General features: G+C 43.4%; 52 protein-coding genes (1 of these 52 cut by a window edge). 23 read left to right on the top strand and 29 right to left on the bottom strand.

Features of this window, described 5'->3' with window-relative positions:
- The first annotated feature begins 879 nt into the window (after positions 1-879).
- Entirely contained in the window at positions 880-1,734 is an 855-nt protein-coding gene (locus QQL60_RS04880; RefSeq protein WP_284722599.1) for a hypothetical protein, read from the top strand.
- Between the two features lie 154 nt (positions 1,735-1,888).
- Entirely contained in the window at positions 1,889-2,422 is a 534-nt protein-coding gene (locus QQL60_RS04875) for an REP-associated tyrosine transposase (protein ID WP_284722598.1), read from the top strand.
- A gap of 183 nt (positions 2,423-2,605) precedes the next feature.
- On the opposite strand, the gene QQL60_RS04870 is transcribed toward QQL60_RS04875, so the two are convergent.
- From QQL60_RS04870 to QQL60_RS04850, 5 genes are all read right to left on the bottom strand, one after another.
- Complete coding sequence (locus QQL60_RS04870; RefSeq protein ID WP_284722597.1) at positions 2,606-3,301, bottom strand: hypothetical protein; 696 nt, start codon at positions 3,299-3,301, stop codon at positions 2,606-2,608.
- 205 nt (positions 3,302-3,506) lie between these two features.
- Entirely contained in the window at positions 3,507-5,810 is a 2,304-nt protein-coding gene (locus QQL60_RS04865; RefSeq protein ID WP_284722596.1) for an FdhF/YdeP family oxidoreductase, read from the bottom strand.
- A gap of 188 nt (positions 5,811-5,998) precedes the next feature.
- Positions 5,999-6,730 (bottom strand): oxygen-insensitive NADPH nitroreductase, encoded by a 732-nt coding sequence (gene nfsA, locus QQL60_RS04860; RefSeq protein WP_284722595.1) that lies wholly within the window; start codon positions 6,728-6,730, stop codon positions 5,999-6,001.
- A 164-nt stretch (positions 6,731-6,894) separates the two neighbouring features.
- On the bottom strand, positions 6,895-7,914 hold the full coding sequence (locus tag QQL60_RS04855) for a class 1 fructose-bisphosphatase (protein WP_284722594.1): 1,020 nt from the start codon (positions 7,912-7,914) through the stop codon (positions 6,895-6,897).
- Positions 7,915-7,950: 36 nt separating this feature from the next.
- A complete protein-coding gene (locus QQL60_RS04850; protein ID WP_284722593.1) occupies positions 7,951-8,934 on the bottom strand; it encodes a LacI family DNA-binding transcriptional regulator in 984 nt (327 codons plus the stop codon).
- A gap of 197 nt (positions 8,935-9,131) precedes the next feature.
- Here QQL60_RS04850 and ptsP point away from each other — a divergent pair, with 197 nt between their 5' ends.
- The 5 genes from ptsP (at position 9,132) to QQL60_RS04820 (ending at position 17,122) form a co-directional block, all read left to right on the top strand.
- A complete protein-coding gene (gene ptsP, locus QQL60_RS04845; protein WP_284722592.1) occupies positions 9,132-11,642 on the top strand; it encodes a phosphoenolpyruvate--protein phosphotransferase in 2,511 nt (836 codons plus the stop codon).
- A complete protein-coding gene (pfkB, locus tag QQL60_RS04840) occupies positions 11,642-12,592 on the top strand; it encodes a 1-phosphofructokinase (RefSeq protein ID WP_284722591.1) in 951 nt (316 codons plus the stop codon). Before ptsP ends, pfkB begins: the two co-directional genes overlap by 1 nt.
- A gap of 41 nt (positions 12,593-12,633) precedes the next feature.
- Complete coding sequence (locus QQL60_RS04830) at positions 12,634-14,337, top strand: fructose-specific PTS transporter subunit EIIC (protein WP_348530020.1); 1,704 nt, start codon at positions 12,634-12,636, stop codon at positions 14,335-14,337.
- 29 nt (positions 14,338-14,366) lie between these two features.
- Positions 14,367-15,650: a carbohydrate porin gene (locus tag QQL60_RS04825; protein ID WP_284722590.1), complete on the top strand. Its 1,284-nt coding sequence runs from the start codon at positions 14,367-14,369 to the stop codon at positions 15,648-15,650.
- A gap of 167 nt (positions 15,651-15,817) precedes the next feature.
- On the top strand, positions 15,818-17,122 hold the full coding sequence (locus tag QQL60_RS04820) for a GGDEF domain-containing protein (RefSeq protein ID WP_284722589.1): 1,305 nt from the start codon (positions 15,818-15,820) through the stop codon (positions 17,120-17,122).
- Between the two features lie 72 nt (positions 17,123-17,194).
- Here QQL60_RS04820 and QQL60_RS04815 read toward each other — a convergent pair whose 3' ends face one another.
- Complete coding sequence (locus QQL60_RS04815) at positions 17,195-17,389, bottom strand: hypothetical protein (RefSeq protein ID WP_007145204.1); 195 nt, start codon at positions 17,387-17,389, stop codon at positions 17,195-17,197.
- A 108-nt stretch (positions 17,390-17,497) separates the two neighbouring features.
- Between QQL60_RS04815 and QQL60_RS04810 the strand changes: the two genes are divergently transcribed.
- The 3 genes from QQL60_RS04810 to QQL60_RS04800 all read left to right on the top strand — a co-directional run bounded on the left by QQL60_RS04810 (position 17,498) and on the right by QQL60_RS04800 (position 20,568).
- Positions 17,498-18,058 (top strand): YgjP-like metallopeptidase domain-containing protein, encoded by a 561-nt coding sequence (locus QQL60_RS04810; protein WP_284722588.1) that lies wholly within the window; start codon positions 17,498-17,500, stop codon positions 18,056-18,058.
- Between the two features lie 420 nt (positions 18,059-18,478).
- Positions 18,479-19,165, top strand: coding sequence for a PAS domain-containing protein (locus tag QQL60_RS04805; RefSeq protein ID WP_284722587.1), 687 nt, complete (start codon positions 18,479-18,481; stop codon positions 19,163-19,165).
- Positions 19,162-20,568 (top strand): putative bifunctional diguanylate cyclase/phosphodiesterase, encoded by a 1,407-nt coding sequence (locus tag QQL60_RS04800; RefSeq protein WP_348530023.1) that lies wholly within the window; start codon positions 19,162-19,164, stop codon positions 20,566-20,568. The genes QQL60_RS04805 and QQL60_RS04800 overlap by 4 nt, the downstream gene beginning before the upstream one ends.
- Before the next feature lie 39 nt (positions 20,569-20,607).
- On the opposite strand, the gene QQL60_RS04795 is transcribed toward QQL60_RS04800, so the two are convergent.
- Both QQL60_RS04795 and QQL60_RS04790 read right to left on the bottom strand, forming a co-directional pair.
- Positions 20,608-21,792 (bottom strand): MFS transporter, encoded by a 1,185-nt coding sequence (locus QQL60_RS04795; protein ID WP_284722586.1) that lies wholly within the window; start codon positions 21,790-21,792, stop codon positions 20,608-20,610.
- A gap of 185 nt (positions 21,793-21,977) precedes the next feature.
- Entirely contained in the window at positions 21,978-23,477 is a 1,500-nt protein-coding gene (locus QQL60_RS04790; protein ID WP_284722585.1) for an FAD-binding domain-containing protein, read from the bottom strand.
- A gap of 188 nt (positions 23,478-23,665) precedes the next feature.
- Between QQL60_RS04790 and QQL60_RS04785 the strand changes: the two genes are divergently transcribed.
- The 3 genes from QQL60_RS04785 (at position 23,666) to QQL60_RS04775 (ending at position 25,768) form a co-directional block, all read left to right on the top strand.
- Positions 23,666-25,069 (top strand): hypothetical protein, encoded by a 1,404-nt coding sequence (locus QQL60_RS04785; RefSeq protein ID WP_007145210.1) that lies wholly within the window; start codon positions 23,666-23,668, stop codon positions 25,067-25,069.
- Between the two features lie 206 nt (positions 25,070-25,275).
- The gene (locus tag QQL60_RS04780; RefSeq protein ID WP_284722584.1) at positions 25,276-25,464 is read left to right on the top strand and encodes a hypothetical protein; all 189 of its coding nucleotides are present in this window, start codon (positions 25,276-25,278) and stop codon (positions 25,462-25,464) included.
- A gap of 85 nt (positions 25,465-25,549) precedes the next feature.
- Entirely contained in the window at positions 25,550-25,768 is a 219-nt protein-coding gene (locus QQL60_RS04775; protein ID WP_284722583.1) for a plasmid stabilization protein, read from the top strand.
- Between the two features lie 90 nt (positions 25,769-25,858).
- Here QQL60_RS04775 and QQL60_RS04770 read toward each other — a convergent pair whose 3' ends face one another.
- Entirely contained in the window at positions 25,859-26,326 is a 468-nt protein-coding gene (locus QQL60_RS04770) for a hypothetical protein (protein ID WP_007145213.1), read from the bottom strand.
- An 84-nt stretch (positions 26,327-26,410) separates the two neighbouring features.
- On the opposite strand from QQL60_RS04770, the gene QQL60_RS04765 reads away from it, so the two are divergent.
- Both QQL60_RS04765 and QQL60_RS04760 read left to right on the top strand, forming a co-directional pair.
- Positions 26,411-27,448 (top strand): helix-turn-helix domain-containing protein, encoded by a 1,038-nt coding sequence (locus QQL60_RS04765; protein WP_284722582.1) that lies wholly within the window; start codon positions 26,411-26,413, stop codon positions 27,446-27,448.
- Positions 27,449-27,536: 88 nt separating this feature from the next.
- Positions 27,537-27,974, top strand: a complete 438-nt coding sequence (locus QQL60_RS04760) for a hypothetical protein (RefSeq protein ID WP_284722581.1) — start codon at positions 27,537-27,539, stop codon at positions 27,972-27,974.
- 73 nt (positions 27,975-28,047) lie between these two features.
- Here the strand turns inward: QQL60_RS04760 and QQL60_RS04755 are convergent, their stop codons facing one another.
- Positions 28,048-29,163 (bottom strand): choice-of-anchor A family protein, encoded by a 1,116-nt coding sequence (locus tag QQL60_RS04755; RefSeq protein ID WP_284451899.1) that lies wholly within the window; start codon positions 29,161-29,163, stop codon positions 28,048-28,050.
- Positions 29,164-29,276: 113 nt separating this feature from the next.
- On the opposite strand from QQL60_RS04755, the gene QQL60_RS04750 reads away from it, so the two are divergent.
- The 3 genes from QQL60_RS04750 (at position 29,277) to QQL60_RS04740 (ending at position 32,149) form a co-directional block, all read left to right on the top strand.
- A complete protein-coding gene (locus QQL60_RS04750; protein ID WP_007145217.1) occupies positions 29,277-29,828 on the top strand; it encodes an NUDIX domain-containing protein in 552 nt (183 codons plus the stop codon).
- 208 nt (positions 29,829-30,036) lie between these two features.
- Positions 30,037-30,612: a hypothetical protein gene (locus QQL60_RS04745; protein ID WP_040576228.1), complete on the top strand. Its 576-nt coding sequence runs from the start codon at positions 30,037-30,039 to the stop codon at positions 30,610-30,612.
- Entirely contained in the window at positions 30,605-32,149 is a 1,545-nt protein-coding gene (locus QQL60_RS04740) for a methyl-accepting chemotaxis protein (protein WP_284722580.1), read from the top strand. The genes QQL60_RS04745 and QQL60_RS04740 overlap by 8 nt, the downstream gene beginning before the upstream one ends.
- 100 nt (positions 32,150-32,249) lie before the next feature.
- Here the strand turns inward: QQL60_RS04740 and QQL60_RS04735 are convergent, their stop codons facing one another.
- Both QQL60_RS04735 and QQL60_RS04730 read right to left on the bottom strand, forming a co-directional pair.
- Positions 32,250-34,616: a YbcC family protein gene (locus QQL60_RS04735; RefSeq protein WP_284722579.1), complete on the bottom strand. Its 2,367-nt coding sequence runs from the start codon at positions 34,614-34,616 to the stop codon at positions 32,250-32,252.
- Positions 34,613-36,184, bottom strand: coding sequence for an NADH-quinone oxidoreductase subunit L (locus QQL60_RS04730; RefSeq protein WP_284722578.1), 1,572 nt, complete (start codon positions 36,182-36,184; stop codon positions 34,613-34,615). Before QQL60_RS04730 ends, QQL60_RS04735 begins: the two co-directional genes overlap by 4 nt.
- A 93-nt stretch (positions 36,185-36,277) precedes the next feature.
- Here QQL60_RS04730 and QQL60_RS04725 point away from each other — a divergent pair, with 93 nt between their 5' ends.
- Complete coding sequence (locus QQL60_RS04725; RefSeq protein WP_007145222.1) at positions 36,278-37,162, top strand: LysR family transcriptional regulator; 885 nt, start codon at positions 36,278-36,280, stop codon at positions 37,160-37,162.
- Between the two features lie 37 nt (positions 37,163-37,199).
- On the opposite strand, the gene pdxR is transcribed toward QQL60_RS04725, so the two are convergent.
- Positions 37,200-38,618, bottom strand: a complete 1,419-nt coding sequence (pdxR, locus tag QQL60_RS04720) for a MocR-like pyridoxine biosynthesis transcription factor PdxR (RefSeq protein WP_284722577.1) — start codon at positions 38,616-38,618, stop codon at positions 37,200-37,202.
- Positions 38,619-38,757: 139 nt separating this feature from the next.
- On the opposite strand from pdxR, the gene QQL60_RS04715 reads away from it, so the two are divergent.
- The 4 genes from QQL60_RS04715 (at position 38,758) to QQL60_RS04700 (ending at position 40,841) form a co-directional block, all read left to right on the top strand.
- Positions 38,758-39,237, top strand: coding sequence for a carboxymuconolactone decarboxylase family protein (locus QQL60_RS04715; protein ID WP_284722576.1), 480 nt, complete (start codon positions 38,758-38,760; stop codon positions 39,235-39,237).
- A gap of 2 nt (positions 39,238-39,239) precedes the next feature.
- On the top strand, positions 39,240-39,674 hold the full coding sequence (locus QQL60_RS04710) for a GNAT family N-acetyltransferase (protein ID WP_284722575.1): 435 nt from the start codon (positions 39,240-39,242) through the stop codon (positions 39,672-39,674).
- A complete protein-coding gene (locus tag QQL60_RS04705) occupies positions 39,671-40,276 on the top strand; it encodes an FMN-dependent NADH-azoreductase (protein ID WP_284722574.1) in 606 nt (201 codons plus the stop codon). Before QQL60_RS04710 ends, QQL60_RS04705 begins: the two co-directional genes overlap by 4 nt.
- Before the next feature lie 148 nt (positions 40,277-40,424).
- On the top strand, positions 40,425-40,841 hold the full coding sequence (locus QQL60_RS04700; RefSeq protein ID WP_284722573.1) for a YMGG-like glycine zipper-containing protein: 417 nt from the start codon (positions 40,425-40,427) through the stop codon (positions 40,839-40,841).
- Positions 40,842-40,906: 65 nt separating this feature from the next.
- On the opposite strand, the gene QQL60_RS04695 is transcribed toward QQL60_RS04700, so the two are convergent.
- The 16 genes from QQL60_RS04695 to QQL60_RS04620 all read right to left on the bottom strand — a co-directional run.
- Positions 40,907-43,126, bottom strand: coding sequence for an NADP-dependent isocitrate dehydrogenase (locus QQL60_RS04695; protein WP_284722572.1), 2,220 nt, complete (start codon positions 43,124-43,126; stop codon positions 40,907-40,909).
- Between the two features lie 261 nt (positions 43,127-43,387).
- Complete coding sequence (locus QQL60_RS04690; RefSeq protein WP_284722571.1) at positions 43,388-44,386, bottom strand: energy transducer TonB; 999 nt, start codon at positions 44,384-44,386, stop codon at positions 43,388-43,390.
- 33 nt (positions 44,387-44,419) lie between these two features.
- Positions 44,420-44,830, bottom strand: coding sequence for an ExbD/TolR family protein (locus QQL60_RS04685; RefSeq protein ID WP_273181432.1), 411 nt, complete (start codon positions 44,828-44,830; stop codon positions 44,420-44,422).
- Positions 44,831-44,902: 72 nt separating this feature from the next.
- Positions 44,903-45,547: a MotA/TolQ/ExbB proton channel family protein gene (locus QQL60_RS04680; RefSeq protein ID WP_284451906.1), complete on the bottom strand. Its 645-nt coding sequence runs from the start codon at positions 45,545-45,547 to the stop codon at positions 44,903-44,905.
- Positions 45,548-45,744: 197 nt separating this feature from the next.
- A complete protein-coding gene (locus QQL60_RS04675) occupies positions 45,745-47,079 on the bottom strand; it encodes a TolC family outer membrane protein (RefSeq protein WP_284451907.1) in 1,335 nt (444 codons plus the stop codon).
- A gap of 5 nt (positions 47,080-47,084) precedes the next feature.
- Positions 47,085-48,428: an HlyD family type I secretion periplasmic adaptor subunit gene (locus tag QQL60_RS04670; protein ID WP_284451908.1), complete on the bottom strand. Its 1,344-nt coding sequence runs from the start codon at positions 48,426-48,428 to the stop codon at positions 47,085-47,087.
- A gap of 14 nt (positions 48,429-48,442) precedes the next feature.
- Positions 48,443-50,173, bottom strand: coding sequence for a type I secretion system permease/ATPase (locus QQL60_RS04665; RefSeq protein ID WP_284451909.1), 1,731 nt, complete (start codon positions 50,171-50,173; stop codon positions 48,443-48,445).
- A 43-nt stretch (positions 50,174-50,216) separates the two neighbouring features.
- Positions 50,217-50,687: a type II secretion system protein gene (locus QQL60_RS04660; protein ID WP_284451910.1), complete on the bottom strand. Its 471-nt coding sequence runs from the start codon at positions 50,685-50,687 to the stop codon at positions 50,217-50,219.
- Positions 50,674-51,051, bottom strand: coding sequence for a type II secretion system protein (locus QQL60_RS04655; protein ID WP_284451911.1), 378 nt, complete (start codon positions 51,049-51,051; stop codon positions 50,674-50,676). The genes QQL60_RS04660 and QQL60_RS04655 overlap by 14 nt, the downstream gene beginning before the upstream one ends.
- Positions 51,051-51,533 carry a type II secretion system protein gene (locus QQL60_RS04650; RefSeq protein WP_284451912.1) on the bottom strand — a complete coding sequence of 161 codons (483 nt, stop codon included), beginning with the start codon at positions 51,531-51,533 and terminating at the stop codon, positions 51,051-51,053. The genes QQL60_RS04655 and QQL60_RS04650 overlap by 1 nt, the downstream gene beginning before the upstream one ends.
- Positions 51,534-51,538: 5 nt before the next feature.
- Complete coding sequence (locus QQL60_RS04645) at positions 51,539-53,416, bottom strand: type II and III secretion system protein (RefSeq protein ID WP_284722570.1); 1,878 nt, start codon at positions 53,414-53,416, stop codon at positions 51,539-51,541.
- Positions 53,417-53,502: 86 nt separating this feature from the next.
- Positions 53,503-54,045: a hypothetical protein gene (locus QQL60_RS04640; protein ID WP_284722569.1), complete on the bottom strand. Its 543-nt coding sequence runs from the start codon at positions 54,043-54,045 to the stop codon at positions 53,503-53,505.
- Entirely contained in the window at positions 54,045-54,602 is a 558-nt protein-coding gene (locus QQL60_RS04635; RefSeq protein ID WP_284722568.1) for a hypothetical protein, read from the bottom strand. Before QQL60_RS04635 ends, QQL60_RS04640 begins: the two co-directional genes overlap by 1 nt.
- A gap of 101 nt (positions 54,603-54,703) precedes the next feature.
- Positions 54,704-55,123 carry a hypothetical protein gene (locus tag QQL60_RS04630; protein ID WP_284722567.1) on the bottom strand — a complete coding sequence of 140 codons (420 nt, stop codon included), beginning with the start codon at positions 55,121-55,123 and terminating at the stop codon, positions 54,704-54,706.
- Positions 55,120-55,995, bottom strand: a complete 876-nt coding sequence (locus QQL60_RS04625) for a hypothetical protein (protein ID WP_284722566.1) — start codon at positions 55,993-55,995, stop codon at positions 55,120-55,122. The genes QQL60_RS04630 and QQL60_RS04625 overlap by 4 nt, the downstream gene beginning before the upstream one ends.
- A protein-coding gene (locus QQL60_RS04620) for a GspE/PulE family protein (RefSeq protein ID WP_284722565.1) crosses the window boundary here: on the bottom strand, positions 55,976-56,558 show its final stretch. The gene runs 1,136 nt beyond the window's last position; the window shows 583 of its 1,719 coding nt (coding positions 1,137-1,719); its start codon lies beyond the right edge, outside the window; its stop codon occupies positions 55,976-55,978. The genes QQL60_RS04625 and QQL60_RS04620 overlap by 20 nt, the downstream gene beginning before the upstream one ends.

The raw sequence follows: 56,558 nt of genomic DNA, 5'->3' as shown, positions 1-56,558 counted from the left end.
AACATGCACCAGCAGTAGGTGAAGCATCAACCAGATAATCCGATGAGATGCCGGTCTGTCTCACTCTCATGCAAAGGTAAGATCAACCATTTAATCCGCTTACCCATTTTTTATAAAGAGTCGATTGATAAAGCGATATGAACAATATGATGAGCGCCACAAATAAATAATCGAACGTTGTATCTTTAAAGAGAACTGCGAGCACTCTAAACACTAAACAGGAAATGAAAATCAAAGCAACACTTATGAGTAAGAACCATCTCAATGGTGTTATTGACTATATATTTAGTCGATAGTTACCTCACCAAGGATTCGTTTATTAGGGACCTATGTTCTCTTATTGCCATCATTGCTATAAGAAAAACTCAGTCACAATACACGAATTAGTATCTGCTTATCATCTTTTTTCGATTATTCATAATTACAACTTTTTCTCTTTTAATCAATTCTTTAAATAACTGAAAAGTGTATTTTATTGGATGATATGCGGACCAATAGAGTAAATCCAAATCATCCTCAACATCTGCTCGCATAGTAAAAATGGCAGAATCAATGGATTCATCAAAAGTTTGTCTTTCAATCTTCAATGGTTCAACTGCATTCATGGTGAATGTGAGTTAAGTTATTCAAACCAATTTTCATGGAATAATCACCGAATCACTAATCCTCAAAAAAACAGTAAAGTAATTAGGTTTTTATGGTCGTATCAGTAGGTTTAAAACATCATATGCATTTATTTATGCAATATTATGGTCATATTTTCATCACAAGCCACTGTTATTAAATGGCTATATATTCATTTTATGGATTGCCCTACAATAAAAAAGCCGACTTTTATGTCGGCTTTTTTATTGTTCAAAAGAAAAGGATAAAGGCTTTATGATAATTGTGAGTGAAGATGGAAAGTCTTTTGTAGAAATATCATGTTGGGAAGACATAATCACTCGACCTAAGTACGAACCAAAAGTAGATAAGGAGCAAGTAAAGCTTAAAGCTATCATTGGTAAGTATTATCTAAGCCCAAAACACCCATGTGGTATTAGCAGTTGTGGTACAGCACATAATAAAGGTTTCCTTGTGGTGTGTCAGGGTGGAATTGAAACAAATATCGGTCATGACTGTGGTAGAAATATTTTCGGTGTTGATTTTAAAACATTAGAAAATCAATTTAACCAGGATATGAATATCCAACGTTATCGAGAAAAAATAAAAACATACCAAAGTCGAATCGAGTCATATGTTGAAAACATAGAAAACCTTAAAAATGGTGATATTGGAGGCATAGCCACTTATGAAAAGGTAAAGTGGTTTATGACCAAAGGTTTTGAAACAAACACATTGAATGCATTGGAAAGAAAAGCAAAACTTAAAGACAACCGCATTTTTGAACTTCAAAAAATGGACAATAGAGATATTGAACTAGCTCGTGAGTCTGGAAATTATGAAACTCATAATAAAGTACAGATAGGCTTATTAATGGGTATCACAGCTGCTATAGATTACAAAAAGCTAAAAACACTACTACAGGTTCATCTAAGTGAAGAAGTAGATAAGTTCAAATCTATTAATGCAGATACATTAAGCTATAAAGATCTTCAGTTCTGGCATAATTGGGCTAATCGACTAGATAAGCGCATAGCACAAGCCAAAGAGATCATTGGCGAATGTAAGAGCTTTTTGAATGATAAAAATATATCTACGATCAGAAGCTACAAAACTCACTTAAGTAATTAAGTAATATAGCACGTAGGTTGGGTTGAAGAATGAAACCCAACAAACACACCTTAAATCTCTAAACATCTCTCAAATCATCAAAATGTTGGGTTTCGTTATCACCCTACCCAACCTACAATAATGGTTACTTTTTGTTTCACATGGATGGTGAACAATGCAATATCGACGAGCCTTTGTGCCTGGTGGCACATTTTTCTTTACGGTCAATTTATTGGAACGACGTAAAACGTTATTGACAGATAATATCGAACTGTTAAAACAATCTTTCCAACACATTAAACAAGCTCATCCATTTAACATCGATGCCATTGTTATCTTGCCCGAGCATTTACATACCATCTGGACCTTACCTGAAACTGATACTGACTTTTCGATGCGTTGGCGATTAATAAAATCGACATTTTCGAGAGGCTTGCCCAAGGATGAACATATCAACAAAACTCGTCACTCGAAAAATGAACGCGGTATCTGGCAACGTCGATATTGGGAACACTTAATTCGCGATGAAAAAGATTATATGAACCATGTGGATTATATTCATTACAATCCGGTCAAACATGGTTATGTCGATAAAGCTATCGATTGGCCTTACTCCAGCATTCATAAATTTATTCGTAACGGCATGATTGATAAACACTGGGGATATGATGAGAAGATTGGTATGAAAGCTTTTGGTGAGAGAACTTGAGTTTTTATCCCGTCCTAGACATGTTGGGTTTCGCTACCGCTCTACCCAACCTACTAATAAACATTCATATCCTTCGTAGGTTGGGTTGAAGAATGAAACCCAACAAACATCAAATTACAAAACACCTATCAAATCATCAAAATGTTGGGTTTCGCTATCGCTCTACCCAACCTACGGAATGCGTTATTTACCTTTTTGAATCAGATAGCTATCTACTAACTGCCAGACTTCTACCTTGTTGTTGTACAGAGCAACTTTCTTATCATTAGCAGAGATAAGAATTCCCTTGGCAATCATTTGATTATTCTTGGTGGTATCGATCAAATACGTGCAACGGCCAACTTTTTCTTCAGTCTGGCAGCCTGATTCTGCAAATATTTTCATTTGTTTTTCGGCATCATACTGGCCTCTTTGATAAGGAAAGACAGTCAATAACCCAATAAAACAAAGAATGACCAGCGGATAATAAAACCGAGATGAAAGCTCAACATGCATTTCACCTAATTTGCACCAATGCCATTGAGTAATACCTAATATTTTTCTACCTTGGTTTTCTTTGCTTAGCTCTTGAAAGAACCAATCTTTACCATTTTCTTTTGCATGCCTTGCAATAAAAAAAGTAGCTAAACCAATAATAACGAGCAATATAAAGAAGCCAAGAAAATATGGCCATTTAGAAAGTAACCAACCAATCGCTAATACGCCGATATACCAGCTTTCTACCAAGACATCAGACATGTCTTTATTAAGAAGTTCGTGACTTAACCCAAACTTATAAATATGACCGATATGGTAACTAAAGCCAGATAACAAGATACATGGCACAACGAGTGCCACAGCCGATGCTGCTAATTTTAATAACCGCTCAAACTTTTCCATACAACACGTCCCTGTTTAGCACAACTCGCTTTTATCTACTCATCGACAAAGAGAAAGCTAAGAATAATAAACACAACGCGTTTTGCATATCTATCAATCCACAATTTAAAGTCTGTAGCTTGGGTTGAAGCATGAAACCCAACAAAACACCGCTTAAAACTTCAAAAAGTTGGGTTTCGCTATCGCTCAACCCAACCTACGGAACTCATTGTCTGATTTCCACAGGCACACCTTTGTAGGCTGGCGTCAGAGAATTTTTTTCGTGATAGGACAATGGAACCAGAGGATTGAGTTCAGGATAATAGCCGGCTACTGTGCCATCAGGTAGATCATAGGCCGTAACTTTCAGTCCATCGACCTGACGCAGATTGCCATCTTCTATCTGAGTATACAGGCTGACTATTTGCCCTTCCTTCAAGCCAAGTCGAGCCATTTCTTCGCGATTGATCAATACGATTTCTCGACTTCCCTCCAATCCACGTAGCCGGTCAGAAAAGCCGTAAATGGTAGTGTTGAACTGATCGTTGGAGCGCAATGTAATTAGGGTAAAGCCATTCTCACCGCTGGGATGCTGCCCCAGTGAGGTAAGTGTTGTTGGTGGGGTAAATTGTGCTTTGCCACTTTCGGTTTTCCATTTTCTTTCACGGGCCGGATTGCCACGATAGAAGCCACCGGGCTGCATCATTCTGTTGTTGAAGTCACTAAAATCATCAGGGAAGGTCTCAGCAATCAGATCACGGATCAGATCGTAGTTGGCAACCCAGTCATCCCAGCGGAGTTTGGGGTTGGAAGGTAATGTCGCCTTCGCGATACCTGCCACAATCGCTGTCTCGGAGCGGACTTGATCACTGGGTGGCTCTGCCGCGCCAATCGAGGCATAAATATGACTGAACGTGTCTTCCATAGAAACAGCTTGTGGCCCACTTTGCTGCTGGTCAATATCGGTACGCCCCAGACAAGGCAGAATATAACTGACTTTCCCCGGTATAAGATGTGATCGATTAGGCTTGGTGGCGATATGTACTGTCAGATCCAGATTTGACCAGCCTTTTTCCAAACGCTCACGATCAGGCAAAGCCCGTAACAGGTTTCCACCCAGTGAAAGCATGGCCTTGATATCACCATTTAATACACCTTCACTCGCTTGAACAATATTCTGACCGTCTTCCTTCGGGGCATTTATACCAAATAACTGATGTAATTTGTCAGCTGGCATATGTGCAGATTTTTCGCCTATACCGACGGTCCGCTGTCCTTGCACATTTGAGTGGCCACGCACAGGCGATATCCCGGCACCGAGGCGACCTATATTGCCACGCATCAGCAGTAAGTTGCAGAACATCCCCAGATTGAGCCAGCCATCAACATGCTGCGTCAGTCCCATACCATAGATACCGATAACCTTTTTTGCCTGACAATATATCTCGGCTGCTTCTTCAATCATGGTACGAGTTAAACCAGATTGTGCTTCGATATCTGACCAATCAAATGCGTTGATCTTTTCTACGGTTTCGTCAAAACCTGTTGTCTCAGCAGCAATAAAATCCTGATCCAGGATGGTGCCAGGGGCAGCTTCTTCACGTGCCAGCACATATTTCATCATGCCTGCGATAACGGCAATATCACCGCCAGGTTTAACTTGATAATATTTGTTGGAGATCTCGGTGGGGTTATTGGTGAGCATCTGCATGATGTTCTGTGGCTCAACGAATTCAATCAGCCCCCGTTCACGTACAGGGTTGAAGGTAACAATTTTGCAGCCGCGTTCAACAGCATCTTTGAGGATATGCATAAAGCGTGGAGAGTTGGTGCCAGTATTCTGTCCGAAAAAGAAAATGGCATCACAATGTTCGAAGTCTTCCAGTGTACAAGTGCCAACGGGTGTACCGACAAAGGTCTTCAAGTTCACACTGGTCGTTTCGTGGCACATATTGGATGACTGTGGCAGATTCTGGTGTCCCATTGCCCGCGCAAAAAGGGCATAGAGATAGGAAGCTTCCAATCCGGCATGACCACTAGCATAAAAAACGGCTTGCTTAGGGTTCATCTCAGCAAGCTTTTCACCAATATCCTGTATTGCCTCATCCCAACTGACCGGCACATAGCGGTCGCGTTTCGCATCATAACGAAGCGGCTCAGATAATCTGCCCGCTTTTTCCAGATCATGGTCGTGCCAGGTTTTTAATTCAGTAACGCTATATTGCTCAAAGAAGTTAGCATCCGCCTTTTTCTCATCCAACTCCCATAAGGTTGCTTTGGCACCATTTTCACAAAACTCGAACCGTGAGGGATTGGCAGGTTTGGCCCAGGCACATGAACTGCACATCACCCCACCGGGCTTATTAAGCCTGGAAAGAATTTTCGCTGCGACAGTAGAACCATGGACCTCACCGAAGATTCGAGATACACCGCGCAGCGATCCCCACCCACCTGCTGGGCCTTTGTTATAGCTTGTATTGGGGTCCTGTTCTGTAGGGGAATGATCGTTTTTAGTGCTCGAGTTTGCCATGCTTTCTCCTAAGCTGTTTCGCCATCAGAATAATATTCAGCAAGCTGGAAGCCGATTTCGAGTGTAGAAAGCCTAATCATCAGGCTCCAGAAAATCGTGCTTCCATCATCGGATAATTAGTTTGGTTATTTTGTAAGTTAATAGTTCCAATGATGTAAAGGCGTCTAGCTCAGGCTGTTGCCCAAAGTTTATTTAAACTTAAAGCCCTTTTTCTCAAGAAACACTTTCATGTGGGGACGCATTGGTTTACTCATCATCGTGGCTATCTGGTGTGTCCAAGTCTCATCACGGGCACCGCTGGAACGATTTTGATAGTAGGCTTTGCACATCTCGTTGTACTGTTCCAGTTCTGACTTATCTTGCTGGTATGATTCTTCTTTCAAAATGACATCGACAGGTAACCTTGGCTTTTGCTCGGGCGATGCTGCCGGATAACCAAGACACATCCCAAACACAGGATAAACTTGCTCAGGAAGTTTAAGTAGCTCAGATACTTGTTCCGGATTATTACGAATACCACCGATAAAAACACCACCAAGGCCGAGCGATTCTGCTGCAATCATCGCATTTTGTGCAGCCAGACTGACATCGACGGTGGCGATAATGAATTGTTCAGTATATCCAGACACCATTTCCTGACTTTCATAATCACAAGCCGCCTGACTACGTTTGAGATCGGCACAAAAAACCAAAAATACCGGACTGGTTTCCACCCATGTTTGCGAACCGGCGAGCTCTGCAATCTGCTGACGTGTTTGTGGATTTCTAACTCTTATAACGGTGTATGCCTGAACGAAGTTAGATGTGGCAGACCAGCCTGCTGCATCAATAATCTCACGCACCAATTCATCACTCACAGGTTCTGGTGTGAATTCTCGAATTGAACGATGATTTTTCAGTAATGCGATAGTGTCGTTCATATATAAAGGTTTCCCCTAAAGCGTTTTATCAATTGATCAGCGATGGTATGAAGCTTTTAGTTGAGAGAAATAGTGTTTTATTCCATACGACTCAAGTTGAATTTTGCTAAGCACTATAAGCAATCTATATTTCAGTGTTATTGAGGCATGTCTTTTTGAATGACTTAGCTCAATTTGTCTTCTTGGTGATAGCGCATTATTCGCTCCACCTCATTTTTAGATCCCAAAATAACAGGCACACGTTGATGTAGATCTGTTGGTTTGATATCCATAATTCGCTGATAGCCTGTAGTACTCAGCCCACCGGCTTGCTCAACAATAAAACTCATCGGGTTGGCTTCATACATCAGGCGTAGTTTGCCACTTGAGTTCGCCGATTTAGTATCGAGTGGATATAGAAAAATACCACCACGAATTAAAATTCGATAAACATCTGACACCATGGACGCAACCCAACGCATATTGAAGTTCTTTTCTCTGTCACCATCAACACCTTGAATACATTCATCAATATAGCGTTGAACAGATGTTTCCCAGAGCCGTTGATTAGAAATATTCACCGCAAATTCAGCGGCATCCTCTGGAATAGTCATATCAGGATGAGTCAAAACAAACTCATCAATCTCACTATCCAGGGTAAAACCGTTTACACCGTTACCCGTAGTGAGAATCATCATGGTTGTGGGTCCATACACACAAAAACCTGCACAGATTTGTTCTGTACCAGCTTGCAAAAAGTCATCTGACCTTACCTCGCGGCTGGCATCCGTACAGCGTAATATTGAAAAGATAGTCCCTACAGAGATATTAATATCAATATTGGATGAACCATCCAGTGGATCAAAAGCAATAAGATATTTCCCCTTGGGAAGATGTTCGGGAATCTGAATAATATCTTCGATTTCCTCAGATATCATCGCTGCCAGGTGTCCATGATGATTAAGCTGTTCAACCATCACATCATTGGTGATTATGTCGAGTTTTTTCTGGACTTCGCCTTGTACATTTTCAGACGCGCTCGCACCACCTATTCCAGTGATCGCACTGCGATTTACCAGATGAGCAATCTTTTTACAGGCACTGGCTATATCAGCAATAAGACCTGATAAGTCGTCGCTGTTTGAATCAGTCTTATTCTGCTGCTCATTAATAAATTGATTTATCGATTTTCCAATAGATGACATAAATGTCTCCTGTCAATTCGGCTTATATTGATGACGCTACCGCTTCCGACTTGAACCTCTAATCACACACTCACCTGATAGCATAAGGCGACGTAGAGGCGCATTCGGTGATTCAATACGTTGAATAACCGCTGAAACAGCTTCTTTTCCCATCATTTCAACGGGTTGACGAATAACGGTAATCCCCGGATCCACTAATGATGACCACGGCTCATCATCAAAACCGGCAATGGCGATATCATCGGGAATTTGTAATCCTGTCGCTCTTGCAGCCATCAAGGCTGAACGGGTAAAAAGACTGTTACTGAGGATAATGGCATCTGGCCTGTCAGGGGATGCAAACCATGCTTCAAGCTCTTTTTGAGCAACAATAGCGGTGGATGGCAGACTTTTGATTTCAGGCTTGAGACCGAGAGAATGGATAGCGTCTATATATCCCTCTTTTCGTTGCTCACCGGTAATACTTGTAGCGCCAAATAAACCGCCAATACGCTGATATCCTTGGCTGTGCAGATGAGTAACAAGCTCTTTAGCCGCCGTTTGATTATCCATGACAATCACATCGAATTTTTCTTTATCTCTAGCCCGATCAATCAGCACCAAAGGGAAGTCAAAACTCCATTTGCTCAGCGACTTCAATCCTTGAGCTGTGGGGGCGACAATCAAGCCGGAAACGCGTTCTTCTTGCATAAATCTGAGATACATTTCTTCACGTTCAGGATCTTCACCGGTGTTACAAAACATGACTCGCATGCCAGCCTTATAGGCGGCAGATTCTACGGCTTGAGTGATGGCTGTAAAAAAAGGATTGACCAGATCGGCTACGATCAAGCCAATAGTCTCAGTACGGTTTGAACGTAAGCGTCTTGCTGCCATATTAGGCCGATATCCTGTGGCCTTGACAGCGTTTAGTACTTTTTCACGTACTTTATCGCTAACAGAACCTCCTCCTAATACCCTAGAAACTGAAGCAGGTGACACACCAGCTATTTTCGCTACATCTTTAATTCCGACAGCCATATAAGAAAACGTTTCCAATTAAGTTAAAACAACAAAAACCAATATATATCAGTGATTGATTAAGACATTACCATATATTCAAAAGCTATTCCATCAAATAATTTGACATTTATTATGAAAACGTTTTCAATGCAACAAAACAGAAATATATTCACGTAAACATAAAAAGCGTGGCGTAAATAGAGAGGAGAAAAACGATGCTTGTAACGAAGCAAACGAATGGCGAGCTAGATCTTGTTCAAATAGTCCAGCTCAACGTCAGCGCTACCGACAAAGAAACCGTTATCGAACAAGCAACACAGCTACTGGTGGAGAATAACTGTGTTGATCCCGCTTTCGCACAAAGTATGAAACAACGTGAAACACGCGCTAATACCTTTCTTGGCAGAGGTATCGCCATTCCACATGGTATCGCTGAAGATCGGCATCTGATAAAACAAGATGCCGTCGCGATACTTCAAATTCCTCAGGGTGTGGAATGGAACCCAGGTCAGACAGCCTATATGGTGGTGGCTATTGCCGCTCAAACTGATGGGCATATTACATTACTGCAAACTTTAACCGGCCTGCTACAAAACGACGAACAACTGCAACAATTGTTTAAAACGGATGATGAGCAGCTAATCGTCACTTCACTCAATAACTCAAGTGAAGAAACTGAAGAGAACGAAGTCTTGCCGGACTTCGCAAAAAAAATCGAATGGACGCTGGATTATCCCAATGGATTACACGCTCGCCCAGCCACAAAATGGATTGAAACTGCGCGTCAATTCCATTCGTCAATTCGCATTCGTCATGCTGATAAAACGGCTGATGCAAAAAATTTAATTGCACTACTTCGCTTGGGAGTGCGGCAAGGTGCCTCACTTATTGTCTCTGCTGAGGGAGCTGATGCTGATAAAGCATTGTCAGTAATGCATACGCTGATGAAAAGCCTCTCCGCTCAAGAAAAAGCGGATGCAGAACTGGCTTTAAAACGACAAAAATCAAGTCCCTCCTGGCAAGCAAGAGAAGATTTAGCGGCCATCATTGGTGCCTCGGCAGCCCCTGGCATGGTGGTTGGGCAAGTTTACCGAAAAATAACACACACTCTCGAGGTCCCTGATGAAACAGGATCACTCTCTGATAATGCATCAAGACTTCATAGAGCTCTGAAAGAAACAAAAGCACAGCTACAAATTCTCTCGCAAGAGACTGAGCAACAACTCGGAAAACAAGAAGCTAAAATATTCTTGGCACATATCGAGTTATTAAACGATACCGATCTCATTACGCTTGTCTGTCAGATTATGGCTGATGGTCATGGTGTTGCCTGGGCGTGGAATACCGGTGTTGAGCGTATGGCAAACCGTCTGTCTGCGCTCGGTAACCCTGTTTTAGCTGCAAGAGCGACTGATCTCATAGATGTTGGGAACAGAGTCTTATTTCATATCGCCCCTGAACTATCAAATACCACTGAGACAGCTTGCCCCGATCATCCATACATACTCATTAGTGATGACCTCACCCCCTCAGATACAGCCGCTCTGGACATCACTAAAGTCATTGGTTTAGCGACATCAGAGGGTGGCCCCACCTCTCATACCGCTATCTTAGCAAGAACATTAGGCTTACCTGCTTTAGTTGGTGGTGGTCAGGGCTTACTGGATATTGCTAATGGCTCACAGGTTATTCTTGACGGTACCGGCGGACGTATTTATATCGATCCGAATGATGATGATATAAATTCAGCACAGGAGTGGATAACAAAACTTCAAGCTCAACAGGCAAAAGAAGCTGAAACCCGCCAACTGCCTGCGAAAACCACAGATGGTACTCACATTCTCATCGGTGCCAATATCAATCTACCCGATCAAGTGGCAGAAGCCATATCTGAAGGAGCAGAAGGTGTTGGCTTGATGCGTACTGAGTTTTTATATCTTGAACGAAATGATGAGCCCTCTGAAGACGAGCAGTACGAAACTTACCTTGCCATGAGCAAGAATTTAGAAGGCCGGGAGCTGATTGTTCGTACACTTGATATTGGCGGCGATAAACAAGCACCACAACTCGCCTTACCTCAAGAAGATAATCCGTTTTTAGGTGTGCGAGGTTCTCGACTACTGCTTCGACGTGCTGATTTGCTCCAGCCACAACTCCGTGCGCTTTACCGTGCACTGAAAGACGGAGCCAAATTATCAATCATGTTCCCAATGGTCACCTCAGTGACTGAGTTTTTAAAGCTACGGGCGATCTGTGAAGATGTACGGGAATCAATGGCTGCGCCAAGCTGCCCGATAGGCGTCATGATTGAAGTACCGGCAGCAGCACTTGAAGCTGAGACATTGGCCAAACATGCCGACTTCTTCTCTATCGGTACCAATGATTTAACTCAATATTGTCTCGCAATGGATCGACAAAATCCGACATTGGCTGCTGAAGCGGATAGCCTGCACCCTGCCGTTCTCAAACTTATCAAGCTAACAGTTGATGGCGCTAAGGATCACAATTGCTGGGTTGGTGCCTGTGGTGGTATTGCAGGGGATCCGCACGGTGCAGCCATTCTGTCCGGACTGGGTGTGACCGAGTTATCCATGTCACCACTTGACATTCCCGCTGTCAAAGCCCGCCTTCGCCAAAGTTCAATGGATGAACTTAAAGCATTAGCACAAAAAGCTCTCGAAGCCGAAACCTCAGAAGCGGTTCGTCAGCTTAAGGGGGGTGAATAATGATACATCCGGTAACGACTGTGACTCTTAATCCTGCTATCGATCAAACCCTGGAAGTCGATCACTTGACAGTTGATCAGGTTAACCGTGTAGATAGCGCTTGTTCGAATGCAGGTGGTAAAGGTATCAATGTTGCCTCATGCCTGGCGGATTGGGGTATTTACGTTTGTGCCTCCGGCCTGCTTGGTAATGATAATTCAGAACTTTTTACCAGGCTTTTTAAACAGAAAAAAATTCGCGATAACTTTGTTCGTTTTGACGGAGAAACCAGAACAAACATCAAGATCGTCAATAAAACGAGCGGTGGAACGACAGATCTGAATATGTCTGGTCAGAACATATCCCAAGTGTATCTGGACAGGCTTTTGCAAAGACTGAGTGCTGTCGAAAATGGCTCTACCCTGGTGTTATCAGGAAGCCTGCCTCCGGGCTGTCCCGAGGATTTTTACACTCATTTAATGCAGGAACTGGCCCCGAAAAATTTACGTATTATTGTTGATACCAGTGGCCCGGCTCTGTCTTCGATCCTGACAAGTCACGCCCCTGCTCCTTTTATGATTAAACCTAACTTACACGAACTTGAAACCTATGTAGGTAGGGACTTAAAAGAAACAAGTGACATCATTCATGCCGCTCAAGAACTCACTAATCGTGGTATAGAAAAGGTCATTGTCTCCTTAGGTTCTGAGGGATCATTATTTTTCTCTAATAAAGAAGCGCTTCATGCTCTCCCTCCCAAAATAAGCAGTGCAAGTTCTGTAGGCGCTGGTGATGCAATGGTCGCAGGCCTGGTTGCTGCCGCTCTGGATGATCTTAATGTAGAAGAAATGGCAAAACTAGCAACGGCTTTCGCTGTAGGCAAATTAGAGCTGCACGGCCCCAACCTACCGTCGAAAGAGCGCATTAACGCTTTGGCAAAATCCGTTACAACAAGCCATATAAATAATTAAATCAGAGCCTTACACCAAAAAAGGTTACAGGAGAGATTAAGATGTCAAAACTACTCATCATCGTCGATGACAAACATAAAGAAACACACGCGCTTCTTGCCGCTGAAGTATTAAGAAAAGCGGCTTCAGAACTCAAGCATTCATTTTGTATTGAAGTGCGAACCCCTCAAGGCGTAATCACCGACATAACGCCAGCCATGCTCAATGATGCGGAATCTCTGCTTCTGGTGGGTGATGTTGAAATAGATGACCCAGCTCTTACTAATCTACCAACAATCACAGCGAGTATTAATGAGGTACTGGATACCCCATCTAAGGTACTGGAGCGCTTATCAAAAAGCACTGATAGCTCGCCCCAAACAGGGAAAAAAATCGTTGCCATCACCTCTTGTCCAACGGGTATCGCTCATACATTTATGGCTGCTGAGGGCTTACAGCTGGGCGCGAAGAATCTGGGTTATGAGATAAAGGTCGAAACACAAGGTTCTGTAGGTGCCAGAAATGAATTGACTGCTGAAGAAATCGACTCGGCTGACTTAGTTATTATCGCTGCAGATACGACAGTAGACACATCGAGATTTCAAGGCAAACCCCTCTTCAAATCCGGTACCAAACCTGCTATCGCTGATGGTGCCAAGCTGATAGAAAAAGCCTTTAACGAAGCTTCTGCCAGTAGCACAGCAGAAGTCAGTAAAAATGAAACGACATCAAAGCAAGATAATAATAAAAAAGGGTTTGCAGGTGCATACAAGCACTTGATGACAGGTGTATCTTTCATGCTTCCTTTTGTCGTGGCAGGCGGAATACTCATCGCTATCTCGTTTGCCTTAGGCGGTATCTATGCTTATCAAGAGAATAATGCCGGCACCCTCTCCTATGCGCTATACCAAATTGGCGCAAAAGGCGCTTTTGTACTTATGGTGCCCGCGATTGCTGGTTACATATCATTTTCAATTGCAGACCGACCAGGACTCACTCCCGGTATGGTGGGTGGTTTACTAGCCGCTAACCTTGGTGCCGGTTTTCTCGGTGGTATTGTCGCCGGTTATATGGCTGGCTATATCACTGTCGCCCTTAATAGAGGAATCCAACTTCCTAAAAGCCTTGATGGCCTCAAGCCGGTACTGATACTTCCGGTGCTTACAACCATGATCACAGGGCTTTTGATGTATTTCGTTATTGCCGCGCCGGTAGCTGAAATCATGTCTGGTTTGAAAGATTGGCTTCAGGGAATGCAAGCTGGTAGTGCCGTATTTTTAGGATTGCTATTGGGTGGCATGATGGCATTTGATATGGGCGGTCCTGTCAACAAAGCTGCTTATGCCTTCGCCACAGGCCTTGTCACCAGCGATGTATTTGCACCTATGGCTGCCGTGATGGCAGGAGGAATGACACCACCGCTTGGTTTGGCATTAGCAACAAAGTTATTTCCTAAGAAATTTAATAAAGAGGAATATGAGGCTGGCAACGCAGCAGCGGTGCTCGGTGTAGCGTTCGTCACTGAAGGTGCGATTCCCTATGCTGCTCGCGATCCTTTCCGTGTTATTCCTGCTTTGATCCTCGGTTCTGCAACTGCAGGGGCAATATCTATGGCTGTAGGCGTAGAGCTTAAAGTGCCTCATGGTGGCATTTTTGTATTAGGTATTCCGAATGCAGTCACCCATGTAGGGATGTATGCATTAGCAATAGCTGCCGGGAGCGTTATTACGACGCTTTGCCTATTTCTTACGAAAAAAAATATCTGAATGATGTAAACCATAGGAAGGCTCATCCCATGCGTATTTATACAGCCCTTATTTCACTCATCTATTTCTGTCTTGTTAGTCCAGTAATGGCAGAATCATTCGATACTAATTTAGTAAAATGGAGCTCATCCTATACTGGCGAAGCTGCCAGCAATATCGATGGCGGTAAAAAAGAAAAAAGCGCTTACGCTGGCCAACTTTATCTGGGTGCTGATATTAACCTTGATAAGGCGTTTGGTTGGACAGACACCACGCTGCATTTAGCAGCAACTAACCGACATGGTAATAATCTTGCCGAAAAAGCCCTTGGTAACAGTACCTCTGTTCAGGAAATTTATGGAGGTCAGGGATCTCGTCTGGTTTTATTCTCTCTGGAAAAACATTTCTTCGATGGCAAACTTGAACTTGAAGCTGGCCGGATGGTGGCCAATATTAACTTCTTAGGATCTGAGCTTTGTCAGTACTTTCAAAATAATGCTGCTTGTGGCAATCCAACATTTGTTTTTCGTACCAGCAGCTTTACCTGGTGGCCAGTATCCAGTTGGGCAGCTCGCTCCAAGTATTGGATCACACCAAACGTTTACGCCCATATTGGTGTATATGAAGACAATAGCGGGCATCAAGATGACAGTGATCATGGCGTGGTATGGAGTACTCATGAATCCAACGGCTTTATCGTGCCCTTCACCCTGGGATACAAAACCAGCTGGGACACTGATCGTTACCCTCGTACCTATGAATTTGGCGGCTGGTATGACAAAACAGATTACTCTGATCCTCTAAAAGATAGTGCGGGTAATAATGCGATCGAGACAGGCAATCCATACGAAGAATTAAACGGGCGTTCCGGTATATTTGCTCGCTTTGAACAAGTCGTTTATCGCCCGGATCCTGACTCAAAACGCAGTCTCACCATCTTCGGCGCCGCATTAACAAAAGGCTCCGGAGAGTTAGCCGTAGATTATCAATTACAAGGTGGCTTCGTTAAGCGTGGCACCTTCGATAGCCGAAACGACGATACAGTCGCTTTTGTCGTATCCCAGCAACACTATAGCCGAGACGCGATGAAAGACTTAACACTGGCAAGGAAATTCAATGGTGGTTCAGGGACGCCAGCAAATAATCAAGTCATGATGGAACTGAGTTATGGTTATCAATTAACACCACAAATTCGCGTTCAGCCAAATATTCAGTACATCATCAATCCCGATCAATTCTCTGAGCCTGGACGTAAAAAAGACTTAGATAATATTTTTATTTTGGGTCTCCGGTTCGACGTTAATCTTGCTGATATCGTTACGTCACTAAAATAAAAATTTTGGCTTAGACCTGCTTATATTTAGAAGCCGGTCTAAGCCATCAGTACTTTTTTGCACAAATATGTGCTCTAGCTTATACCTTCTGCAAAAATGTCTGCTTATGCGATAATCAGGGTTAAGACTCAGTAGCACAACACACAAACGATAAATTAACTCGATTCATGACCACTGATTACCGTCACCTCACCCATATCAAAAGTTTAGATGAGCTTGGTCTTTACGAATTGATTCCTAACATCGTCTGGATTTTTGATCTTGATAGACATGGTTGGTGGTGGGGTAATGCAGCAGCGCTAACGTTTTGGGGACTCAACTCAGTTGATGAACTGATAAATAAAGATCTATCGGGTGATACCCAAGGTGCAAAAGATAGAATGCACCAAACCTTTGAATTAGCCGCTAAAAATGGTCTTAGCATTGACCCATGGACAACCTACCCAAACGGCAAAGCCAAAACACTGTATATGTTACATCGGGCGGTTTTAGTTGGTCCTGAACGTCATCGTGCCATCATTGCTTATATCAACGAACAAGTCGAACTCGGGGAAACGCCTGAAAATTTACTGCTTGTTGAAGCCATGCGCTATACCACTGTATTAGTGAGTACCTTTACCTTCTCCGGTGATATCGTCATCGAAAACCCAGCAGCCACAGAAGCCTATAAACACATCATTCCACAACAACTTGATAGTGATAAAAATGCCTTCACTGCCCGCTTTGATAAGCTCGAAGAAGGGATTGAGCGTTTAAAGGATGCCACGGAAAAACGGGTTGGACGTTGGACGCATATGATGAAAACCAGTGCAGGGCTTCGCCAACATACGCTGGATATTCGCATCACACGCCACCCATTAACGGCCGAATTTTTAATGTTGGTCACTGAATATGATGTCACTGAACTTCATCAAGCGTTAGAAGCTGCCCATCATGCGCAAATCGAATTAGAGAAGCAGGCGCATTTTGATGCTATTACCGGCCTGCCATCTCTGCATTATTTGCAACAACATGCTGATAATTATTTAGCTAAAGCTAAGCGACAAAATCAACAAATCGCTGTGATGTTTTTAGACCTGGATGGCTTTAAATCGGTCAATGACACGTGGGGTCACGATGCGGGCGATCAGGTGTTGCGGCAAGTGGCTAGGCGGTTTACTGGTATCCTGCGTCAAGCAGATCAGTTGGCAAGAATCGGTGGCGATGAGTTCGTGATGATGATTGATGATCTAACGGATAGCGATGACGTGGAAATCATTGCCCAAAAGCTTATCAATGAACTGAAAACACCCATCGAATTCACTTATTCAGAAAAAGAAACAAGGCAAGTCAGCATTGGTGTCAGTATTGGTATCGCCTTTTTTCCTGAACATGGCACTACCCTTGATGAACTGGTCAAAGTCGCAGATAGAGCAATGTATGATGTTAAACGTCAGGGTAAGAACAATTATTGTCTGGCTGTGCTTGGTTGAGCTCGTTTTATTCTGATTCAATAAGTCAGTGTATTTGACCTTTTTATTACCGCAAAACAAGACGATGTCAGTTTATTTTCTCTTGCGTTTCTTTGCCGACTGCATGGCTGAGTATATCTGGTAAAGCAGATAAGGCAGCAAAGCCAGTATCAGCGCTTCTATACCACTTAGCTTTTCACCGGCCAGAATAAGTACAATAATGAGCAATAATCCTACAGCCACAAGCTTGAGAAACTTCATTGATTCTTTCGCTAACACCTTCTGCATTTTGCTTCCTTTTTTCAAACAGAAATACTATTCATGAAAAGCCAATTAACAGTAAAAAACTATGTCCATTTATGGCTTTTCACGCTTAAATAGTCAAGCGAGTAGCTGATGAAAACTCAGAGTCGGTTATCAGAGAAACAAAAAGCAGAAAACAAGGCAATCACTATGTCGGCACTAAAATATTTATCAGGCTACCCTGCCCCTGTTCTCGATCAAGTCAGCGCCGCTATTTCAGCAAAAACACTCGGCCAGTTTCTGTTAAAAAAATATCCAGACACACATGACATTAAAACTAATAAAACGTTGTATGCCTATGTGATGGATATGAAGAACCAGAATCTGCGTCAATCGAGCCCACTCAGCAAAGTGATTTATGATGACAAACTGGATGTGCTGCATAATGCTCTGGGTTTACACAGCTATGTCTCACGCGTTCAAGGCAGTAAATTAAAAGCCAAAAATGAAATGCGTATTGGATCCGTTTTTAAAACTGCACCGATAGAATTTTTAAATATGATTGTGGTGCACGAACTGGCGCATTTAAAAGAGAAAGACCATAACAAAGCCTTTTATAAACTCTGCACCCACATGCAACCTGACTACCATCAGCTTGAGTTTGATGTGCGGCTTTACCTTACCCACTTAGAGATATTTGGTGAGCTATATTAGTCTTTTATAATGCGCTAATGTATCGGTTTTAGTCTGAGTAATGATCAAGTATTCAGACAAACAGCACATAATCTGAATTACATGATTCCACTGGATTATTCGCTTATACATATCAATGTTCAACTCTCTCCGAGCACTGTAAAAATGTTCATTGACAACCTTGTTAATTATATGGTTATTTAACCTTATAACTAACGTGTGAATTTAATCAAAAAATAACATTTTTCTACATAGCTGATTGGGATAGAGACAGTGCCAACGAACAACCAAACCATACAGAATAAACATTCTTTTGTTGTTTTAAAGCATGGTTTATTAAAAACCGGCCCAACCTATCTCACTCCAAACAATGACAAATGTTTACATTTATTATTGTTTGTAATGAGGTCATTAACTAACAGCCAGAAAGAGTATTAGTCAATGACATCGACGATATCAAGAACCTCGTCAGAGGCAAAACTGAGTGTTCTTTATCTGGGCAAAGATAAATACTCAGAAAATAAAATTAGCACTTTACTTGGCTCTCACGTAAGTAATTATCTGACTGCTGATAATTGCGATAATGCATTAGCTTTATTTAAACAATATGCCATTGACACCATCGTTGCTGAGACTTTTTTTCTTAGGGACATGCCAGACTGCACTATTCATAAACTTCGTCACATTAATAACAATATCAATATCATTTTAATTAATGAAAATTATGAAGTGATATCTTCACCTTTCGATTTGCCTTGCCTGGCAAAGGAACAATGTCCTTTAAAACCTACCAGTCTGGATAATCTATTCAACGCCATATCAGATAGCCGTAAAGAATCTGATAAAAATGATCTGATTCACATCACTTCATCAGCTTTTTTTCACAGTTCTGTGGCAATGACAATAACTAGTCATGACAATAAAATCATCGCCGTTAACACTGCATTCACTCAAATTACAGGCTTTAAGCAACATGAAATTCTTGGTAAAAATCCGAGAATACTGAGTTCGGGTAAGCACGATAAACAGTTTTATGGAGAGATGTGGACGGCCCTTTCTCGAGAAAAGAAATGGAGCGGTGAAATTTGGAATAAACCAAAAATGGTGAATTATTTCTCGAATGGATAACCATTAATGCCATCACGAACAGTACTGGTGAAATCACACATTATTGTTCAATCTTTGCTGATATCACCGAACGTAGGGCGGCAGAGGAAGCCATCTGCAGGCTGACATATAATGATCCTCTAACAGACTTACCTAATCGACGTGCGTTTATGGAGCGCCTGGAAGACTCGCTTGTTATTTCCAGAAAAAATAATCAACTCTGCGCCATTTTGTTTCTTGATCTTGATAACTTTAAAGATATCAATGACACCTTGGGTCATGATATCGGAGATGCCGTTATTAAAGAAACGGCATCACGTTTGAAAATGTGTATCCGTGAAGATGATCTGATCGCCAGACTAGGCGGTGATGAATTTACCGTGTGTCTGACAGACATGTGCTCAGCAGAAGATGCAAGTACGGTTGCTCAGAAACTGCTGGATGCCATGTCATCCCCATTTATTTTAGACGACGAAAGACTCTATTTTTCATTTAGTATTGGTATTGCTCTATTTCCTGAGCATGGTGAATCAACTCAAGAACTACTCAAGCATGCTGATCAGGCGATGTATCATGCAAAATTCTCTGGTCGTAACAAATTTTCTTTTTTTGATGTTTCCATGGCGCAGCATGCCCTTAACAAAACGGAGATCGTAAAACATCTTCGAAACTCGATGGGTTCAGACCAGTTTTCAATACATTATCAGCCCATAGTTAACCTTGAAACTGGCATGATTGATAAAGCAGAGTCTCTACTGAGGTGGACACATCCAGAACTCGGCTACATTAGCCCAGATGAATTTATCCCAATAGCCGAAGATATTGGGTTGATATGTGAATTAGGCGATTGGGTATTCCGCCAGAGTGCCTCTCAAGTGAAATCCTGGCAGGAAAAATTTAAAGAAAACTTTCAGCTCAGCATCAATATATCGCCTAAACAATTTCAAAACGAATCTTGCGATCTCCAGGAATGGACCGATTTTTTATCACAAAAAGCTCTTAGCAATAAGGCAGTTTCCCTGGAAATTACTGAAGGTGTGATGATGAATGAAGGCCCGATGACTGAACAACGATTAGGCATGTTAAAACTGGCGGGCATTGAAATCTCACTTGATGATTTTGGTACTGGGTATTCTTCATTGGCTTATTTAAAAAAGCTGAATGTTGATTACCTAAAAATTGATCGTACTTTTATTCAGAATATTCATATCAACCACGATGATCAGGCGATGTGTGAAGCCATTGTCGTCATGGCACACAAGCTTAATATTAAAGTCATTGCCGAAGGGGTTGAGAACGAAGCACAGTTAAACTTTCTAAAATCCGTTGGCTGTGATTATGCTCAAGGCTACTGGTTTTCCAAACCAGTCACGAGTGATGACTTCGAATTATTATTGTCGGAAAATGAAGCACAACTTCACTAACGATAGTTAATAGATCATGTTGAATAACAGCTGCGTTTTTTAATTTGTACGAGCTTCAACAGTAAGTGCGAGTTTAAATACCGCAAGACCTGACAAACTTAAAAATAAGCCGACCCAGACCGGTGCTACCCAGCCCATTTGCTGACTAATCACAAAACCACCTAAAAAGGCACCAAGGGCGTTCGCTGCATTAAATGCCGAATGGTTAAGAGAGGCTGCAAGTGCTTGTGCCTCGCCAGCTACATCAATTAAGCGAATCTGCAACACACCCGCTAAACCTGTGACAGTAAAACCAATCAAAAACAAGGCCGCAACCGCTGAATAAAGTTGCGTCATACTGAATGCCGCTATCACAAAAGCAATAGCAGAACTTACCAGCACAGCAACGATGGTTTTGTTCAAATGTTTATCTGCTAACCAGCCAGCAACGAGGCCACCAATCACCATACCAGTACCGAATACAGCTAAGGCCATGGGAACCACTTTAATGCTGGCACCAGTATATTCCGTCAAAATTGGTGAGGCATAACTGTAAACAGAAAACATGCCACCAAAGCCAATTGCACCTATGGCCAGGGTCAGCCACATATTGATGTTTTTAAAACCCGCCAGTTCAGATCGATAACTGGCTGAAGCATGTGGGGCAATGCGTGGCACACAAAAGCTAATCGCAAAAATGGTCGCCAATGCAATCATCGCAGAAAACTCAAAGCCCGTTCTCCACCCAAAAGATTGGCCTAACCAGGTAGCAAAAGGCACGCCTATGACATTGGCAATGGTGAGTCCCATCATCACTTGAGCAATGGCTGTGGCGCGGCGATGTTGTCCGGCCAGATCAGCTGCAACCAGTGAAGCAATACCAAAATAAGCACCATGAGGTAGCCCAGCGATAAATCGACTAAGCAACATGGTTGTTGAGCTATCTGCAAACGCGGTCATCGCATTAGCCAAGCCATAAAACAACATCAAACCCAATAGCAAGGTTTTACGTGGCAATTTAGCCCCAAGGATAGCCAATGCAGGCGCACCGACCGTCACACCTAAGGCATAAGCAGTAATGAAATGCCCCGCCGATGGAATGGATACCTTCAGATCAGCAGCGATTTCCTGAATCAATCCCATTGCCACAAATTCTGTGGTGCCAATGCAGAAACCACCGATAGCCAGGGCAAAAATAACCAAGGGTAATGAATAAGAATGTGATGCTGTGTCTTGCGAAGTCATGTGCTCAAATGGCTTATTGGGAAGGCGCGCAATGTAACACAAACCGTGTTAAACCAACATTAAGATAAAGCGACATTTATGCCTGTCATCAGCTCATGAAGTCGTGAGTAGAAATAAATGATAAATTCGTTGAAGTACACATGGCTAACATTAGGCAATTGCAGCAAATTTTGCTTTGGATTTATTTAAAGAGGCAACTCACCTTGTTGCCAGGATGATGTTTTTTGTTTCTTGTTCGTTGCGGTTTTTTTTCGACTCGCATGTTTTTTAACGATAATTGCAGCTTCTTGCTTATGTTGTGATTGCTTCCTTAATTCATACAGACGTTGTGCAGCTGATTTTCGAGCCGACTTTTCATCAACAATGGGTGCAGGATACCCGTTCATCAATGAAGGACGAGTCCATGGTTGATGAATAAAAGGTGCTGGCATATCAGCTAATTCAGGTATCCATTGTCGGATAAAGTCGCCTTGGGGATCTTGCTCCATACCCTGCTTGATAGGGTTATAGATTCGAATACTATTAATGCCGGTGGTCCCAGACTGCATTTGTACCTGTGGGTAATGTATACCTGGTTCGTAATCTGTAAATAACTTGGCCAGATATAATGCTGGTTGCCGCCAATCTAACCAGAGATGATAACTGGCAAAACTCATCAACATGGCTCGCATACGAAAGTTTATCCAGCCTGTAGCAATTAATGCTCGCATGCAGGCATCAATCATAGGAAACCCGGTCAATCCACTTCGCCAGGCATCAAAATATGTCTGATTGATATCGGACATTCGCAAGCTATCGTATATCGTATGCATATTCTCAAACTCAATACGCGGTTCATCCTCCAGTTTTTGCATGAAATGACAATGCCAGCGAAGACGGGCTGAGAATGAACGCATTGCTTGTCGCCATTGTGATCTCGCTTGTGTATCGCTTTGTTTGATACTGGTAATACGTTGCTCAGTGGCCTGGTAGACTTCACGAATCGATAAAGTGCCAAATGCAAGATAAGGTGAAAGCCGGGAACAACTATCAACCGCTGTTAGCGGTGAAGACATTTCCTTAGTGTATCCCTGTCCTCGTTCGTACAAAAACGTATCTAACAGGCGAAGTCCTCGCTCCCGTCCTCCTACTTGCCGTTGAACACAACCATCGTCAACTAAGCCGAGTTTGTCGGCCTTTGGCAGATAATCATTTTTTTCGCTGGGGCCGGTCAGATTTTCAGGACAGATATAACAAGCCTCACTCATATGTTGATACCAGCGCTTGGCCCACCCATCTCTGTCTTTAAGCCGTCTGATAACACCATGCTGACGAGGTTGATGCCAGTTGAGCTGATGTTTATCAACCCAATTCTGAACGGCAATATCCCGCTGATATGTCCAACCATTCCAGGTCTCCTGATGCGACCATAGTGATGTGACATTATATTTTTGCCTCAATGATTCCAGAATACTGACAGCATCACCGACTTTAACGATTAATGGACACCCCAACACGCTGAGTGCTTCATTTAGCTGGTATAGGCACTCTTTAAGAAACGCGAATTGTCTGTAACTCATGTCTGGCTGTGACCATAGAGCCGGCTCAAAAATATATACAGGTAGAATCGGCCCCTGCGCTGCTGCAAGTGTCAGGGGGGCATGATCATGTATTCGTAAGTCACGCTTAAACCAAACCAGATTCATTAAATGATGACTTCTTCAAAAAACTACGGTGTTGAATACTTTCACTAAATATGTGAAAAATAAGTTAAGTAGTTAAATTCGGTTAGCCATTTTTGTGACTTAGAAAAACTCTAATGACCGACTTGCACCAGCAACAAATTCGCTGAAGCTCAACACGCTCTCTTTCACACGCGTCTAATAGGTAAGATATGGAAAACAAAATACTCTCTCCCGGAGCAAAAGCACTTGAAGTGAACCTTGATAACGTCCGTTACGGCTCTTTTGCTGAAATTGGTGCAGGTCAGGAGGTAGTGCGTTGGTTCTTTAGAGTGGGTGGTGCCGCCGGTACTATCGCAAAAAGTATTTCCGCTTATGATATGAAAGTGAGTGATGATATCTATGGCGAGGCACCAAGATATGTCTGTCGTGAGCGCCTCGAAGATATGCTGGAGTTGGAATATAACCTCAATATAGAGCGCTTAAGTGAACAACGCGGAGACACTACCGCTTTTTTTGCCTTTGCTGATACGGTCTCTGCTCGCAACTATCACGGAACAAATGAGTGTCATGGCTGGTTGGGTATTCGTTTTCAAACTGAACCCCACAGCGCGCCCAGTGAAATCATTATTCATGTGCGTATGCTGGATAATGAAAACTCTCTACAACAAGAAGCGCTCGGTATTATTGGTGTCAACCTTGTTTATGGTGCATTCCACTATTATCAAAGCCCCGATCTCTTAGTGAAATCCTTACTGGATAACCTCACAACTGATCGTATAGAAGTAGATATGGTGGACATGCATGGCGATGCCTTTTTACATGTTGATAACCGCGTGATTAGTCTACGCCTTGTGCAGCTTGGCTTGAGCGATGTGGCCATGTTCTCTGCCGATGGCAAGGTTCTGCAGCCATCTGAACATCTGCGAAAGAAAAATGTGCTTGTCGAACGTGGACGTTTTCGCCCAGTGACCCACGTCAACATTGATATGCTCAATTCAGCACGTAAACAGTTTGATGCAGATAATGCAGCGTCGCCAGCAGATACGATCTCAATTATGGAGATCACGATGCACAATCTCCGTAGTGAAAGTGACAGTATTGATCTGGAGGACTTCATCAGCCGTGCTGACGTGCTGGAGGCTGCAGGACACACTGTAATGATTTCTGATTATCCAGAATATTATCGTCTTGTTTCCTACCTCTCCCGCTATACCGATCGTCATATTGGTTTAACGATGGGGGCCCATAGCTTGGTGGAATTGTTTAAAGAAGACTATTACAGCCGCTTGCAAGGTGGGATTCTGGAAGCCTTTGGTCGCTTATTCAAGCATAACGTTAAGCTATACATTTATCCATACAAAGATACTCAAACCGGTACTTTATACAAAGTAGATAATCTTAGAATTGATCCTAAACAAGCTAATCTCTATGAGTATTTGAAACAAGGTGAACACGTTCAGCAGCTCAGAGAGTTTAATGAAGCCTATTTACCGATATTTTCACCGGATGTCTTGAAAATGATTACCGAGAATCAACACGGTTGGGAATCTCTGGTGCCTGAGGTAGTGGCTGAAAAAATAAAGAAACAACGTCTGTTCGGTTATAAAAATTGATATACGTAGGATCATCCACAGCTCTTCGACTTACTTTACTCGTCAGATTGCAACTTACTGACTTATTTTCAGACTCATTAATAAGATCAGTGCTGATGTTTCTGGTCGCAAAAATCTATCTCTATCAGCAGCCGATTTAAGTCAGCCATAATCAGTCACTACCGAGTGATGATAGATAAGGCATTTACTGAAAACAGGATATCGCCATGCAGATAAAAATTTCGATACCTCATGCTGATAACTCTCAGAACACTGAGGTGATTGAAGATCGCAGGGATTTGATATTAACCCACCAGGAAGCATTGGCAGGAAGTCCTGACGATATGGCTGCGTGTGGTGAGGAAGATATCGGAGCCGGCCTAGAGTTTTTGGTAACACGACATGAGCATCACTAAGCTGATGGCTAATACAACAGAAACTATCGATTAGCTTAAATGTCACCTCCTATAACTTTGTTTCAGTTTTTAATGGAGGTAAGTCATGGCGCAAGGCAGTAAAGAAAAATATACCGACAAACAAAAACGTAAAGCAGAACATATAGAAGAAAGCTATAAAGAACAAGGCGTTTCAGAAGAAGCTGAAAGAATTGCCTGGGCTACAGTCAATAAAGAGTCCGGCGGTGGCAATAAATCAGGCTCAGGACGCGGTAAAAAAGACAACCACAGCGCTAGTCGAAATGGTGGTGAGAAAAGTCACTAACAATCAAACCAGTCAGTGACTTTTACTCACAAGGTATCCCTGCCCTGCTCTTTCTGTGTATTTATTAAGGTGGCCATCATTAATCAGCGGTCACTGTGATTCTGTTTTTACTGTGAAGGTAGATTTCAGAATAATGACAGCACCTTTACCAAAGCCGTAACTGGTCATCAATAAACTGGCATACAAATAGACATTAAATAAACCTGCTCCGGTTACCTCTGGGTTAAATGCATCATGCAAAGGATCTAAAACCGGGAAAAGCGCATACATCAAAAATAAGCTTGAGTTAGTAAAAGCCCCTATAACCATTGCCCAACGGACATGCCAGGGTAAAGCGACTTTGACAGCATAATAGCCTAATATCAACGCCGTCATAATCAGAAAGTCCAAATGCGCCTGTAACACACGTTTAGGTGAACCTGGTATAAGCGCTTGAAGAAATTCAAGCTGGTTATATAAGCCCACCAAACACCAGGCCAAGATTAATGCCATAAGAATCCATAAACAGGCGCCTCTAAGCATCACAATATTAACGTTATTATCTGTTCTATTCTGCATATTTCTCTCCTCAAATTTCTCATTTTTTTCTGTGTTATTATCCACTTATAAAAACCGACGTCTTGACTCAAAAGGCGCAATAACATGACCGATAAAGCGATGGTCAATATGAGAGAGAGAAACATGAATACTAGCCTTTCCCAATTACATGGGCAGCGCTTATGTACTGATGATCAGCCACATTCACACCGACTGGATTGGTTAAAAGAAGTGATTGGACGTGAGTACGCGAATGTCGATGTTAATCCGTTTAATGATGAACCGGTATTTAACGAAATGGCTATATATCCATGGCAAAATGGTGTGCGTCTATCGCCCATTAAATCTCATTCACTGCAAATAGAGCGTTTATCAAGAGAACCGACGGATATCAGCCAGGATTGTTATTTTGCTGTTTTAATCACTGAGGGAAAATATAAACTCGAACAAGATGGTCGTGAAGTCTTTTTAGAAAAAGGTGATATGACCTTATACGATGCAACACAATGGCACCGCATTACCATGCCACAGGCTGTATCGAAAGTAATTATCTCACTCCCGAGAGACTACCTGAGACAACGGATCAGTCATATAGGTAATCTGACAGCAAAGAAAATAACAACTCAATCCGGCACTGCAGCCATCGCAGCATCCTGTATCCAGTCTCTGACGCAACAACTGGATATACTGGATAGCAATGCCTTTCATTCCTTGCAAGATCCTCTTGTTGATTTACTGACCTTGTCACTCAATCAACTGGAACCTAAGTCAGTTCAACTATCCAACACTCAAAGCTCAACACTATTTCATGTGAAACGGTATGTTAATCAACACTGCCACTACCATGAATTAACACCCAAAATGATATCTGAAGCCGTGGGTCTGTCCGTGCGCTACATCAATAACCTTCTTCAAGCTGAGCAGACATCGTTAATGCGTTACGTCACACAACAACGACTCAACAGCGTCTATCGAAAATTAAATAGCCGGCAGTTTATGCATCGCACCATTACCGAGATCGCACTGGAATCCGGATTTAACAATATGGCTCACTTTAGTCGGGCATTTAAAACACAATTTGGTGTATCGCCCCGTCGTTTTCGACAAGAAGCTAAAAATAAACTGCTCATTTTTGACGCCTAATCATCAATTTAAATTGATAAAGTAGGACGTTGCTTTACTTTTTTATGATCATCGTAGTGATGACTTTTCACCCAGAGAGAGAAATAAAATGATAAAAAAACAATCCGGTAATGCCGCTTCACAATTCTTATTGTGGCTACTCGTGTTAGTGAATACCGCAGGAATTGCTTATCACTATTACCAAACTGAGATAAAAGCGAAACAGATTCCTAATCTGGTTGGCACCTGGAGTGGTGTTAATCTCACGGTATCCGATGAAAAAGGTTATAAAACCTGGGATGATAAAACCGTCACTATTACAGAACAGCAAGATCGTCGTTTTCGTGGCACTTTTACTTATGCTGATGGCACTAAACACTTTTTTGGTGTGATTTATCCTGATAATAAATCTTTCACCTGGGTATCAACACCAAGCCATGGTTATGTCCATGGTCGTATTCTTAACGACAATACGATAGGCACCTGTTATGTGGAAACCTGGGAGCATGCGACTGCAGGTTGTGCCACATTAGAGCGACAAAAATAGTCATTCATAAAAGTATTAGAAACAAAAAAGCCACCGTTTAAGGTGGCTTTTTATTTTTACCTGGAACAAATTACTAAGCCGCTTTTTGTAGGTTTGCTCTACGACGCAGACCTAAGAAGCCAAGTAATGCTGGAGCAAACAAAAAGGCTGCTGCAGGAACAGGCACTGCTGATGGAGGAATAAAACCAGATGGCTGTGAGTGAATTTCAGCATTTTGATTCAAGCTTCTAGCCACTAATGTGCCTTCAATATTGCCATAAGTAGTCACATCCGTACCCAGCGCTAAAATGCTACCGCCAAATTGTGCTGTGATATGAAGACTATCTGCATCAACAAAATTCCATAACAGCATATCCGCTAAATCAACGGCTGAGTTAGCCAGGAAATTCACGCTGATATCGTATTCAGAAAGTGCGTCATCAAAGACATTGAATAAAATACTGGTAGCACTACCGAGGTTAAATGCAAACTCATTGACGCTCTCGAAGAAGCTCTGACCGTCGTTAATATTAAACACAGCCAGTCCATCAGTATTTGGTGTGGCATTAAAAGTCACTTTGCCACCGGTAATGGTGTAGTTACTATTGAAATCAGTGCCTGCTAACTGGTTCGAAAACTGGCCTAATGTATTCACCGCATTTGCCGCTGCAGCAGCCGGGTCAAACGGTGCTGATACAGGTTGATTGATAACCGTACCACTACCGTTAGCGCCAGCAAAACCTGTATTAGTGCCGCCATAGATGGTATTACCGCCGTTGGTATTGACACTGCCAGAAATATCGCCGATGACTGAGGTCGAACCATTACCGTTGGCATTATTTTGCACCCAGCCTGAGACTGAGTTCATATATGCATCGCCACCGTCATTAATGTTCAGTGAGCCCGACACATTACCACCGATGTTAACGCCCTTACCTTTTGTTTGCACAGTGCCGTTAAGGTCACCGCCAACAGTCAGAGAAGGAACGACTGCATTGGAAGTTGAATGCATGTTGTACATGCCACCAGTAACATTGCCACCGATTAATGCGTTACCATCAATTTCAGAAGTACTGATCACATTACCACTAGTAATGAGATTGTATTGATTAAGAAGAGACATGGCGTCAATCTCAACAGCATCAGCGTAAGCAAGTTGATTGACACTTAGAGTAACTAATCCGACCATGGCAAGTTTAGAAAAACGCATTTTGAATCTTCCTTATATGTGATTACTTAAAGCTTATTAGTGCTGCAAGTAAATATCTATTGTACTAAAGTACTATTTTTTATTTTATTTTCATTTTTTGATCACAAATTAATATGTCAAAAACAAAAATAGGTGGCTGGATACAGAAATCACTGCAGATAGTCTATGACAATCCGTGGATTCAAATCCGTCATGAAGAAGTCATTAGACCCAATGGCAGCGAGGGCATCTATGGTGTGGTTCATTTCAAATCCCGCGCCATTGGCGTCATCGCCATTGATGATGACGATCATACTTGGTTGGTACAACAAAGTCGCTATCCAAATAATGAAACCACCATTGAAATTCCTGAAGGTGGCGGCCCACTTGATGAGCCTCCCCTGGAAGCGGCGAAAAGAGAACTCAAAGAAGAAACGGGATTAACCGCTAAAAACTGGCAGCCACTCATGGAATTACGTACCTCCAACTCAGTGACAGACGAAAAAGCTTATATATTTCTTGCCACAGAGCTGACACCTGGCGAGCAAGAACTTGAAGAGACTGAAGACATTGAATTAATAAAAGTCCCGCTAGATACAGCCATTGAAATGGCCATGAACGGCGAGATTATTGATGCCATGTCAGTGGCTGCACTATTAAAGCTAGCCATTCAACGCAAGAGCTAGAGCTGGAGCTGGAATGCAATCTCGCCAACATAAAAATAAAAATTTTTATCGTAGAACATTTTTTTATTTCACTTTTGAATAAAACTGCCGATAAATAATTTAGGTCAACATGGTTGCGAGATGGGCGACAATCCATTGGTGAGTATAGCTCCGAGTACATGAAGACATATAGTTACTGATTGATTCTAGCTCTCTTGTGTGAGGCACTATGTCAAATAGCTCCACTTCTTCTAAATCGACTACGTCTCATCACATAAAGCAGCTGCTCATTCCACTAATACTGCTTGTGCTCGCTTTTTTTAGCTTTTTTTTATCCCCCTCAATTGCAAAAATCATTACAGGATCCGAATTACACGGATACGAAAGTCATCCTGATATTCATTTTCCTCAATTTATGAACTCTCCCCCCCTGGCACCCGCACTGATACTGGCTTCCTTTTCAGGCTGCGAAGATATCTGTCCATCAAACTATCAACTTATCAAAGAGTTGAACGAGGCTTATCCCTCCGAACTAAATCTCTATGTCGTGAACATCGGCGATGAAGTAGATAAAGAAACATACCTAACGTGGTTAGCAGAATACACAGGGCTAAATGTCCAAGAACTATCTGGTTTTGATCTAGTACATGAGAATATTCAACAACTTGCAAATGGGGTGATTAACCATGCGGGTTATTTGTATAGCTATTTTCCACAAGATAATAGCTTACTAACCTATACCAACCCTACGACAAAAAAAATACTTCAAGACCTCAATATCAAAGCGGAAAAACACAATGAGTAATGACAGAGATTACAGCCAGCTTTACGCAAGAAGACAGCAGGACATGCAGGCGAGCGACAAGCTCGTTTTGATCATTCTGCTAAGTCACTTGCCGTTTATCTATTTTCTTGTACCAATGGGGTTTGGTACACATATTCATGGTGCCATACCCGCAACTTTGGCATGTTTATCCTCATTTTTTGTCTACAAGACTATGCCTGGCACATTAGCGTCTCGTTCTATCATGACTGTCAGCCTGATGCTTATGTCTATGATTGTGATCATGCAACAGTTTGGTCGACTCGAAATGCACTTTCATATCTTTGCAACGCTAGCATTCATCATAATCTGGCGTGACTACAAAATGCTGCTGCTAGCGGCTGGCGTTATTGCTGTTCACCATGCCGTTTCTGTACCCCTACAATTAGCTGACACCCAGTTATGGAATATTGATTATGTGGTGTATGGGATACAGTGTGATTGGGAGATATTCTTCATTCATGCAGCGTTTGTGATCATCGAAACAGCCGTTCTTGTCTTTTTTTGCTTGAGGATGCAAGCACAGTTTGATTTGTCAAACAAATTGATGGTAACCATCCAAAACTCTGCTAAAGATCGTGACTTTACAATTAGCTTCAATGATATTAAAGCCACCACAGTGAGTGATGACGAGTTTGTTAAGAGCCTGAAATCATTCTATGGCACTATCCGTCATGCATTCGCTGAATTCAAACATGCTGGAGCTCGCTTAGATGAACTCGCACAATCCTCAGTCAAATCACTAGAAGAGGATGTGTTAGAACTGAACCATCAAAACGCTCGAGTTGAATCCGTTGCTGCAGCATCAGAAGAGATGTCACAAAGTATTTCTAGTGTGTCAAAAACAACGGAAGAAGCTAGTGCACTATCGTTACAAGCAACCGAGAGTCTGAAACAAACTGAGTCAATTAGTCATGAGGCATTAGAAGAAGTGGTTAGTCTCATCAATAATCTGAAACAGGTTGAATCTACATTCACGGGTTTAAATAATAGTATCGAAGGCATTAACTCATCAATTCAATTGATTAGTGAAGTTTCTGAACAAACAAATCTCTTATCCCTCAATGCTTCTATAGAGGCAGCTCGAGCCGGAGAACATGGCCGAGGCTTTTCTGTTGTTGCCGAAGAAGTTAGAAGCCTTGCTCTCAAGAGTAAAGGGGCGACAGAATCCATCATGTTGATGGCCAAACAAATCAATAGTTCTGTAGAAGTCATGACAAAAAACATTAGCGAATGTCAAAGTCGTGGGCAAACAACAATCAATACGGTTAACAAAGCTGACAGTGCTATGAAGGACGCTTCTACAGGTGCAATTAGAATTAGTGATCTCAATGTACAAATTTCACAAATGCTCGCAGAACAAAGTAATGTTGCAGAAAAAATCAGTCGTACATTGCAAGAAGTATTCACCACAAATGATGCCATCATTTCGAGCACAAGAGGATCTCTCGATATTACACGTGAAAATCAATCCCTTGCCGATAAGCTATCAAAAGAAGCCAATCAATTTAAGGTGTAAAATACTGATTACGCAAAATTTTGTAACATTTTAAAACTAATAAAAATAGGCGCAAACTCAGAGTATGACGCTGTAGAAAAATGTCATACTCTGAATTAATTTACAGTCGCTCAAAAGTGTTATCATCAGACCAGTGCAGGATAAACAACCAACCGTTTTCAACAAGATCACGTACAGTTTTATGCTTGGCAATCACATTTTCAATCGCTTGTTTCGGAGCAGCAATATAAACACTGAGTCTAAGTGGTTGGTGACGCCACTGCTCTCCATCATGAATAGATTGCATTGCGAGACCAATTCGTAAATCGCCACCATTCCCCTCAAACACGCCGACATGCTGACCAACGGCATTGTGTAACAACTTATTACCACTGCCGAAAAACGTATTATCTGTCACCGATAGGTTGTACTGCATATTAATCCACTGCGTGACGATCATCGGCGCCGTCATGATTTGCTCTAGTAATGCAAATTCAGCGTCTGACTGCCAGTCATAATCATGCAAAAAGGAGCGTCCTTGTAAATCCAGTCCACGCGTACGTTGACGAGGTGCCACAATAAATGACGCATTATTGGCCAAGCCCCATTCAGGACGCACTTCAGACCAGTCTTTGCCTCTGTCTTTAAGTGATTTTTCTAATGAAGCATCATCCAGGTCTTTTAATGCTGCATCCATTATCTGAACGCGTTCACGACGAGTTTCTATGGAAGCCTGTTTTAACCAGGCTTCAATATCATCATTATTCAATGTGTCAAAACACACAATTTCATCAGTTGTGGTGTTATGTAATCCTGCTATGAAACGTGTTTGTTCTGGAATATGGATGTCCGCTTTTTGCAGCTCCGTTCTGATAGCAGGATCGTTTAACAGGCTGGTTAAAACTCGGACATTCACCTCGCCACTCTGACCACAACAAGCACCACAGTCCAGACCTGAGGCATGCAAATTATTGCGAGTTTCACTACCATGGCCCAGCAATAATATGGTGGATGCAAACGTCTTCGTCAGTCCCATGCCTTTAAGTACGCCGGTAACCAAATTAACTTTTTCGAGCAAGCTTAACTCAGTGTGGTTTTGAGTTAATTGCCAGTCTTGATGGTGGGTGAACTCATCTATTAATTTTTCTTTCTTTTTACTAAAGAAATTATCTTTAATCAGTTTATAAGCGTAGGTCCAGCCCATGGTTTCTACCATGGTGAATGACGATACCGGTGAACTCGCCCAGTTTTTCCAAGTACTTGCGTTACTCACCTTATTCAGTTTCTTATGATTCGGCGTTTGCTCACTCACTATCACTGAAGGCGCAATCAAGCCCGGTAGCTGAGGACGATTTGCCTGAGTCTGTGCCGGTTGATATGTAATAGGTAAGCCAAAGAAACCGGCAAAACCAATAGTTTGAATAGCCTCACTCTGTAATTCCAGATTGCGTCTGATACGTTCAGAACGTACATCAATACAAAATGCGGCTTGTAAGACCGGTGTTGAATCAAGTGGCTTGGCTGTTTGGCTTAAGGTTTTCTGTAATTGTCGTTGGTAACTCAGTTCAGCTGCATAAGCCCATATCCAATAATGACAGGCATAATCATGATGGGCGGCTATGCGCGACATCAAAGACGCTTTTTGATGCTGCCACTGTTGTTTTAATGCGCTGAATTCAACCTGCCCAGGCTTGCTTTTCAACTGACGCCAGATAATCAAATCCCAGGCGATCCGAATCGCTAGTAGCGCTTCGACACAGGCTGTTTGTTGATTGTTGAGACGGTTTTCCCAACGTTGCCATGCAAAATAGCTGGCCCAGCCATTAATACACATCAATAACTTATGGGCATACAACTCTAGTTGTTGTGGAGATAATTCCAGCTCAGCAACAGCCTGAGCAAACAAGCTGTCTGGATTGTCGGGTAGCTGAGTGAAAGCATGGCGCAGTTTTTTCTCACCCATCAGCAATGACATGCCGTAATCATGCCGCGTGAAATCCAGCCAGGCAGCGTAAAGATGATCGAAAGTCTCAGGCTCCTGATTCACAAACTCACCACAAAACTGACTTACCTGGTGAACGATTTCATCCTGCCAACGCATTTTGTGATGATCACGGCTTAAATCGGCAATTTCAGCAATGCTCAAAGCCGCATTCGGCTGGGCCTGTTCAAGTGTTGCCTTGAGTTCATCAACTGTCACAGTGCTGGCATCATAAGCCTTAGCAGATTCAATTAATGCCGACTCACTAATATCGCCTTGTTCGAATAAATCCAGGTAATAGTCAGCTGACATTGTGGTTTTCAAACCTTGTAATGCCCCTACTCTGGCTGAAGCAGACTCGATGGTTTGCTCACGAAACTCCCACAGGGCATTCACCGCAATAAATCGATCCAGAGGCCAGTTTGGGGCAATCAATGAACTCGCTTGATTGATGGCAGTCGCATGCTCAACACTGAGTTCAGTCAATGACTTATTAACACTGTTCATGAAGTCGGCTCCTTGGTAAGCGACGGATCGTTCTGTTTGATAGCTGTCTCTGGTCTTAACGTGATCGGCCAGAGAAACAAGGTCAGACGGGTCATGAGTTCATCTAAATACAAACCAGAAAACAACCAGCGATATAAGGTTCTGGTCGCTTTAGCCTGAGGAAATACTCGCACCTGTACGGCAAGTAAAAATAAGGCAACAAAGAGTGCAGACAACCAGATGTCCATGGCGTCAAACATCGTACTCGCCGGCAAAGGTGGCATTACCCAAGTCAAAATGGTTTTCCCGCCCATGTAAAAGCCAACCAGTAACGCCACTGTCAGACAAGAAGTTAAAAATTGAAGTATGGTGCCATTTCTGACAGCAGAGACCAGATATAGCGCCAACGCTGTATTTACTAATAACCAAACACTCAGTGGCCCTGAATAAGAAGTGAAATACACAATCCCATAGGTGCTGATGACGACCAATAATAAACTCGACATGGCAGAAATAAACGTCACATTTTTCTGCGGCGCTAATTGCTTCAAGCTATATTCCTGCAGAACATCACCGGCACTGAGGAACATATAAGCCTTATAGAGTGAGTGAGAAATTAAATGAAGTAATGCCAGTTCATGTAAACCTAAGGCACATTCAATCAGCATCAAGCCCATCTGAGCACAGGTTGACCAGGCCAGTTTTACCTTAACGCTGATACGCGTCATCATCACCAAGGCACTAACCAAGGTGCTCAGCCCTGCAATAATCAATATCAACCATTGTGCATCTGAGCTGAAGGCGATTAATGGGGCAAAACTCAGTAACAAAAAGCCACCCAGATTGATAATGCCAGCATGCAATAAAGCACTGATTGGCGTCGGCGCTTCTACAACCTGAATCAACCACCCATGTACGGGTAACTGTGCACACTTAATCAAGGCAGTTAAGGCAAGCATAATGGCCGCACATTTTTCTGCCAGACTCAGTTCAACCGGAATACCTGCACTCATGTAATGATTGGTCATTTCAGCCAGATAAAACGTCCCCAGCTGTGAGTACAACAACACAATCGCGCTGAGTAAAAAAATCTCGGCTACTCTCGCTAAAATAAATTTTTTATGTGCGGCCAGAACGGCGCGTGGTCTGTCGGGATAAAACAATAATAAGCGATGGAAACATAAACTAATAGACACCCAGCCCAACCAGAACAGTAATAAATGATTGCTGACAATGACGACGGAGACGGACGTTAAACTGAGGAATAACCAACGCCAGTAACGATGAGTGTTTTTCTCAGCAAACAGATAACGCTGTGAGAATTTGATTAACACTATCGCCATAAAACACACCAGCAATAGCACCAGCAGATTCACATTATTCATTGCCAGTAATGCTTGTGGCTTGTCTGTTTTTTCGATGTGTCCCGCTGTAATGACGATAGCGGAGATCATAATGGCTGCCGAAATCCATTTGAGCATTATCTGACGCGTTTTGTCACTAATACGACTTAAGCCTGTGATAAAGCCGGCTAATGACAATGTCAGCGGAATAAGAACGGGCAAAACAGCTGTCAGATCAAGATTCACAAACACACCTCCTTAAGTTGAAGAGAGTATGGCAAATGCTTTAACATAAATAAAATAGATATTTATTAACGAAAAGATAAGTTTTACTTAACTATGGCTAAAATCAACTATCATCATCTCTATTATTTCTGGCGTGTTGCTCTGTCTGGGAGTATCACAAAAACAGCTGATGAATGCCACGTTTCACAGTCAGCTTTATCACAACAAATCAAACAACTCGAAACATCGATGGATGTCAGATTATTTGAACGTGCTGGCAGACAACTGTTATTAACCGATGTAGGCAGAAAAGTTCTAAGCTATGCAGATGAGATATTTACCACCGGTGAAGAATTACAATCCTTTATTAATAAAGGAGGAACAGCCACACAAAAACACATCAATATTGGTGTGCTCACCACCTTATCGCGAAACTTTACCGAAAGCTTTATCAGCCCGCTGCTCAAACAGCCCAATGTCAGCTTCACACTCACCACTCGGGGTATGACTAATTTGCTTAATGGTCTGACCAGTCACGAACTGGATCTTGTGCTGACCAATCGTTCTGTCAGCCAACAGAATGATGATGCGATATGGCAAAGTCAGTTAGTATCGAGGCAATCAGTATCGATTATTGGACCAGCGCAACAAAATCCCAATAACACCTTTCCACAAGGTTATGAAAATCTGAAATGGGTTCTGCCCACCAAGATTACAGAAATACGCTCAGCATTTGATGCCTACTGTGCAACACTGGGTTATGAGCCCGATATTATTGCTGAAGCTGATGATATGGCGATGTTACGACTGCTGGTTCGCGATACCGGCGCCATTACCGCCCTGCCCGCCGTGGTCGTCAAAGATGAAATATCCAGTGGCAACTTATCAGAGTACCAAGTGTTACCCAATGTCTATGAACACTTCTACGCAATCACCATTAAACGGACTTTTGTGCCTGAAATTGTTACCGACCTACTTCAAAAGAATATTGTCGATTAAACAGCCAGGTTAAATTAGCGAACACATTTCACTCTCATCAACCTGGATGAGTAAAGCATTGTCTTAACTGCTTCGCTGTTTTTTCTGCTGCCATTTTGCTGCTGATATTCGTAAATCCCATGATAAGCCCATTCTCATTCACGTTAGTCGTCCAGTCTGATAAGGCCTGAATACCAAAGCCCTGACGGTTAAATCTTTCTGCAACATCTTTATCTTGCTCATCTGAGAGAATATTTGTCACTAAATGCATGCCATTTTTATAAGAACTAACCTGAAGGTAATCACCTAAGATATTCGTGAGGGTATCAGCCGTTATTTCTCGTCGCTCTGCATACAAAGCACGCATCTTTTTTAAATGCAGAGCAAAATACCCCTCTGCCATAAAGGCGGTGACCACTTGTTGAGTTGCCAATGGTAAGGATTGATAACTTAGCGAGGCATACTTTTCAGCAATATCAACTAAGGATGTCGGTAACACCATATATCCCAGCCTGAGAGCGGGAAATAATGTTTTACTAAAACTACCTGCATAAATCACACGCTCAGCCTCATCCAGACTTTTTAATGCAGGTAAAGGGTAACCTGAATAGCGAAACTCACCATCATAGTCATCTTCCAAAACCCACATTCCTGTTGTCTTGGCCCATTCTAATAAAGCGACTCGTCTCTCAGGTGACAACGACATTCCAAGTGGGCTTTGATGTGATGGCGTGACAATGGTAAGACTGGGGTTTGGTGTTAAGGCCATGGCTTTATTGATATCCAGACCATGTTCATCAACCGGTGCAGGGACAATATTAACCCCGGCAGCACGCAATAGTTGTGATGCAAACAAATAACCTGGATCTTCCATACACACTTCACGTCCCGACAATGACAAGCACCGTATCAATAAATCCAGGGCACCTTGATACCCCATCGTGATGATGATCTGCTCCGCTTCGCAGTTGACACCACGTGATAAGCGTAAATAACTGGCTAAAGCTTGCCTAAGTGGTAAATACCCCATGGCATCACGATGTGATAATGCTGTGACTGATTGCTTTCTGGCCTGAGATGTCACCAGTCTTGACCAGGTCTTTCGAGGAAAAACATCATAAGCCGGGCACCCAGGCTGGAATAGAAATGACCGTTCCTGTTGTGCTGTGTTTTTGACAGAGTGTTTGTCTGGTACTGGCTTGGATTTTTCTAAACTATTCGAAGAGATATTGATAAACGTGCCAGCCTGTCCCTTGCTGATAAGTAGCCCTTCTCCCATTAATAAGGCGTAGGCATTCTCAACTGTTCCTCTGGCAACACTCAGTTCACTCGCCAACACCCGCGTCGAAGGCAACCGTTCACCATGTTCTAAACTGCCATCGCTAATGGCACGTTTAATACGATGAGAGATCTGAATATGGATCGGCTCAGCACTTATATTGTCGAGTGTTAAGAAGTATTTAGATTTATCGTTCATGAATTACTGCTTGATGATTCCATTTAAGACATACCCATTCTTATTTTATGGCCTAGAGTAAAACATTAAATATGGCTCTGTATCACAAGTCGATATGTTGAGATTATTCCTATGCACTTTACAACACAGAGAATATTTTATGTCACAACGTCTTAATTACCCTGAGTTATCTGCTGATTTATTCCATAAGTATTTCGAATTTAATCAAGTTATTAAACAGAATAAAACAGCAGAAGAGTTTAATGACCTCGTCACAATCAGAGCATCTCAGCTCAATGGCTGTGCGTTTTGTCTGGATATGCATATCAAACAAGCTAAAATTGCAGGAGAGCGTGAACTAAGACTTCATCACCTTGCTGTATGGCACGAATCTCCTTTATTCAACGAACGAGAAAAAGCCGCCTTATTATGGACTGAAGCTCTCACCCATCTGTCTGCAAAGGGCGTCTCTGATGAAATCTACAAACAAGTCCGGGAAACGCTTTCCGAAAAAGAAATATCGGATCTTAGCTTTCTCATTATTTTAATCAATGGCTGGAACCGCTTAGGTGTGGCATTTCAAGTTGAACCGGGGTCGGCTGATGCCATCTATGGGTTGAATAAAGCTGGATTAAATTAATCATGTTTATAAAACCATTAATTCATCAACAGGACTTTCTCACGGCCTTTCCCGTCATGAAACAATTAAGGCCACACTTAGAGGATGAACAACAGTTTATTGAAAAAATACAACGTATGCAGATGCAGGACTATGTCTTAGTGGCTATGATAGAAGCAGACGAAATCATTGGCTTAGCAGGGTATCGAATACAAGAAAATCTGCTTTATGGTCGATTTCTTTATGTCGACGACTTAGTCGTCACAGAATCTCATAGGTCATCTGGCTGCGGAGCGCGTTTATTACATGCAGTAATGGAAATAGCAAAACAACAGAACTGTCATGAATTTGTTTTAGATACCGGTTTATCTATGGCGCTTGCTCAAAAATTTTATTTTCGTCAGGGTTTACTGACGCAAGCCATACGTTTCAGAAACGAACTCAGTCAACTTGTATGAATATATTACTTATTAGAACTAGCAATCGAGCATTATCTATCAGTAATAAACTGGCGGATAAGGTTTTACAGACCTGTCAGGAGACAGCTCACACTGTACCGAATGTGCAAATCTTAAATGTTTATGATTTGCCTCATATTGATAAAGACTATGCCGAAAGCCTGCGATCTCGTCATGATAATGATGATGCTAACTCAGCCAGTCTTCTTTTATCTGATGCACTTATTCAGCAATTGGTCTCTGCTGATGTCGTTATCATTGCAACGCCTATGCATAATTTTACGGTTCCCTCTTGTCTGAAAGCCTGGATAGATCATGTTGTCAGAATAGGGAAAACCTTTACCGCCACACCGGAAGGAAAAATAGGAACCCTGATAGATCGTCCCGTTTATATCGCTGTATCTGCAGGCGGATTGCTTGATGGAAGACAACCGGATTTTTTGCAAAATTACCTGCAAACAATATTTGAAACCATCGGTATTAATTCACTGAAATTTTTTGTTATTCAAGGTAGCGTCATGGGTGAAAACCATCTTGAGCAAGAGTGGCTCAGTATCAAGCAAAAAATCGACGCACATTTCCACCAAAATAAGTCTCTATAGACATTTACATAATTTAACCATGACTTAACTTCCTGATTGTTATAACTCATCATGACATCACGGTTAGCTAAGCTGTTAATAGATAGCCGTGATGTCTAGCTTCTTTTTCACTTTCACGTAAGTGGATACCAATAATCAGGAGGTAGATATGAAGCGATTAATACCTATTATTTTGGCATCATCAATGATGTCGGGTGTCGCAGTCGCCGACAATAATACCGTTAATGCCGCGATTGGCGGTGGTATCGGAGGCGCGGTAGGTGCGGCGGTAGGCCATGAAATGGGTGGTCAAAATGGCGCTATTTTAGGCGCAGCAATTGGTGGCGCTGTTGGTTCAGCCGTCACTACTCAGGTCTCATCAAACCGTTACCGTGTTGATGGCCATCACCATCATCATAACGATCACTACGACAAAAAATACTGGAAATACAAACAAAAAATGGCACGTTTAGATGCCAAATATCACAAAGATAAAGCACGTGAATATCGGAAATATCACAAAGCTGTAGAGCATCAACATAGAAAATACGAACACCACCATGACTATTATCACGGTCGTTATTAATTACTCTGTAGAAAGAAACAAAAAAGCCCCGTTAATCGGGGCTTTTTTATTAAGACCTAACCAGATTATTTAAGTCGAGCCAGAATCGTATTAAAAGTGTTACTTGGACGCATAATGCTATTCATCATCTCATCGTCAGGCATGTAGTAGCCGCCCATATCAACAGCTTTACCCTGCACTGCATTCAGTTCACTCACAATCTTGGTTTCGTTTTCTATCAGTGTTTTAGCAATGGGTGTAAATACCGCTTTTAACTCTGCATTAGCTGTTTGCTCAGCCAGTGCTTCAGCCCAGTACATCGCTAAATAGAAATGACTGCCACGATTATCTAATTCACCGGTTTTCTCCTTGGGCGATTTATTTTCCTGTAGCAATTTGCCTGTGGCAGCATCCAGCGTATCGGCTAAGACTTTGGCTTTGGCATTATCTTGGGTATTGGCAAGATGTTCCAGTGAGGCGGCCAGTGCCATTAATTCGCCCAAGGAATCCCAGCTCAGATGGTTTTCATCAATCAACTGATCTAATAGCTTTGGTGCAGTACCACCGGCACCGGTTTCAAATAAACCACCACCTTGCATGAGTGGCACGACCGATAACATCTTCGCCGATGTCCCTAATTCCAGAATTGGGAATAAATCGGTGTTGTAGTCACGTAACACATTGCCGGTCACAGAAATGGTGTCTTTACCAGCACGTATTCTATCTAAAGAAAGTTGTGTTGCTACCACAGGATTCAAGATTCGAATATCTAATCCAGCCGTATCATGCTCTGGTAAATAATCATTTACCTTTTTAATCAATTCAGCATCATGTGCCCGGTTTTCATCCAACCAGAAGATCGCAGGCGTATCCGATAAACGGGCGCGACTCACGGCTAATTTCACCCAGTCACGAATTGGCTCATCTTTGGTCTGACACATACGGAAGATGTCGCCTGCTTCCACATCAAACTCAAACACGGTCTCAGCCTGTTGGTTGGTAACAATAATTTTGCCATCAGCTTTCGCCTGGAAGGTTTTATCATGAGAGCCATATTCTTCGGCTTTTTGTGCCATCAGGCCCACATTAGGCACGGTGCCCATGGTCACCGGATCCAAAGCCCCTTTTTGTTTGCAGTCATCAACGACTGTTTTGTAAACACCGGCATAACAACGATCCGGAATCATCGCTAAGGTATCTTGCTGCTGGCCTTGTTTATTCCACATTTTGCCGCCGGCACGGATCATCGCTGGAATAGATGCATCCACAATCACATCAGATGGCACATGGAAATTAGTAATGCCTTTATTCGAGTCCACCATCGCCACATCAGGCTGGCTGGCATAAACCGCTTCAATATCCGCTTCCACCGCTTTTCTGGTTTCGTCATCAACATTGGCCAGGCGGCTGTATAAATCACCTAAACCATTATTGAAGTCCACACCCAGCTCATCAAACAGATCGCTGTGTTTTTCAATGAGGTCTTTAAAAAACACTTTGACGGCAAAACCAAACATCAACGGATCAGAGACCTTCATCATGGTGGCTTTTAAATGCAGAGACAGCAGTACGTTTTCTTGTTTTGCTTTTGCAATAGCATCGGCATAAAACGCTTGTAGACTTTTTGCACGCATCCGCGTGGCGTCTACGACTTCACCTGCCAATACTGGAATCGATTTTTTGAGAACAGTTTCATTACCTGCTTTATCAATAAAGCTCACTTTGAAGTCGTCGGCCTGTGCAGAGGTGACTGATAATTCACTGCCATAAAAATCATCCGCATCCATATGTGCAATGTCTGTGGCTGAATCCGACTTCCACTCCCCCATGCTATGCGGATTTTTACGCGCATAGTTTTTGACTGCCGCGGGTGCACGACGATCAGAGTTACCTTCACGCAATACCGGGTTTACTGCTGAACCTAATACTTTGGCATAACGATCTTTAATGGCTTGTTCTTCTGGGTTTTTAGGCGCTTCAGGGTAATCAGGCAGGTCGTAACCCTTAGATTTTAACTCTGCAATCGCATTTTTTAATTGGGGTACGGAAGCAGAGATATTGGGCAACTTGATGATGTTGGTGGCCGGGTCCTGAGTTAAGGCCCCTAATTGTGACAAGTGGTCTGGAATGCGTTGTTCGTCGGTTAGATTATCTGGAAAGTTAGCAATGATACGTCCTGCAAGTGAAATATCCCGGCTTTCGATATCAATATTCGCATCGGCAGTAAAAGCACGAATAATCGGCAACAATGAATAGGTTGCTGATGCAGGTGATTCATCAACTTTGGTATAAATAATTTTCGACATTCTAAACCCTTAAAAATACGTGATTTTGAATTGCAAGCTCACAAACCGATGTGCTCACACAACCCGCGTCGGCATAGCAACAGTATGTATGTTGAAATATGAATGGCATTTCGACTATTGCGTTAATCAACGACCATCAATGGCACGATGTTGATTCAGAGATTCTGTAACGCAGGGTTTCCATAATTTGGATGACACACTTTATCATATCTTCATTGGCGCTATACATCACTTAGCCATGATAAAAAGTGTTAAATGGGTTTAATCTGTTAAACGAAAGTTAACCGGCACCACGACGCTAAATGATTTGCCTGATAAGTTACCACGCACAGGCAAAGCCTTGACGGCTTTTTCCACCATCTCATGTGCCGCCTTGTCGAGTACCGTATGCCCGCTGCCCTGTCCGACAACGGAAATGCCAACCATCCGACCTTTTTCAAAACGCACACTGACCATCACCGTGCCTTCAAGATGACGACGAATCGCTAATTGCGGATAGTTTTTATTTTTGGACACCATGGCATATAGCAGCTGCCCATAGCCTTTCCACGCCGTATTTCTATCGACATCCGCCGTACCCCCCTGATTTTTCTCATCAGTATTGCTGCCGCTACCCGTGGCATTGGTATTCGAGCTATTCTCGCTGCTTGCCACAGAACTTGTCGAAGGTTGTGCTGACGTATCCGTACTCGGCGCCTCTACGACCTCCGTCGATGTCTCAATCGGTTCCACCTTTTCAGCAACCTTGGGTTTCAACACGGGTTTATCTTGCTTCGGCTTCTCTACCTTTTTAGGTTTCTCTGGTTTGGGCTTAGGCTTTTCAACCTTTTTTGGTTCCGGTTTTGGTTTGGGCTTTTCGACTTTCTTAGGTTCGGGTTTCGGCTCCACTTTTTTGGGCTCAGGCATCACTTCTTCGACTGGCTCAACTTCGGGGGGCTGTTCAATCACCACCATATCATCCGGTTCAGGTGGTGTGTCATCCTTGGCGATAAGGATCTTTTTTTTAGTTTCCGGTGGTTTTACCGGGGCGACAGGCTCAGGCGGTGGTTCGGGTTCAACCACCTCCTCTTCAACCATCGGTTCCAGCTGACTGACTTGCACGGTAATACGCACAGGCGCTGCCGGCGGCGAATGTTCAATGGTCGGCATAAATAACAAAATCAAAACGAGATGAATCAATACTGCCCATAAAAAACCAGGCAGCCATCGCTCTGAACCGACAGACTGGTTTGATGAAAAATCGGTCACCCAGGTCGTCATATTACGGCTTCACACGGCTAGTTTTGACTGGCATTAACTATCAGACTCCGGCTGCATCACAAAGGTAAACTTACTGATGCCGGCACGCTGGATCGCTGCCATGACTTTAGCTACTGTGCCGTATTCTGCTTTTTCATCAGCAAAAATCTCAACGCTGGTATCCACGTTTTGTGCGGCTTCATTCAGAGCGACATCCAATTGTTCCGGACTGACCGGATCATCACTAAAATACATAGTGCCGTCGGCTGTTATGCTGATATTGATCGACTCAGGCTGAGTCAGGGTTAAGTCAGAGCTCGCTTTGGGTAGATTAACCGGCACCGAGTTCATCAATAAAGGGGCTGTGACGATAAAAACAGTCAGCAACACCAACATCACGTCCACTAAGGGCGTCACATTGATTTCACTCATCATATTGTCATCACCGCCAGTATTCATCGCCATAGCAGACTTCCTCTATTACTCATGGGTATCGTTTTCGTACCTGATAAAACAGGTAGAACAGAAACACGACTGTTAATCGTGTTTGATACGGGATTTAAGCACCAACAGATGAAATGCAGACGCAAAGTTATCCATGGTGGCAGCAGATAATCTGACTTTTCGTAAAAAGTAGTTGTAGGCGAGAACGGCAGGCACAGCCGTGGCAATACCAATCGCCGTTGCGATCAGCGCTTCCCCTATCGGACCAGCGACGACATCAAGACTGGCCGAGCCCATCGCCGTAATACTTTTTAATGCATTCATAATGCCCCATACCGTGCCGAATAAACCGATAAAAGGTGCTGTGGAGCCGACACTGGCCAGAATAGATAAGCCATTTTCCATACGGGTTTGTTCAGCATGCGCCTGTTGTTTCAGGGAATGCATCAACATTTCACGTTTATCATCAGGCGCGACAGAATTCGCTAGATATTGCCATGAAACCAGTTCATCCAATCCGGCCTGGCAGACTCTGGCAAGACGCCCTTTTGTTGAAGACATCACCGCCAGTAGATCCTGAATATCACGCGCTTTTGAAAAAACAGCCAAAAACTCTCGGTCAAACCGGCTGTTACGATAAAACGCCAAGTATTTGCTAATACCTACTGACCAGATAATCACAGACAAAATAACAAGAAAGATAAGTACCGCATCAACAATATCTGGAACTGCATCCATAAAAACCACTTTCCTTAGAATTCAATATTACAAGCAATGACGTACTAAAAACTTCAGCAGATCATTCGCGAACGAGCATCCTTTTGTTGTGCTCTTACTCTCTATGCCAATCGAAAATGAAAAAGTGACAATTTATTTACACTTTTTTTGCAAAAACACGTTTTTAACACGCCCTTGGTGACCAGCTATCTTGTTATTTACTGTGATCGGAAACGAGATGCCACATGTTCAAGATCATCAAATACCAGCGTGCCTGCCGCTTTTTTAAAGTTGAGGTAACTCTGAAGATAGTTATAACGGGCCAGCAATAAATCTGCTTTGGCTTCAAATAACTGACTTTCCGCATTAAGCACATCCACATTGGTACGGGTGCCGCCTTTGATGCTTTTTTTGGTCGCGTGAACCAACATTTCAGCCGAGTTGACCGCCGTTCTGTAGGCTTTTAGTTTGCGTTTGGCATTGGACACCAGATTAAACTGCTGCTGTAATTCCAGTGTTACCTTGTTCGCCGTCTCATCAAACTGTTCTTTGGCTTTATATAAATTAGCTTGTGACTGACGCACGCGCGCCGATGTCGCACCACCTGAAAAAATCGGTACTGTCACTTGCAAACCAACAGAACGGATGGTGGATTCCTGGTTATACGTATTGGTGGTATCAGAGGTATTGTTATTCCAGCTGGCAACTGCATCCAGCTTTGGCAAATGTCCGGCCTGACTGCGTTTTAGCTCCTGCTGTGCCACCTCAACGGCATAACGTTGAATGCTTAATTCGATATTATTTTGTAACGCTATCGCTTCCCACTCGGCTAAATCATCAGTTTGCAGTGGCAGCAGCGTAAAGTTATCCAATAAGGGATCAATGCTTTCTGTTGTTCTGCCCAGGATTTGATCCAAGGCAGCCTGAGCATCACTAACGTTATCCCTGGCTTCCACAATATCGGCTTCAGCCAAATCGTATCGGGCTTGTGATTCCAGAATATCGGTCTTGGTGCCTTCACCGTGTTTATACATATACAGATTGGCTTGCATCTGTTCTTCATAGGCCGCTTTTTTACGTTCAGACAGTGACAACATATCTTTGGCGTATAAAACAGCAGCGTAGCGGTTAAAGACACGTAAAATCAGTTCCTGATCACGAATGGCAAACTCCTGTTCACTCATTGATGTTTGTGCCACCCCTTGTTTATAACGGGCATAAGCATCAAAGTTAATCAATGGCTGCCGTAGCTGAACCGCAGCGGATTCACTGGCATATTCACGTTTTTCAGTTCGGCTGAATAAACTATTCTGATACTCAATATCCGCATGATTACGAAACCGTGAATAACTGGCAGTGACCATCGGTAATAAATTGGCCCGACCTAATGTTTTGTATTCCTTACCTGCCTGATACGCCTGATAAGCGGCCTTAAAGGTCGGATCATTAGCCCGTGCCAACGTATACGCTTCCACCAAATCTAATGCCTGTGCCTGATGGATACATAACGCCCCCATTACAGCAAGGTAAACAGCTTGTCTCCATAACGTCATATTCACTACTCTTCGGTCATGGACAGTTTCAGACGATCAATAAACGGCTTGAGCAGATAATTCATCATGGTTCGCTCACCGGTTTTAACAAACATTTCTACCGGCATACCCGGTTTCACAGTGAGATCCGGCATCATCTCTATACCTTCAGGCGAGACCTTGGCAATCAACTGGTAATAGGGCTCACCGGTTATTTCATCAATCAAACGATCAGCCGATATCTGGGTGACTTCACCCGGTACATGCGGCGTCAGGTTTCGATTAAAGGCGGTAAACATTAACTCTACCGGCAAACCGGCACGCACTTTATCAATTAAATGTACTGGCAGTTGCCCTTCGACAACTAAGGAATCTTCGCTGGGCACGATGTCCATCATTTTAAATCCGGGAGCAACTACCGCCCCTTCAGTGAATACCTTGAGTCCGACCACAATGCCAGAGGCAGGTGCTCGCACCAGCACCTTTTCTAAGTCATAGTCCAGACCGGTTAACTGACTGCCCAAAGCATCGACTTGTCTTTGTACCTCTGACAGCTGCTCCCTGACTTGCTCTTTATATTCCTGCTCGCGACGTAAGCGGCTTAGTTTGAGTTCACTGACCTGACTCTGAGCACGGGCAATATTGCCAATATCTTCTGAAATAGTGGCATTGATTTGTGCCGCGGTTTGCTCCAGTTCCAATAGACGATTACGGGCCACATAACCTTCTTTTTCCAACTCGCGGATGCCTTCGAGCTGTTCGTTAATATAGGTCAGTTGCTCTTCTTTATTTTTACGTGAAGCTTGTAAACCTTTGGTTTGTGAGATTAAGCCATTAATGTTTTCACTGATGGCCGATAACTCACTTTTTAAGGTATTGCGGCGTGAGAAAAACACTTCTTTTTGCGTTTCCAGATAGCTCGTCACCCTTGGGTTATCTGATATTTCAGCTAGCATTGCTGGAAATTCAATCTTGTCCTTATCATCTCGCTCAGCAATCAATCGGGCCTCAGTGGCTTTGGCGATGTAATATTGCACCCGGTTGGTTTCAGCATTGGCCTTCGCCTGAACATTGTTCATTCTGACCAAGACATCACCGGCTTTCACCACCGAGCCCTCTTTGACCAGAATGGCATCAACCGTGCCGCCATCCTGATACTGCACGGCCTTTTTATTGGTAGCGACAGAGACTTTGCCATTTAACGGGACGCCCTTGTCTAAAGGTGCCAGTAAAGCCCAGACTAAAAAACCACCAAATCCAGCCAGTACGATTAACCAGCCCATCCGGGTGTATTTTTGGATATCGGTACTGATGGTTTGACTCACGGCCTCGGGCTGTTGATGACGAGATTCAGACTGTGTTGTACTCATAGATTCGCTCATAGTTATGCTGCCGATGTTGCTTTTGCCGGGGTACTTTTATTTTTCTGTTTATTAGCCAGTGTCGCCATCACCTCTTTGGTCGGACCGAACAGTTGTGCAGTGCCATCGACTAACAGCAGTAACTTGCTGGTTGCCGCTAAAGCATTAGAACGATGGGTAATCATCACAATGGTTTTTCCACGTTGTTGCAGACGTTTTATCGTATTAATCAGCGCCTGCTCACCGGTTTCATCCAGATTAGAATTCGGTTCATCCAGCACCAATAAGGAAGGATCGTCATAAATTGCACGTGCCAGCCCCAGACGCTGCTTTTGACCACCTGAAAGACCAGCACCATCGTCGCCGAGTCGGGTGTCATAGCCCTCTGGCAATCGTAAAATCATGTCGTGCACACCCGCCTGCTGGGCTGCTGAAATCACCTTACTGGGATTCACTTCACCAAAACGGGCAATATTTTCACTGACAGTGCCAGCAAACAGTTCGATGTTTTGTGGTAAGTAACCGATATATGGGCCAAGCTCATGTTTATTCCACTGAAAAATATCAGCCGAATCGAGGCGGACATGTCCCGCTGCCGTGGATGCAATGCCAACCAATGCTCGTGCCAATGTCGACTTACCTGCACCACTGGGACCAATAATGCCAAGCACATCCCCGGGGGCGATAGAAAAGCTGACATTTCTCAGTGTTGGCACTGTTCCACCCGCCGGAATTACCGTGATGGCCTCTACCGTCACCAGACCTTTGGGTTTGGGCAAAGGCATATTCACCTCACGGGCAGGGTTTGCCGTCAGTAGTTCATTAATCCGACCATAGGCACTTTTCGCCCCGCTCCAGGTTTTCCAGACACTCATCAGTTGCTCGACAGGAGTCAGTGCACGGCCCATTAAAATCGAGGCCACAATCATCATGCCTGGGGTGATTTTATCTTCTAGCACCAATAACCCCCCGAGCCCGAGAATAAGTGACTGCAATGACAATCTGACAAAACGGCTGATGGCAGAAATGACGCCTGACTTTTCACTGGCATCGCCCTGTAATAATAAAAAACGACATTGCAGTTTGTACCAACGTGACATCAGGTTGGGCAGCATGCCCATCGCTTCAATCACTTCTGCATTACGTAAATTATTGGTCGCCAGATTATTCGCTGCGATGGACGCTTCATTCGCTTCTGATAAAGGCTTTTTAGATAAACGTTCATTAGCAATAGCCAAGGCAATCAATGCTAATGAACCAAACAAGGCAAAGAAGCCCAGCGAGGTATCAAACAGAAAGATGATAAACAGATAAATGGGAAACCACGGCGCATCAAAAAAGGCGAATAAGGCATTGCCGCTCATAAACTGGCGGATACTGGTCAGGTCTTGCAGAAACTGGCCGGCATTGACACCGGCTCTTTTCAAACTCTGTTCAAATGCCGCGGTGTACACCCGTTTATTCAGCATCATATCGAGCTTGGCAGACACCCGGATCAACACAAAACTACGTACAAACTCCAGACCGCCCAGCACTAGATAAGCACCCACCACCATCACGGTCAGCATTAATAAAGTCGACTCATTACGACTGGTCAGCACTCGATCATAGACCTGCAACATATACAGCGACGGCGTCAGCATCAGAATATTCAAAATAGCACTGAAAATCCCCACCGTAATAAACACGGATTTAAAGGCGAGCAACGACTCGGCGATTTCATTCTTTGTAGTTTTAAGCGGCTTCTTCACCATGGTCACCTTCATTTTTGTTGCGTGTTGTCAGAGGGTTTGCCTCTTATGAGCGATAGTCTTCTACGTAGACAAAAAACCATTCAGCGTAATATTCCTTATCCTCAAACTCCTGGTAGATAGGCCGAAAATTTTTCTGCTTGAAGGGTTTATCACCGGACAGACTATTAATGCCCATCACCCCGCCACTGGGGGCGACAACAATGCCCCAGCCTTCCCGTTGTGTCATAGGATCGATATAAAGCTTTCTCAGATAACGTTGTGGTGTAGGAAACCTGTCGTCATATAACAAGGCTTCCAAATTGGGCGGATACTGTTTCACTACGCCCGGTGTGGCGTTGTAATAACGACCAATGGCTTTACGGATGGTGTCACCGACTTTTAATAATTCCTGTTCCCGCTGACGCTGAACCACATCACTCCAACGGGCACTTGCCTGGGTTAACACGTAACCGGCAATCACCAGCAAACACAGCATGCCAAGCAAGATAAAACCTTGTTGCTTACCACTCGGCATACGGGGTTCCTTCCGAGGAGATCAACTCCGAGCCGCTATAGACATTGGCAATATCGCCTTCGTAATAACTGTCTTTGGGTGGTGTAAATACCCATGTGTCACGTCGTTCAGTAATGGGGTCTACCGGCACTTCACGTAAATAACGCCCTTCAACCAGTTGCTCAAGGGTGTCCGGATAGGCATTTCTGTCGGCAAAATATTGGTCAATCGCACTACGCATGACGATCAAATCATGACGTAGCACTTTTTCTTTTGAACGATCTATAGAGGCGAAATAACGTGGCGCCACCAGACTCAATAAAATGGCGATAATGGTTAATACCACTAATATTTCCACTAAGGTAAAGCCTTTATTCGTCTTCATTACCATTCCTTGTATGGCTGTTGATTAATACCCATTCCATTGGATAGTGAGTACACGTCGTACACATCATCACCGGCAGATTTATCCTCAAACGAACTTTCGTAACTACGTAATCCCCAGGTTTCGGCATTACTTAAACTGGGATCACTGGCAAACGGATCACGTGGAATACGTCTAAGGAAATAGATCTTTTTGTGTTCCGGATCTTGTGCATCTTCGACACCATCCACCAGCATTTGCAGGCTTTCCGGATAGCCCGAGGCGTCATCAGAGAGTTCAATTCGTCCGTCATCCACCGCTTGTTTATAGGCGTCAATCGCATCGCGTATTTGCCAGAGCGCCCGCTTTAGTTCCTGCTCTTTATTACGTTGAGCACTGAGTTGCACTAAAGGCGCTGCGGAGCTGACAATCAGCGCTAATAAAGTGAGCGCCACTAACAACTCAATTAATGTGAAACCCTGCTGTTTTCTGTTTCCAGGCATCTTGATTACATGCCTCCATAGCTATCTTTTTGCAGGATTTGATCAGCAAACTCCTGAGCTGTTTTGGCGTTATCGCGTTGCTTTTCGTCATCTGTGGGCACCACAGGCGGTGGCGCTGAAGAGTAAGCAGGTTGATACGCAGGCTGAGGCTGTGGCATGCCTCCATACTGACCCTGCCCATTTTTCGCAGAATGGTTAATCCCAGATGGGAAAGCGGTATACACCGAGTTTGCCGGCACAATGTTATGCAGAATGCGTGGGGTAATTAATAAGACAATCTCGTTTTTCTGTCTGTCTTTATTCTTATCGGTGAAGAAACGACCAATAAAGGGCAAACCCGATAAACCTGGTACTTTGTAGTCGGTATTGGTCTCATCATCTTTGAATAACCCTGCCAGAATCTGCGTTTCACCATCTTTTAAAGACAAGGTGGTATCAGCATTACGGCTACCAATCGAATAGGCCACCACGCCACTACTGGAGGTAATTTGGTCAATGATATTACTGACTTCCAGTTTGACCTTAATCGAGACTTGATTCTGAATCAGGATAGTCGGTTCCACTTCCAGTTTGATGCCCACCTCAATGTAACTGACCGACTGGGAAACAAAGCCCGTTGAATTCGACACACTGGTTAATACCGGCACTTTATCGCCAACATGGATCTTGGCTTTATCACGGTTTTTCACTCGTATTTTCGGGTTGGCTAATAGATTGGTATCGGTGTCTTTTTGCATCAGGTTTAATGCCAGCACCGGATCGGTCACCGTGAACACCCCCATGCCGGAATTAAATTCTTTCAGCTCGGCCAATGTCAGCCGCCCATCGACATCATCTTCACCACGCACACCCAGCGCAGCCGAGGTAGGATAACGAATGCCAATCTCTTCCAGATTACGGCGATTGACTTCCATCACCTCCACTTCCAGCATCACTTCTGGTTCAACCAGATCCTGAGAAGCAATCAGTTTTTCAGCGGTTTTTATCGACTCCAGACTGTCTCGCATCACCAGCGTATTCAGCTTTTCATCAACGTAGACATCTTCCACTTTTAATACCGTTTGCAGCAAAGCCAGGGCTTGTTTGGCATCCATATTGTTCAGGTAAAAGCTGCGTACATATAACTCTTCGTATTCCTGACTACGGCTTAATGGATAAATCAGAATGGTGTTTTCATTCAGGATTTTTTTACCCAGTTGATTTGTCGTCAGAATGGTGTCAATCGCTTCTTTGATAGGCGTATCACGCAGCATAATGCTGGTTTGCATGGCATCGCTGAGTTCACGGTCAAAGGTGAAATTTAAATCCCCTGCTTTGCCGATATACTCAAAAACCGATTTGATAGGAGCATTGTTAAATTCCAGACTGACCGACTTTTTAAATGCCGATTTGATGTGTGGCACCGTAGTGACTTTCTCAATGGCCTGCTCATCGAGCTTTTCAAATAACTGTCTGGCCGCTTCATTGGTTGAATCTTCCGCCAGCACCACACGCACTAAGCTACGAGCAGTATCAAAGTCCTGTTTGGCAAATGCCTGTTCAGCACTTTGTATGATGGTTTCGTGTTTTTGGGCACTCGCCACTTTTTTCAATCCATTTAGGGCGCGTTGATTTTCGGGTGCCAGTGCCAACACCTGATTAAAGGTTTTCTCAGCCACTAATGGTTGATGATTATCCAGTGCCGTATGAGCGGACTGTAACAGCCCGGCGATTTTCATCTCCTGCTGCAGTTTTAAGGTATTGCGATATTCCGGGTTAAGCGGGTATTGCGTGGTTAACTGTTTTAATTTGGCAATGCCTTCATCCACCTGTCCATAAGCAATCAATCGTTTTGCAGCGATAAACTCGGCATCGGTGTATTGCTGCTGTTGCGTCTCCTGCATACTGCTACAGCTTTGCAAACACGCTAAAGCCACCAGCAATGCCGAACGTCTTATTATCCGTAACCTTTTTTGATCCCTAGCTATTCTCAAAGTACTGCTCCAATTTCAACACGAATCTGTGTCTGTGTTGGTAAGTTGAGTAAAATCATTTCAGTTGAATGAATCGCTTTCACCTGCCACACCTTTTCCAGCGTATCGCCTGCCCGCACAACGTAGTTTTCACGTCCATTGGTCAGGAATACGCGCATTTCTCCATCTTCAATCAGCTTGCCTACATAGGTGTATGGGTTAACAGGGGGGGCAGGTGGTCTCGGTGCCACGGCAATGGGCTGGCTTTCCTGCTTTGCCTGAGGCAATGCAAATAAATCAACCGGTACATCAATGATTTTTTTTCGTAAGGTAAAACGGCTGTTGTTATCCGCCTGGGCAACAACGAATGTCTCTTGCGTCTGAACGGCTTGTTTCTGAATCTGTTGTGTCTGTTCGCTTTGTGTTTGTACATGATCAGGGGCTACCACAACGACTTCGGTCATATCGTTATCTGGCTCATTCTGCAGTTCAACAAACACCACCAAAAGCAATGTCAGTGCTAAACCCACCCACACCAAATTGTCTTTCAGCTTCTGCATCAGTGTTTACCATCCGCTTTGGTGTAGAGCACAAACTCGATATTGGCTTTCACCTGCTCGCTACGCATATCGTCACGTTTAAAATTAATATGGCTCAGCGCTATGCTTTGCTGACGGTTCATGATCTCCGTCACCACATTTCTAATCGTTGGATAGGCACCTTCCAAAGGAAATTTGATGTGATAAAGCACCATGCTTGATTGCGGGACTTCGCGTGTTGAGTAATCAGAACGGTTCAGTTTTAAGCCATGCTGTTCAATCACCGTTAATACATCAGCGATGTTTTGATTGGCCTGTGTTTGCTCAGGCAAGGCCTGATAAAAACGTTGTGTGATCTGAGTGGATCGTGGTTCAGGTTGAATATCGACAGGAGTATGTTGAGCCAAATCATCAATGGTTAATCGCAGTTTTTCTGCCTGCTCATTATTAGCCTGAATCATCATTGAAATCACGATACTGACCAGCAACAAAACAACAGCAGTATTACCTTGCCAGCCCCACTGACGAAGCTGGTAAAGCAGCCATTGTCCGTAATGTTCCATCATGACTTTTTGCATCAAAGCTCTACCCACGTCACTAATAACTCAAACTGTGTGGCCTCTTTGCCATCGAGACGAACTGATTCAGTCGATAACAAACTTACTGAGCTCACCATGGCTTACTTTTTTAATTCGTCGATATACGCCAGGATCTCATCCACTGGAGAGGTAATCGCGATGATCTGCACAGTGTTTGTCTTCGCATTAGGCTCAATAGAAACCAGATTGATACTGTCCAAGCGAGATTCTTCTAATGCAAAAAACAGTTGTGACCACGGACGCACAATCTCATTAATCGCCACATTCACTGCATCCAGTTCCGCCTGTTCACGTTCCGATAAAGGCTGTGCTGTCGATTTAGAGTCTGTGGTTCGGGTGTAGCGGGCTTTTTCCTGTTTTAATTCCGCGAGTCGGGCATTGCTCTGCTGTAAAAAGAACAGACTTAACAACACCGCTAATACCGCCACAGATAATAAAAATGATGCCAGTGGCTTGGGTGCCGATGTATGCAGACGGTGATTAAGATGAATCGTTTTCATGAGGCAATTAACCTCGCTACCTGAGTATCTGGCTGTTCCTTGGCAAATAACTTTGACGATGGCAGGCGAATAATGCGGTAACTGCCGATTTTTATGACACTTGATACAGAGATATCCGGCCAGTGTAATAACATGACTTGTTCATATCGTTGCTGCACGGCTTTATCAAAGACGCTATTGATCAGACGTTCACGTTGAATCAACAGCTCAATCTGACCGATCACATCACTTTCTTGCTGTACGTTTTTAAGCCATAACCACTGACCTTCTGACATCAGCCCCAGACATAAACGTCCATCACTAATCACTGTCAGCCAACATAAACTTTGTAACTGCTGTGATTTGATCACCGCAATCGCGTCATTCATTACCGACATCAGATACGGCTGGATGCTGAGGAGTTGAATGGCTAATGAGGCAAATATTTCATCAATCGTCTGAATCAGCGGTGTCGGTATCGCACTGGCGACAGCAGGCTGACCGAAGCCTGACGGACTGATGGTTTTATTCCAGCTTTTCACCACATCGCCATAGAGGCTGACAAACAGATGTTGCAGATACCCCTGCTTTTCTTCATCAGTCTTAATGACCGGATTCCAGGGCAGAACGGCATAACGTACAAAACTGTTGGCTAAAACAACGCGAGCCGTTTTTGCCTGCCAACGCGCTTGACTGAGTGTGGTATGAAGCACCTTGGCAAGATAAGCCACCTCCACATCCCTGTGGTCGACAGCCTTTTTCATCATAATTTTCTGTTGATCGATACAACGTGTTTTACCGGCGACACCTTTAAAGCGTCTGATAACAAGACTATTCGGCCGAATACACACATTCAGCTCATCAGTCATAACATTAAGCCAATGTGGTAACACGATTAATCTCCTCTAGTGTCGTCTCACCATTTTTCACCAGTAACAATGCCGCTTCACGCATCGTTCTGGTGCCATTGGCATAGGCTGCCTCTTTGATTTTTCTCACCGGTTGACGCGTAACAATCAGTTCGCGGATTTCATCGTTAAAGCACAATAATTCGGCAATCGCTTTCCGGCCTTTGAATCCTAATCCGTGGCACTGACCACAACCTTGTCCTTTTTTAAAACGAAAGTCGCTTATCTGCTCGGCGTTTAAGCCTGACTTTTCTACCAAAGCTGCATCTGGCTTATCCTCTGTCAGGCAATGTGGACAGTTCACCCGCACCAGTCGCTGTGCCAGGATGCCATTCATGGCAGAAACAAAGTTATACGGATCCACCCCCATATTGGTGAAACGGCCAATCACATCAAACACATTATTAGCGTGCACAGTGGTTAACACCAAGTGACCGGTCAGCGCTGATTGCACGGCGATTTGTGCGGTTTCATTATCACGAATCTCACCGACCATGATTTTGTCTGGATCATGACGCAAAATAGAGCGTAAACCTTTGGCGAAGGTC

It is taken from the genome of Methylophaga thalassica, assembly GCF_030159795.1.
Lineage (GTDB): Bacteria > Pseudomonadota > Gammaproteobacteria > Nitrosococcales > Methylophagaceae > Methylophaga > Methylophaga thalassica.
Note: the sequence above shows the minus strand (reverse complement) of the source record. Positions and strands in the feature narration are given on the sequence as shown.

Excerpts from the sequence above, each read along its gene's own strand:
- QQL60_RS04830 (WP_348530020.1), top strand. The coding sequence starts at position 12,634 with ATGTCAAAACTACTCATCATCGTCGATGACAAACATAAAGAAACACAC.
- QQL60_RS04880 (WP_284722599.1), top strand. The coding sequence starts at position 880 with ATGATAATTGTGAGTGAAGATGGAAAGTCTTTTGTAGAAATATCATGT.
- ptsP (WP_284722592.1), top strand. The coding sequence starts at position 9,132 with ATGCTTGTAACGAAGCAAACGAATGGCGAGCTAGATCTTGTTCAAATA.
- QQL60_RS04810 (WP_284722588.1), top strand. The coding sequence starts at position 17,498 with ATGAAAACTCAGAGTCGGTTATCAGAGAAACAAAAAGCAGAAAACAAG.
- QQL60_RS04700 (WP_284722573.1), top strand. The coding sequence starts at position 40,425 with ATGAAGCGATTAATACCTATTATTTTGGCATCATCAATGATGTCGGGT.
- QQL60_RS04870 (WP_284722597.1), bottom strand. The coding sequence starts at position 3,301 with ATGGAAAAGTTTGAGCGGTTATTAAAATTAGCAGCATCGGCTGTGGCA.
- pfkB (WP_284722591.1), top strand. The coding sequence starts at position 11,642 with ATGATACATCCGGTAACGACTGTGACTCTTAATCCTGCTATCGATCAA.
- QQL60_RS04660 (WP_284451910.1), bottom strand. The coding sequence starts at position 50,687 with ATGCCGAGTGGTAAGCAACAAGGTTTTATCTTGCTTGGCATGCTGTGT.
- QQL60_RS04640 (WP_284722569.1), bottom strand. The coding sequence starts at position 54,045 with ATGCAGAAGCTGAAAGACAATTTGGTGTGGGTGGGTTTAGCACTGACA.
- QQL60_RS04685 (WP_273181432.1), bottom strand. The coding sequence starts at position 44,830 with ATGGCGATGAATACTGGCGGTGATGACAATATGATGAGTGAAATCAAT.
- QQL60_RS04855 (WP_284722594.1), bottom strand. The coding sequence starts at position 7,914 with ATGTCATCTATTGGAAAATCGATAAATCAATTTATTAATGAGCAGCAG.
- QQL60_RS04775 (WP_284722583.1), top strand. The coding sequence starts at position 25,550 with ATGGCGCAAGGCAGTAAAGAAAAATATACCGACAAACAAAAACGTAAA.
- QQL60_RS04850 (WP_284722593.1), bottom strand. The coding sequence starts at position 8,934 with ATGGCTGTCGGAATTAAAGATGTAGCGAAAATAGCTGGTGTGTCACCT.
- QQL60_RS04795 (WP_284722586.1), bottom strand. The coding sequence starts at position 21,792 with ATGACTTCGCAAGACACAGCATCACATTCTTATTCATTACCCTTGGTT.
- QQL60_RS04805 (WP_284722587.1), top strand. The coding sequence starts at position 18,479 with ATGACATCGACGATATCAAGAACCTCGTCAGAGGCAAAACTGAGTGTT.
- QQL60_RS04705 (WP_284722574.1), top strand. The coding sequence starts at position 39,671 with ATGAATATATTACTTATTAGAACTAGCAATCGAGCATTATCTATCAGT.
- QQL60_RS04740 (WP_284722580.1), top strand. The coding sequence starts at position 30,605 with ATGAGTAATGACAGAGATTACAGCCAGCTTTACGCAAGAAGACAGCAG.
- QQL60_RS04770 (WP_007145213.1), bottom strand. The coding sequence starts at position 26,326 with ATGCAGAATAGAACAGATAATAACGTTAATATTGTGATGCTTAGAGGC.
- QQL60_RS04765 (WP_284722582.1), top strand. The coding sequence starts at position 26,411 with ATGACCGATAAAGCGATGGTCAATATGAGAGAGAGAAACATGAATACT.
- pdxR (WP_284722577.1), bottom strand. The coding sequence starts at position 38,618 with ATGAACGATAAATCTAAATACTTCTTAACACTCGACAATATAAGTGCT.
- QQL60_RS04865 (WP_284722596.1), bottom strand. The coding sequence starts at position 5,810 with ATGGCAAACTCGAGCACTAAAAACGATCATTCCCCTACAGAACAGGAC.
- nfsA (WP_284722595.1), bottom strand. The coding sequence starts at position 6,730 with ATGAACGACACTATCGCATTACTGAAAAATCATCGTTCAATTCGAGAA.
- QQL60_RS04785 (WP_007145210.1), top strand. The coding sequence starts at position 23,666 with ATGGAAAACAAAATACTCTCTCCCGGAGCAAAAGCACTTGAAGTGAAC.
- QQL60_RS04695 (WP_284722572.1), bottom strand. The coding sequence starts at position 43,126 with ATGTCGAAAATTATTTATACCAAAGTTGATGAATCACCTGCATCAGCA.
- QQL60_RS04635 (WP_284722568.1), bottom strand. The coding sequence starts at position 54,602 with ATGCAAAAAGTCATGATGGAACATTACGGACAATGGCTGCTTTACCAG.
- QQL60_RS04750 (WP_007145217.1), top strand. The coding sequence starts at position 29,277 with ATGTCAAAAACAAAAATAGGTGGCTGGATACAGAAATCACTGCAGATA.
- QQL60_RS04710 (WP_284722575.1), top strand. The coding sequence starts at position 39,240 with ATGTTTATAAAACCATTAATTCATCAACAGGACTTTCTCACGGCCTTT.
- QQL60_RS04755 (WP_284451899.1), bottom strand. The coding sequence starts at position 29,163 with ATGCGTTTTTCTAAACTTGCCATGGTCGGATTAGTTACTCTAAGTGTC.
- QQL60_RS04665 (WP_284451909.1), bottom strand. The coding sequence starts at position 50,173 with ATGGTGAAGAAGCCGCTTAAAACTACAAAGAATGAAATCGCCGAGTCG.
- QQL60_RS04670 (WP_284451908.1), bottom strand. The coding sequence starts at position 48,428 with ATGAGTACAACACAGTCTGAATCTCGTCATCAACAGCCCGAGGCCGTG.
- QQL60_RS04760 (WP_284722581.1), top strand. The coding sequence starts at position 27,537 with ATGATAAAAAAACAATCCGGTAATGCCGCTTCACAATTCTTATTGTGG.
- QQL60_RS04650 (WP_284451912.1), bottom strand. The coding sequence starts at position 51,533 with ATGCCTGGAAACAGAAAACAGCAGGGTTTCACATTAATTGAGTTGTTA.
- QQL60_RS04675 (WP_284451907.1), bottom strand. The coding sequence starts at position 47,079 with ATGACGTTATGGAGACAAGCTGTTTACCTTGCTGTAATGGGGGCGTTA.
- QQL60_RS04735 (WP_284722579.1), bottom strand. The coding sequence starts at position 34,616 with ATGAACAGTGTTAATAAGTCATTGACTGAACTCAGTGTTGAGCATGCG.
- QQL60_RS04655 (WP_284451911.1), bottom strand. The coding sequence starts at position 51,051 with ATGAAGACGAATAAAGGCTTTACCTTAGTGGAAATATTAGTGGTATTA.
- QQL60_RS04820 (WP_284722589.1), top strand. The coding sequence starts at position 15,818 with ATGACCACTGATTACCGTCACCTCACCCATATCAAAAGTTTAGATGAG.
- QQL60_RS04725 (WP_007145222.1), top strand. The coding sequence starts at position 36,278 with ATGGCTAAAATCAACTATCATCATCTCTATTATTTCTGGCGTGTTGCT.
- QQL60_RS04645 (WP_284722570.1), bottom strand. The coding sequence starts at position 53,416 with ATGCAGGAGACGCAACAGCAGCAATACACCGATGCCGAGTTTATCGCT.
- QQL60_RS04875 (WP_284722598.1), top strand. The coding sequence starts at position 1,889 with ATGCAATATCGACGAGCCTTTGTGCCTGGTGGCACATTTTTCTTTACG.
- QQL60_RS04745 (WP_040576228.1), top strand. The coding sequence starts at position 30,037 with ATGTCAAATAGCTCCACTTCTTCTAAATCGACTACGTCTCATCACATA.
- QQL60_RS04825 (WP_284722590.1), top strand. The coding sequence starts at position 14,367 with ATGCGTATTTATACAGCCCTTATTTCACTCATCTATTTCTGTCTTGTT.
- QQL60_RS04815 (WP_007145204.1), bottom strand. The coding sequence starts at position 17,389 with ATGCAGAAGGTGTTAGCGAAAGAATCAATGAAGTTTCTCAAGCTTGTG.
- QQL60_RS04790 (WP_284722585.1), bottom strand. The coding sequence starts at position 23,477 with ATGAATCTGGTTTGGTTTAAGCGTGACTTACGAATACATGATCATGCC.
- QQL60_RS04690 (WP_284722571.1), bottom strand. The coding sequence starts at position 44,386 with ATGACGACCTGGGTGACCGATTTTTCATCAAACCAGTCTGTCGGTTCA.
- QQL60_RS04680 (WP_284451906.1), bottom strand. The coding sequence starts at position 45,547 with ATGGATGCAGTTCCAGATATTGTTGATGCGGTACTTATCTTTCTTGTT.
- QQL60_RS04715 (WP_284722576.1), top strand. The coding sequence starts at position 38,758 with ATGTCACAACGTCTTAATTACCCTGAGTTATCTGCTGATTTATTCCAT.
- QQL60_RS04630 (WP_284722567.1), bottom strand. The coding sequence starts at position 55,123 with ATGAAAACGATTCATCTTAATCACCGTCTGCATACATCGGCACCCAAG.
- QQL60_RS04780 (WP_284722584.1), top strand. The coding sequence starts at position 25,276 with ATGCAGATAAAAATTTCGATACCTCATGCTGATAACTCTCAGAACACT.